The sequence below is a fragment of the Aromatoleum diolicum genome (genome assembly GCF_012910955.1).
GTDB lineage: Bacteria > Pseudomonadota > Gammaproteobacteria > Burkholderiales > Rhodocyclaceae > Aromatoleum > Aromatoleum diolicum.
On record NZ_WTVQ01000023.1, the window covers coordinates 1 to 57671 of the forward strand.

At 65.0% G+C, this 57671-nt stretch carries 46 protein-coding genes (1 of these 46 running past the window's edge); 19 read left to right on the forward strand and 27 right to left on the reverse strand.

The genetic code is table 11. The annotated features are described in order from the left end of the window. Positions 1-90: 90 nt before the first annotated feature. From GPA25_RS14115 to GPA25_RS14155, 9 genes are all read left to right on the forward strand, one after another. Positions 91-858, forward strand: coding sequence for a 3-hydroxyacyl-CoA dehydrogenase (locus GPA25_RS14115; protein WP_169261052.1), 768 nt, complete (start codon positions 91-93; stop codon positions 856-858). A gap of 47 nt (positions 859-905) precedes the next feature. Further along, complete coding sequence (locus tag GPA25_RS14120) at positions 906-2696, forward strand: acyl-CoA dehydrogenase (protein ID WP_169261053.1); 1791 nt, start codon at positions 906-908, stop codon at positions 2694-2696. Between the two features lie 225 nt (positions 2697-2921). After that, complete coding sequence (locus GPA25_RS14125; protein WP_211163124.1) at positions 2922-5108, forward strand: toll/interleukin-1 receptor domain-containing protein; 2187 nt, start codon at positions 2922-2924, stop codon at positions 5106-5108. 1 nt (position 5109) lies between these two features. Then, positions 5110-6699 carry a GNAT family N-acetyltransferase gene (locus tag GPA25_RS14130; protein WP_169261055.1) on the forward strand — a complete coding sequence of 530 codons (1590 nt, stop codon included), beginning with the start codon at positions 5110-5112 and terminating at the stop codon, positions 6697-6699. 176 nt (positions 6700-6875) lie between these two features. After that, positions 6876-8783: a B12-binding domain-containing radical SAM protein gene (locus GPA25_RS14135; protein WP_169261056.1), complete on the forward strand. Its 1908-nt coding sequence runs from the start codon at positions 6876-6878 to the stop codon at positions 8781-8783. Between the two features lie 178 nt (positions 8784-8961). Further along, positions 8962-9738 (forward strand): class I SAM-dependent methyltransferase, encoded by a 777-nt coding sequence (locus GPA25_RS14140; RefSeq protein WP_169261057.1) that lies wholly within the window; start codon positions 8962-8964, stop codon positions 9736-9738. A gap of 21 nt (positions 9739-9759) precedes the next feature. Then, positions 9760-10686 (forward strand): ABC transporter ATP-binding protein, encoded by a 927-nt coding sequence (locus GPA25_RS14145; RefSeq protein WP_169261109.1) that lies wholly within the window; start codon positions 9760-9762, stop codon positions 10684-10686. Continuing rightward, complete coding sequence (locus GPA25_RS14150; protein ID WP_169261058.1) at positions 10683-11444, forward strand: ABC transporter permease; 762 nt, start codon at positions 10683-10685, stop codon at positions 11442-11444. The genes GPA25_RS14145 and GPA25_RS14150 overlap by 4 nt, the downstream gene beginning before the upstream one ends. Before the next feature lie 169 nt (positions 11445-11613). After that, positions 11614-12204, forward strand: a complete 591-nt coding sequence (locus tag GPA25_RS14155; RefSeq protein WP_169261059.1) for a hypothetical protein — start codon at positions 11614-11616, stop codon at positions 12202-12204. Positions 12205-12233: 29 nt separating this feature from the next. Here GPA25_RS14155 and nudC read toward each other — a convergent pair whose 3' ends face one another. Continuing rightward, positions 12234-13076: an NAD(+) diphosphatase gene (nudC, locus tag GPA25_RS14160; RefSeq protein ID WP_169261060.1), complete on the reverse strand. Its 843-nt coding sequence runs from the start codon at positions 13074-13076 to the stop codon at positions 12234-12236. A gap of 522 nt (positions 13077-13598) precedes the next feature. Between nudC and aroC the strand changes: the two genes are divergently transcribed. After that, positions 13599-14735, forward strand: coding sequence for a chorismate synthase (aroC, locus tag GPA25_RS14165; RefSeq protein ID WP_169261061.1), 1137 nt, complete (start codon positions 13599-13601; stop codon positions 14733-14735). A 279-nt stretch (positions 14736-15014) separates the two neighbouring features. Here the strand turns inward: aroC and GPA25_RS14170 are convergent, their stop codons facing one another. From GPA25_RS14170 to zwf, 4 genes are all read right to left on the reverse strand, one after another. Beyond that, positions 15015-15404 carry a DUF302 domain-containing protein gene (locus GPA25_RS14170; protein ID WP_169261062.1) on the reverse strand — a complete coding sequence of 130 codons (390 nt, stop codon included), beginning with the start codon at positions 15402-15404 and terminating at the stop codon, positions 15015-15017. A 149-nt stretch (positions 15405-15553) separates the two neighbouring features. Beyond that, entirely contained in the window at positions 15554-15772 is a 219-nt protein-coding gene (locus GPA25_RS14175) for a hypothetical protein (RefSeq protein WP_169261063.1), read from the reverse strand. A 163-nt stretch (positions 15773-15935) separates the two neighbouring features. Continuing rightward, complete coding sequence (gene pgm, locus GPA25_RS14180; RefSeq protein ID WP_169261064.1) at positions 15936-17582, reverse strand: phosphoglucomutase (alpha-D-glucose-1,6-bisphosphate-dependent); 1647 nt, start codon at positions 17580-17582, stop codon at positions 15936-15938. A 13-nt stretch (positions 17583-17595) separates the two neighbouring features. After that, complete coding sequence (gene zwf, locus GPA25_RS14185; protein ID WP_169261065.1) at positions 17596-18987, reverse strand: glucose-6-phosphate dehydrogenase; 1392 nt, start codon at positions 18985-18987, stop codon at positions 17596-17598. 289 nt (positions 18988-19276) lie between these two features. On the opposite strand from zwf, the gene gnd reads away from it, so the two are divergent. From gnd to GPA25_RS14200, 3 genes are all read left to right on the forward strand, one after another. Further along, on the forward strand, positions 19277-20284 hold the full coding sequence (gene gnd, locus GPA25_RS14190; protein WP_281357723.1) for a phosphogluconate dehydrogenase (NAD(+)-dependent, decarboxylating): 1008 nt from the start codon (positions 19277-19279) through the stop codon (positions 20282-20284). An 86-nt stretch (positions 20285-20370) separates the two neighbouring features. Next, positions 20371-21699 (forward strand): glucoamylase family protein, encoded by a 1329-nt coding sequence (locus GPA25_RS14195; RefSeq protein WP_169261067.1) that lies wholly within the window; start codon positions 20371-20373, stop codon positions 21697-21699. Next, positions 21696-23219: a mercuric reductase gene (locus GPA25_RS14200; protein WP_169261068.1), complete on the forward strand. Its 1524-nt coding sequence runs from the start codon at positions 21696-21698 to the stop codon at positions 23217-23219. The genes GPA25_RS14195 and GPA25_RS14200 overlap by 4 nt, the downstream gene beginning before the upstream one ends. Here the strand turns inward: GPA25_RS14200 and selD are convergent. Then, positions 23210-25519 (reverse strand): selenide, water dikinase SelD, encoded by a 2310-nt coding sequence (gene selD, locus GPA25_RS14205; protein WP_169261069.1) that lies wholly within the window; start codon positions 25517-25519, stop codon positions 23210-23212. The genes GPA25_RS14200 and selD overlap by 10 nt on opposite strands. A gap of 248 nt (positions 25520-25767) precedes the next feature. Between selD and GPA25_RS14210 the strand changes: the two genes are divergently transcribed. The 3 genes from GPA25_RS14210 to GPA25_RS14220 all read left to right on the forward strand — a co-directional run bounded on the left by GPA25_RS14210 (position 25768) and on the right by GPA25_RS14220 (position 29882). Further along, a complete protein-coding gene (locus GPA25_RS14210; RefSeq protein WP_169261070.1) occupies positions 25768-27984 on the forward strand; it encodes an FAD-dependent oxidoreductase in 2217 nt (738 codons plus the stop codon). Between the two features lie 263 nt (positions 27985-28247). Further along, positions 28248-29660: a nucleotide 5'-monophosphate nucleosidase PpnN gene (gene ppnN, locus GPA25_RS14215; protein ID WP_169261071.1), complete on the forward strand. Its 1413-nt coding sequence runs from the start codon at positions 28248-28250 to the stop codon at positions 29658-29660. 45 nt (positions 29661-29705) lie between these two features. Further along, positions 29706-29882 (forward strand): DUF3616 domain-containing protein, encoded by a 177-nt coding sequence (locus GPA25_RS14220; RefSeq protein ID WP_281357725.1) that lies wholly within the window; start codon positions 29706-29708, stop codon positions 29880-29882. 44 nt (positions 29883-29926) lie between these two features. On the opposite strand, the gene GPA25_RS14225 is transcribed toward GPA25_RS14220, so the two are convergent. Beyond that, positions 29927-32122 (reverse strand): PhoX family protein, encoded by a 2196-nt coding sequence (locus GPA25_RS14225; RefSeq protein WP_169261073.1) that lies wholly within the window; start codon positions 32120-32122, stop codon positions 29927-29929. Between the two features lie 255 nt (positions 32123-32377). Here GPA25_RS14225 and GPA25_RS14230 point away from each other — a divergent pair, with 255 nt between their 5' ends. Then, complete coding sequence (locus GPA25_RS14230; protein ID WP_169261074.1) at positions 32378-34564, forward strand: UvrD-helicase domain-containing protein; 2187 nt, start codon at positions 32378-32380, stop codon at positions 34562-34564. A gap of 60 nt (positions 34565-34624) precedes the next feature. Here GPA25_RS14230 and GPA25_RS14235 read toward each other — a convergent pair whose 3' ends face one another. The 3 genes from GPA25_RS14235 to GPA25_RS14245 form a co-directional block, all read right to left on the reverse strand. After that, the gene (locus tag GPA25_RS14235) at positions 34625-35098 is read right to left on the reverse strand and encodes a DUF2269 family protein (RefSeq protein WP_169261075.1); all 474 of its coding nucleotides are present in this window, start codon (positions 35096-35098) and stop codon (positions 34625-34627) included. Next, positions 35095-36360: an SDR family oxidoreductase gene (locus GPA25_RS14240; RefSeq protein WP_169261076.1), complete on the reverse strand. Its 1266-nt coding sequence runs from the start codon at positions 36358-36360 to the stop codon at positions 35095-35097. The genes GPA25_RS14235 and GPA25_RS14240 overlap by 4 nt, the downstream gene beginning before the upstream one ends. A gap of 151 nt (positions 36361-36511) precedes the next feature. Beyond that, positions 36512-37129: a GbsR/MarR family transcriptional regulator gene (locus GPA25_RS14245; RefSeq protein ID WP_246265695.1), complete on the reverse strand. Its 618-nt coding sequence runs from the start codon at positions 37127-37129 to the stop codon at positions 36512-36514. 234 nt (positions 37130-37363) lie between these two features. Here GPA25_RS14245 and GPA25_RS14250 point away from each other — a divergent pair, with 234 nt between their 5' ends. Further along, a complete protein-coding gene (locus GPA25_RS14250) occupies positions 37364-38416 on the forward strand; it encodes an AI-2E family transporter (protein ID WP_169261077.1) in 1053 nt (350 codons plus the stop codon). A gap of 118 nt (positions 38417-38534) precedes the next feature. Here GPA25_RS14250 and GPA25_RS14255 read toward each other — a convergent pair whose 3' ends face one another. The 16 genes from GPA25_RS14255 to GPA25_RS14330 all read right to left on the reverse strand — a co-directional run bounded on the left by GPA25_RS14255 (position 38535) and on the right by GPA25_RS14330 (position 55687). Then, positions 38535-38840 carry a hypothetical protein gene (locus GPA25_RS14255; protein ID WP_169261078.1) on the reverse strand — a complete coding sequence of 102 codons (306 nt, stop codon included), beginning with the start codon at positions 38838-38840 and terminating at the stop codon, positions 38535-38537. Between the two features lie 93 nt (positions 38841-38933). Next, a complete protein-coding gene (locus GPA25_RS14260; RefSeq protein WP_169261079.1) occupies positions 38934-39146 on the reverse strand; it encodes a DUF3820 family protein in 213 nt (70 codons plus the stop codon). A gap of 141 nt (positions 39147-39287) precedes the next feature. Then, complete coding sequence (locus GPA25_RS14265; RefSeq protein ID WP_169261080.1) at positions 39288-40283, reverse strand: AI-2E family transporter; 996 nt, start codon at positions 40281-40283, stop codon at positions 39288-39290. 157 nt (positions 40284-40440) lie between these two features. Beyond that, positions 40441-41025: a plasmid pRiA4b ORF-3 family protein gene (locus tag GPA25_RS14270; protein WP_169261081.1), complete on the reverse strand. Its 585-nt coding sequence runs from the start codon at positions 41023-41025 to the stop codon at positions 40441-40443. Between the two features lie 90 nt (positions 41026-41115). After that, positions 41116-41823 carry an ABC transporter ATP-binding protein gene (locus GPA25_RS14275; protein ID WP_169261082.1) on the reverse strand — a complete coding sequence of 236 codons (708 nt, stop codon included), beginning with the start codon at positions 41821-41823 and terminating at the stop codon, positions 41116-41118. A gap of 1 nt (position 41824) precedes the next feature. Continuing rightward, positions 41825-43018 carry an ABC transporter permease gene (locus GPA25_RS14280; protein ID WP_169261083.1) on the reverse strand — a complete coding sequence of 398 codons (1194 nt, stop codon included), beginning with the start codon at positions 43016-43018 and terminating at the stop codon, positions 41825-41827. Beyond that, positions 43015-44199 carry an efflux RND transporter periplasmic adaptor subunit gene (locus GPA25_RS14285; RefSeq protein ID WP_169261084.1) on the reverse strand — a complete coding sequence of 395 codons (1185 nt, stop codon included), beginning with the start codon at positions 44197-44199 and terminating at the stop codon, positions 43015-43017. Before GPA25_RS14285 ends, GPA25_RS14280 begins: the two co-directional genes overlap by 4 nt. Beyond that, complete coding sequence (locus GPA25_RS14290; protein WP_169261085.1) at positions 44196-44807, reverse strand: TetR/AcrR family transcriptional regulator; 612 nt, start codon at positions 44805-44807, stop codon at positions 44196-44198. The genes GPA25_RS14285 and GPA25_RS14290 overlap by 4 nt, the downstream gene beginning before the upstream one ends. 114 nt (positions 44808-44921) lie before the next feature. Further along, positions 44922-46085, reverse strand: a complete 1164-nt coding sequence (locus tag GPA25_RS14295; protein WP_169261086.1) for an MFS transporter — start codon at positions 46083-46085, stop codon at positions 44922-44924. A gap of 49 nt (positions 46086-46134) precedes the next feature. After that, on the reverse strand, positions 46135-47658 hold the full coding sequence (gene treF, locus GPA25_RS14300) for an alpha,alpha-trehalase TreF (RefSeq protein ID WP_169261087.1): 1524 nt from the start codon (positions 47656-47658) through the stop codon (positions 46135-46137). A gap of 98 nt (positions 47659-47756) precedes the next feature. Then, on the reverse strand, positions 47757-48938 hold the full coding sequence (locus tag GPA25_RS14305; protein ID WP_169261088.1) for an ABC transporter ATP-binding protein: 1182 nt from the start codon (positions 48936-48938) through the stop codon (positions 47757-47759). A gap of 57 nt (positions 48939-48995) precedes the next feature. Then, complete coding sequence (locus tag GPA25_RS14310) at positions 48996-49841, reverse strand: carbohydrate ABC transporter permease (RefSeq protein WP_169261089.1); 846 nt, start codon at positions 49839-49841, stop codon at positions 48996-48998. Continuing rightward, complete coding sequence (locus GPA25_RS14315) at positions 49838-50848, reverse strand: carbohydrate ABC transporter permease (RefSeq protein ID WP_169261090.1); 1011 nt, start codon at positions 50846-50848, stop codon at positions 49838-49840. The genes GPA25_RS14310 and GPA25_RS14315 overlap by 4 nt, the downstream gene beginning before the upstream one ends. A gap of 161 nt (positions 50849-51009) precedes the next feature. Continuing rightward, entirely contained in the window at positions 51010-52278 is a 1269-nt protein-coding gene (locus GPA25_RS14320; RefSeq protein WP_169261091.1) for an ABC transporter substrate-binding protein, read from the reverse strand. Between the two features lie 53 nt (positions 52279-52331). Continuing rightward, positions 52332-54020, reverse strand: coding sequence for a glycoside hydrolase family 13 protein (locus tag GPA25_RS14325; protein ID WP_169261092.1), 1689 nt, complete (start codon positions 54018-54020; stop codon positions 52332-52334). A gap of 17 nt (positions 54021-54037) precedes the next feature. After that, positions 54038-55687, reverse strand: a complete 1650-nt coding sequence (locus GPA25_RS14330) for a glycoside hydrolase family 13 protein (RefSeq protein ID WP_169261093.1) — start codon at positions 55685-55687, stop codon at positions 54038-54040. A gap of 261 nt (positions 55688-55948) precedes the next feature. Between GPA25_RS14330 and GPA25_RS14335 the strand changes: the two genes are divergently transcribed. Then, a complete protein-coding gene (locus GPA25_RS14335; protein WP_169261094.1) occupies positions 55949-57019 on the forward strand; it encodes a substrate-binding domain-containing protein in 1071 nt (356 codons plus the stop codon). A gap of 93 nt (positions 57020-57112) precedes the next feature. Here GPA25_RS14335 and GPA25_RS14340 read toward each other — a convergent pair whose 3' ends face one another. Beyond that, positions 57113-57671, reverse strand: partial view of a carbohydrate porin gene (locus tag GPA25_RS14340; RefSeq protein WP_169261095.1) — the 3' end only. It continues 920 nt past the right edge of the window; the window shows 559 of its 1479 coding nt (coding positions 921-1479); its start codon lies beyond the right edge, outside the window; it ends in the stop codon at positions 57113-57115.

The window sequence follows — 57671 nt, forward strand, 5'->3', positions numbered from 1 at the left end:
ATTCCGCAGGGCGGTGTTCGCGGCTGAAGCCGCTCCTACGAGAAGCTCCGCAAACAAAGGTCAATTTTTTATGTTTTTGGGGAAGCGAGTATGAAACTCGAGGACAGCACCTTTATTGTGACCGGCGGCGCGTCGGGGCTGGGCGAAGCGACCGTGCGGGCGTTCCACGACGCGGGCGCAAACGTCGTCATCGCAGATCTGAACACCGCGGCCGGCGAGAAGCTCGCCGACGAACTCGGTGCGCGGGCGGCTTTCCATCGCACCGACGTAGCAGCCGAGGCTGACGCACGTGGCTGTGTCGAGCTCGCGCTGACACGTTTCGGCGCGCTCAACGGCCTGGTCAATTGTGCCGGTATCGGCACCGCCGCAAAGGTGCTCGGCAAGGACGGCCCGCAGCCGCTCGACGGTTTCAGCCGCATCGTGAGCGTGAATCTGATCGGCACCTTCAACATGATCCGCATCGCATCCGACGCGATGTCGAAGGGCGAAGCGAACGCCGGCGGCGAGCGCGGAGTCATCATCAATACCGCATCCGTCGCCGCCTACGACGGTCAGATCGGGCAGGCCGGCTATGCGGCGTCGAAGGGCGGCATCGTGTCGATGACGCTGCCGATCGCGCGCGAACTTGCCCGCTTCGGCATCCGCGTCGTCACCATCGCGCCGGGCTTGTTCCTGACGCCGATGATGCAGACGCTGCCGCCCGACGTGCAGAAATCGCTCGGCGAAGCGGTGCCGTTCCCGCCGCGCCTTGGCGAGCCAGCCGAATTCGCGCAACTCGCGCGCCAGATCGCCGAGAACGCGATGCTCAACGGCGAGACGATCCGCCTCGACGGCGCGGTCCGCCTCGCACCCCGCTAAATCCCAGTCATCCAACCCGGGCTGCGACCCGGTCGGAGTCACCGACCATGATCGACTACGCCGCGCCGCTGCGCGACATGCACTTCATCCTGGGCGAACTCGCCGGGCAGGACGCCATTTCCGCATTGCCCGGATTCGAGGAAGCGAGCCCGGACGTCGTCGAGGCGATTCTCGACGAGGCCGGCAAGTTCGCCGCTGGCGTGCTCGCGCCGATCAACGTGGCAGGCGACCTGCAGGGCTGCCGGCTCGAGGCGGATGGGCGCGTCATCACCCCGGAAGGCTGGAAGGCAGCGTGGGACCAGTATGTAGAAGCCGGCTGGATCGGCCTGTCGCTGGCACCGGAATTTGGCGGGCAGGGCCTGCCGAAGCTCGTCTCGACGCCGGTGTGGGAGATGTGGTTCTCAACCAACATGGCGTTCACGATGCTGCCGCAGTTGAACGTCAGCCAGGCCGAGGCACTGCAAATCGCGGCGAGCGACGAGCTGAAGCAGACCTGGCTGCACAAGGTCGTCAGCGGCGAGTGGGGCAGCACGATGAACCTCACCGAACCGCAGGCGGGTTCGGACCTCGCGGCGACGCGCGCCCGCGCCGAACCGGCGGCGGACGGCAGCTACCGCGTGTTCGGCCAGAAGATTTTCATCTCCTACGGCGAACATGAGCTGACGAGCAACATCGTCCATCTGGTGCTCGCGCGCCTGCCGGACGCACCGGCCGGCGTGAAGGGCTTGTCGCTGTTTCTCGTGCCGAAGTACCTGCTCGATGCCGAAGGCAATCCGGGCGCGAAGAACGATGTGCGCTGCATCTCGATCGAGCACAAAATGGGTATCCACGGCAGCCCGACGTGCACGATGAGCTATGGCGATGCGGGCGGCGCAATCGGCTGGCTGGTCGGCGAGCCGAACCGCGGCCTCGAGACCATGTTCATCATGATGAACGAGGCGCGCTTCGGCGTCGGCGTGCAGGGCGCGGGACTCGCGGAGCGTGCGTACCAGTTCGCGCTCGGCTATGCGCGCGACCGGGTGCAGGGCCGCGATGCGATCACCGGCGAGGCGGGCAAGCCGATCCTCCACCATCCGGACGTGAAACGCATGCTGATGTCGATGCGCGCCCGCGTGATGGCCATGCGCGCGCTGCTCTACACTGCCGCGGGCTGGTTCGACTTTGCGCATCATCACCCCGACGCGGTGGTTGCTGGCAGAGCCCGGCGCTATGTCGACCTGCTGATGCCGGTCGCGAAGGGCTGGTGCACCGAGGTCGGCCAGCAGCTATGCAGCGACGCGATCCAGGTCTTCGGCGGCATGGGGTTCGTCGAGGAAACCGGCATCGCGCAGTTCGCCCGCGACGCCCGCATCATCACGATCTACGAGGGCACGACCGGCATCCAGGCGAACGATCTGGTGGGACGCAAGATCCTGCGTGAAGGGGGTGAAACGCTGTTCGAGCTGATCACCGAGCTGCGCGCGACGGTCGCGGAACTGCGTGCCGATCCGACACTCGGCGCGATCGCCGACGGGCTCGCAGAGAACATCGCCGCGCTCAACGGGACCACGCACTGGTTGCTCGCGAAAGGCAAGGACCAACTCGCCGAAGTGCTCGCCGGCGCGGTGCCCTTCCTGCATTTGCTCGGCACCGTCTGCGGCAGCTGGCAGATGGCGCGTCTCGCGCTCGCGGCGCGGCGCAAAGTGGCTGCGGGCGAAGGCGATGCCAGCTACAACGCGAGTCTGGTCGAACTCGCGCGCTTCTACATGGGAACGTTTGCCCCGCAGGCTGCCGCACACGCAGCCACGGTTCGCGATGCGGGGGAAGCCTTGCTCGCATTCGATCCCGCGGCCTTTTGATCGGCGATGACCGGCACGGAGTTCTGAACCGGGTGTCGCGGATGCACCCGGACACGATCCGCATCCTGCCGGCCGGCGCCGGGGAGCTGCTGCGCAGCCGCATCGAGGATGCCTTCCGCTGTCAGGAGGTATTGCGGCGCAAGTGACGCGGCAGTCCCCGCCGCGTGGTCTATCGTGAGCATTGGGGCACGAAAAGCACGCAAAGCACCGGGAGAGGGGACGCCGATGAGCTACAGCGCGAATATCTTCGTCAGCTACAGCCACGACGATGAAAGCTGGTGCGACGCGGTCGCAAAGCACCTGCGCAGCCTGCACGACCCGCTGGACGTCACGGTGTGGGTGGACCGTCATCGAATTCGGGCCGGTTCCGCATGGCTGCCGGAGATCGAAGGCGCGCTGGCGAGCGCGGACCTCGCGATCCTGTTGATCAGCCCGGCATTCCTGAGTTCGGACTTCATCCGCAAGACGGAACTTCCGAAACTGCTCGCACGGCGCGAGAAGGGGCTTCCGGTCATCCCGATCCTGGTGATGCCTTGTAGCTGGAAGGCAATCGGATGGCTGCAGTCGCACGAGCTTCGCCCACGGGGCGATCATGCACTTGCCGAAATCGGCAGTGTGAAGTCGGCTGCGGTCAATCGCCAACTCGGCGACCTGATGGACGAGATCGCCGGAATGCTCAGGGAACAGGCAGAACGTGAGGCGCCCACGGATGGGCAGGCGGCGGCCCTTGCCGCGCCGAACCCCGCACAGCGCGACAAGCACGCGGAGCTCGCCGGCGCCCTGCTGGCCGTGACGCTGCTGGAAGAAGTAGTCGCAGATCAGCGCGCAGCGTTCGCTGCGCACATCGTCCAGATGCTTGCAAAGTTCTGCGGACTCGCGGGGGAAGCGCTGTTCAACGCGCTGCGACTCTTTATCGAGTATCAATTGCTGCGCTCCGATGCACCGACCTCCGCGCAAGCGCTGCAAAGTACGCTGGACAGTCTCGAAGACAGCGACACCGCACGCCGCCTTGCAGCCGAACTCAAGCGCGGTGCGAAGACCGGCGATTTCGCCAGCAGTCTCATCGATGTCAATTCCCTGTTCTTCATGCTCGCGCGCGAACGCGAGTCGTTGTGGGAGCGCTATTTCGACGAACTGCAAGCCTTCGGGTGCGACCCGCTGGCGACGCTGTGCCGTATCCGCGTGAAGCTCGGCTTCGTCGCGCCGCAGTTTCTCGTCGCCGGGCTGCTGTCGCATTTCGAGGATGACTGGCGCCCCGTGCTCAACGCCTACCAGCACTCGATCCCGAGTCCGAGATACCGCTCCGGTGCTTTCGAGAGCCTGCAGGCTTCGCAGTGGAATTGCTGGCTCGTTTGGGGACCGAGCATCCCGATCTGCCGCTGCGCGCAGTGGCAGGGCAAGTTCGCGTATCAGTACGGCTACGGCGACGAGAACAATTCGCTGCCGCTCGTCGAACTGGAGGCCGATACCGCCGGCCGGCCGCTCACGCTCGATCCGGTGGTTACCGATCTCGCTGCCGAAGGGCGTAGCGCAAAACTGATGCAGATCACCGGCCGGCTGCGCTGGGGGCCGCAGTTCCTGGGGCAGCAGGATGAAGCCGACACCGGCGAGGGCAGTTGGGACGATAGCGAGGTGCTCGACCTCGTTGACGATCTCGACCGCGACGATGTCGAGGACGACCGGCAGGCGCGCAAGTATCCGATGGCGTCGGCACAAGCGAGTCTGTGGTGCGGCGAAGGCCCCGGCCATGCGCACCATTCGGATGGCCTCGTGCTGCAACTGGAACACGTCGACCGCGAAGTGGACGAGGCGCGCGTCTACTTCTCCGCCTACCTGTGGATGATGTTCCTCGTCACCGTCGCCGCGCCCGACGAATCGGATCCCGATGTCGGTCCGCAACTGCTGCGGCGCAAGCACTATCCGCCTTGGCCCGAGGAACCGGCTCAACGCATCCGGGTACGCGACGCACGTCTGTGGGAAGAGTTGCTGCCGGTGTTCGTCCACGCCAACATCGCCGATCCCGCCGCGCTGCATTTCCAGCGCCGCACATTGGTCGCGAACGCTGTCCAGATGCTGCGCCAGTTGTGGGAACGCCGTGCCGAGTGCTTCGACGCCGACGACGTCGCGATGGGCATCCGCTTCCATCTGGTGTGCAGCTCCGATTACTCCGGCTGCGACTGCGAAGTGCGCTATCCGTCCGCCGAGCCTTTGCCCGCATTGCTGCAACGGCAGCTTGCGAGCGAAGAAGACCGCGACTTTGCCGCCGCGATCCTCGTCCCCGACAGCCAGGACAACCCGGCGGGCCGCCCCTGGGGACTTGCCGGCTACTATTCCTCGTGTCACCTGCCGGAACTGGTCGCCGACTACTTCAGCTACATCGACGAGATCCAGCAGCAGAAGGCGAAGCGCTGAGATGAAGGGCAACACCGACGCGTCCTCTCCGGATGGACGGGATGCTCAAGCGATGCACCCCGGCGACGCGCCTTTTCGTCGCGTCCGCGAGACGTCCCGGAATCGGAAGAGGGCGGAACCCGATCCTGGCCTGCGATTCCATGAGGCCGACAATTCCCCCGCAAGCCTCCAGGCACTCGCCCGCTTCTATCGCGAGCGCTACGTCGTCGAATTTCCCGACCCGGATGAGCGCGAATCGCTCGCGAACATGCAGCGCTACCTCGCATTGAAGGAGCGGGGCTGGTACGGACCCAACAACTATCACATCGTCATCGCAGAGATCGACGGGAAAGCGGTCGGCGGCGCGGTTTTCGACTACCTCGCCGAGGTTGACGCCGGCGTCATCGAATTCCTGTTTGTCGATGCTGTTCACCGGCGCGCGGGCCTCGGCCATGCGCTGCTCGACGAGTCGATCCGCATCCTGCGCGCCGATGCCCGTGGCCGCCGCGGCCGGCCGCTCAAGGCCCTCGTCGCCGAGATGAACGACCCGTATCGCCGGCCGGCCACGCCCGACAACATGGACCCCTTCCGCCGCGCCGCAGTTTGGGGAAAATGGGGCTTCCACGCACTCGGCTTTCCCTACGTCCAGCCGGCGCTGTCGGCCGGACAGGACGCGGTCGACGGCCTGCTGCTGATCGCGCGGCTGTTCGGACGGGTGCCGAAAACCGGTGTTTCGGCCGCGTGGGTCGAGCGCGTCGTCGCGGAATACCTGCGCTGGGCGATGCGTATCGAAACGCCGGCCGACAACCCGGACTACGGCGCGATGGCGTCCTTCCTGCGTGAGCGCCGGCGCATTCCGTTTTACCCGCTGCAGCACTACGTCGGCCACGACCCGCAACGCGAGTTCGAGATAAGGGAAATCGACGGGCAGGGTGATCGCGCGGCGCCGGCAGGCGGCGGCCAAGCCTTCCAGGCGGCCATCGCCCTTGCCCGCGTCGCGATCCCGATGCCCGGACGCGTCGCCGCGCCGGATCAATTCGCCTCGGCGCTCGCCGCGGCCCGAGCCGGTGGACCGCCCTATCACCTGTGGGCCCTGCGCGCACCCGGAGCGGATGTGATGGACGGCATGGCGAGCTTCTTCACCCTGCATTTCGCAGGTTTCGGTGGCTACCTCGTGCTCACGGGGGCATTGCGCGGTCGCGGCCTGTTGCCGTTGGTGCTCGCACGGATCGAGGCGCAGATGATGCGCGACGACACGCAAGCCGAGGGCTGGTTCATCGAATGCGGCGAAGAGTCGGCGAGGCTCTTCCTGCACGCGGGTTTTGCCGAAGTGCCGCTCGACTATCGTCCGCCACCGGTCGGCGATCAGGCGACGCAGCAGCAGCCCGAGCGCCTGCACCTGCTGTACAAGCCCTTCGGCATGCTACGTCCCGCCTGCCACCTTCGCGGCAATTTCATCCTGCATGCGCTGGAAGAGATCCTGCGCGAAGTGTACGGCGTCGCTGCGCCGCCGCGTCACGACTGCTACCGACTCGCACGCGACACACTTGTCGCGACGGTGGACGGCGTGGTGGTCCTGCGTGGCGCGCAGGGCGGGAAACGTTACTCCTGACAGCGACATGCGCATGGTGAGCCACCCTCGCCATCGCTCACGTAGAATGTCGTCCCCAGGCCCAACGCGAACTACACGGCGGCCACGGAATGATGGGGCCGTCTCCGGACGGCCGCGGGAGCAGCCCTCAGCGGGGTCGCCGGACCCGGCAGCGTTCCCTTGGCCCGCCGGCCACCATGCCAGACACTTCCCTGCGCGTCCTGTCGGTGATCCCGCCGATGACGCAACTGAACACCCCGTACCCCTCGACGGCCTACCTGACCGGCTTCCTGCGTTCGCGCGGCGTCGATGCGGTGCAGGAAGACCTCGCCCTGGCCCTGGTGCTGCGCCTGTTTTCCCGCGAAGGTCTGGCAGAGGTTCGCAAGTGCATCGAGACAACGCCCGAACGCAAGCGCACGCCGCTCGTAAAGGCTTTCCTGGAACACTTCGACCACTATCGCCGGACGATCGGCCCGGCGGTGGCTTTCCTGCAAGGTCGCGATCCGACGATCGCGCACCGCATCTGCGGGCGCACTTTCCTTCCCGAAGGGCCGCGTTTCCAGTCCCTCGACGTCTACATCGACCCCGAAGGCGGCGATCCACTGGCCTGGGCCTTCGGCGCGCTGGGGCTGGAAGATCGCGCGCGGCACCTCGCGACCCTGTATCTCAATGACGTCGCCGACGTGCTGCGCGAGGCGGTCGATCCGCGCTTCGAGTTCGTGCGCTACGCCGAATCGCTGGCGCAGAGTCAGGCGACCTTCGATCCGCTCGCCACGGCGCTCGCAGCGCCGCTCAACCTCGTCGACAGCACCCTGCGTGAGCTGACGCTGGAAGCGATCGAGCGCCACTCCCCGCAACTCGTGCTGCTGTCGGTGCCATTCCCTGGCGCGGTGTATGGCGCGTTTCGCATCGCCCAGGCAATCAAGGCACACGACCCGGCCATCGTCACCGTCCTCGGCGGCGGATTCGTGAATACCGAATTGCGCGAACTCGCCGAACCACGCGTGTTCGACTACTTCGACTATGTCACCCTTGACGACGGCGAACGCCCCCTGCTGGCATTGCTGGATCACCTGGGGGGAGGGCGGCGGTCCCGCCAACGTCTCGTGCGTACCTTCGTGCGCGAAGCGGACACCGGACAGGTGCGCTACCTCAACATCGGCGAGGCCGACATCGCCTTCGCCGAAGTCGGCACGCCCACGTGGGACGGCCTGCCGCTGGACCGCTACCTGTCGGTCCTCGACATGCTCAACCCGATGCACCGCCTGTGGTCGGACGGGCGCTGGAACAAGCTCACGGTGGCGCACGGCTGCTACTGGAAGAAGTGCAGCTTCTGCGACGTCAGTCTCGACTACATCTCGCGCTACGACGGCGCCAGCGCCGCGACGCTGGTCGACCGCATTGACAGCATCGTCAAGGAAACCGGCCAGACCGGCTTCCATTTCGTCGACGAAGCCGCGCCGCCGAAGGCCTTGAAAGCACTGGCGCAGGAGCTGCTCGAACGCGATCGTGCGATCTCGTGGTGGGGCAACATCCGCTTCGAGAAATCCTTCACCCCGGACCTCTGCCGCCTGCTCGCCGAGAGCGGCTGCATTGCCATTTCCGGCGGGCTGGAAGTCGCCTCCGACCGCCTGCTGACGCTGATGAAGAAGGGCGTCTCGGTCGATCAGGTGGCGCGCGTCACCCATGCCTTCACCGAGGCCGGCATCCTCGTCCATGCTTACCTGATGTACGGTTTCCCGACCCAGACCGTGCAGGACACCGTCGACGCGCTCGAATACGTGCGGCAACTCTTCGAGGCCGGCTGCATTCAGTCCGGCTTCTTCCACCGCTTCGCCTGCACCGTGCACTCGCCGGTCGGTCAGCACCCCGAAGAATATGGCGTCACACTTGCACCGCTGCCACCGGGCGCGTTTGCGAAAAACGATGTCCGCTTCATCGACCCGACGGGCACCGACCACGACACCCTGGGGGTCGCCCTCAACAAGGCGCTCTACAACTACATGCACGGCATCGGCCTCGAAGAGGACGTGCGCAACTGGTTCTCCGACCGCGTTCCGCGTTCCCGCGTGCCGCGCAATTTCATCGCCCGGGCGCTGCGCTAGAGAAGTCAGACAAAATGGCTTGAGTTGAGGCGGCGCGATGCCCGGACGACCGGGGAGCGCTTAGCGCGTCCTGCCGATCGTAGCCCGCACCCGCGGCTGGCGTGGCGGACGAAACGGTGCTATCCCACCGTCGTTTCCAGTACAGTGGCAAGCTGGCAGACGACACAAGGCTCCGACAATGATGACGACGACTCGCGCGCAGCGCGAAGAACCTGTGCATGCGCCGCACGCCCCGCTCACCGACTACTACGGGGCGGAAGCCGACCGACAGGGCTTCGTGCGGGGAATCTTCGACCGCACGGCCGGCGACTATGACCGCGTCGAGCGTCTGCTCGCGTTCGGCAGCGGCGCGTGGTATCGCCACGAGGCCCTGTTGCGCGCCGGACTCGCACCCGGCATGCGGGTTCTCGACGTCGGCATTGGCACCGGTATGGTGGCGCGCGAGGCGGTGCAGATCGTCGGCGACGCGACGGCAGTCATCGGGGTCGATCCGAGCCCCGGCATGATGGCCAATGCGCACCTGCCGCCCGGCGTGCAGCTACTCGAAGGGCGCGCCGAGGCGCTTCCGGTCGCCGATGCCAGCGTGGATTTCGTCAGCATGGGTTACGCATTGCGCCACATCAGCGATCTGTCGGCCGCATTCGGCGAGTTTCGCCGCGTCCTCAAGCCGGGCGGACGCATCTGCCTGCTTGAGATCACTCGCCCCGAAGGGCGGGTCGGGTGTGCCGTGCTCAAGTTCTACATGCGCGGGCTGGTGCCGGTGCTGGCGCGTATGGCCGGGGCGAGCCGCGAGACGGCCAAGCTGTGGCGCTACTACTGGGACACCATCGAGGCGTGCGAGCCCCCCCACCGGGTGCTGGCAACCCTGGAGGCGGCCGGTTTCGCCGGCGTGCGCCGCCACATCGAGGCCAAGCCGCTGGGGATTTTCTCGGAATACCAGGGCTTCAATCCGTAGCGCGCAGCCATCCTCGTGCCCATGCAGACGATCATCTCCGTATCGAACCTTTCGAAAACCTACGCCTCCGGCTTCCAGGCGTTGAAGGGCATCAATCTCGACATTCGCCATGGCGAGATTTTCGCGCTGCTTGGCCCGAACGGCGCCGGCAAGACGACGCTGATCAGCACCATCTGCGGCATCGTCAATCCGACCGAAGGGCAGATCCTCGTCGGCGGCCACGACATCGTCCGCGACTACCGCGCAGCGCGCTCAATGATCGGACTCGTGCCACAGGAACTGACGACCGATGCGTTCGAGACCGTTTGGGCCACCGTGTCCTTCAGCCGCGGACTCTTCGGCAAGCCGCCGAACCCGGACCATATCGAAAAGGTCCTGCGCGACCTGTCGCTGTGGAACAAGAAGGACAACAAGATCATCACGCTGTCGGGAGGCATGAAGCGGCGACTCCTGATCGCCAAGGCGCTGTCGCACGAGCCGCAGATCCTGTTCCTCGACGAGCCGACCGCCGGGGTGGACGTCAATCTGCGGCGCGAAATGTGGGAACTGGTGCGTGCACTGCGCGCAACCGGCGTGACCGTCATCCTCACCACCCACTACATCGAGGAGGCCGAGGAGATGGCCGACCGGGTCGGGGTGATCAGCAAGGGCGAGATCATGCTGGTCGAGGACAAGGCCGAGCTGATGCGCAAGCTCGGCCGCAAACAGCTGACGCTGCAACTGGAGCACGCACTGGCACACATTCCGGCCGGACTTGCCGCCTATCATCTGGACCTGTCGGCCGATGGCTGTGAGCTCACCTATACCTACGATTCGCAGGGTGAGCGCGCCAGCATGGTGGCGCTGCTCGGCGACCTTGACGACGCGGGCATCGCGTTCAAGGACCTGCACACGACACAGAGCTCACTCGAAGACATCTTCGTCAGCCTGGTGAGGGACGGACAATGAACATCCATGCAATCCGCGCGATTTACGCCTTCGAGATGGCGCGCACGAGGCGGACACTGCTGCAGAGCATCGTCTCGCCGGTGCTTTCGACCTCGCTGTATTTCGTCGTCTTCGGCGCCGCGATCGGCTCGCGCATTCCCGAGATCGGCGGCATCAGCTACGGCGCCTTCATCGTGCCGGGCCTGGTGATGCTGTCGCTGCTCACGCAAAGCATCTCCAACGCGTCGTTCGGCATCTACTTTCCGAAGTTCTCCGGCACCATCTACGAGCTGCTGTCGGCGCCGGTGTCCTATGTCGAAGTTGTCGTCAGTTACGTCGGGGCCGCCGCGACGAAGTCGATCATCCTCGGCCTGATCATCCTCGCCACCGCCGGCCTGTTCGTGCCGTTGCAGATTGTCCATCCGTTCTGGATGCTGCTGTTCCTCGTCCTCACCGCGGTCACCTTCAGCCTGCTCGGATTCATCATCGGCATCTGGGCCGACAACTTCGAAAAACTGCAACTCGTCCCGCTGCTGATCATCACGCCGCTGACCTTCCTCGGTGGCAGTTTCTACTCGATAGACATGCTGCCGCCGTTCTGGCAGACCGTCACGCTGTTCAACCCCGTCGTGTATCTGATCAGCGGCTTCCGCTGGAGCTTCTACGGCATCGCCGACGTCAGCGTCGGCCTCAGCCTCGCGATGACAACGGCCTTCCTCGCGGTCTCCCTGGCCGTCGTCGCGTGGATCTTCAAGACCGGTTATCGACTGAAAAATTGATTCCGCACAATGGGATATGCTACCGGCGCGCACCCGAAAACAGGTCTGTGCAGCGCAGCCGATCGGGTGCATAATTTTCCATCAAATGCTTCCAGTGGCCGGTCGGCGGTGGGCGCAGTCAGCTCCCGGGCCTGATCGGGAATTCTCTGCCAGAAGAGGAGGACTTCAGATGCAAACACCGTCGACTGATTACATCGGGACAGGCCGTTTGGATTGCGAGTTCATCCCGCCTTTCGACCTGCCAGAGGCGGACCGGATACCCTGGGAACGGCAGTTGAGCGCCGCGCGGGCGTGGCAGGAAGCCGGCGGCAACGGCGATGGCTCGCGCGGGGGCAGGGGTGTCACGGCGGCAATGCCGACCCTCGAAAGTGCCAGCCAGCTGACCATGGGAACAGTCACCAGCATGAACACGCTGTTGGTATCGCTTATGGAACGGCTGCTGGAGCTTCAGACGGAGGTGGCGAACGTCGCGCTTGCCGAGATGTCGTTGCGCCACGCGTCGCCGTTCGAGGCGGCGGACGGCGTCAGCATTCGTTCGCCACTCCATGCCGACAACGCCCGGTTGATTGAACAGCTTGCAAATTCTTGCGCGGAACTCATGGCCGCTGCACAAATCGACATGAGTGCGGCCACCGGTATCATCCTGCCGGGGGCCCGAACGGGCAGGACTCAGCCCGCCGCAGACCAGCCGTGGCTACTTGCCGACCGGCGCAAACGGGCGCAGGTGATCGAGTTCCCGGACCGCCGGGCAGCCGCGTGACCCACGACGGCGGGCGTGGGTGTCGCTCCTCAGTCGCCGCAGGGACCAGCTGCCTGCGGCGCGGCGATGTCGCGCACCGTCGCGTCGATGAGCTTGCGCGCAATACTGATCCGGTGCGGCAGACGCGGTAACCGGTCGATCGCGAACCAGTCCGCGGCTTCGATTTCGCCCGGCTGCGGTGTGATCTCGCCGCTGACATAATCGGCCACGAACGCGATCATCAGCGAATGCGGGAACGGCCAGGGCTGGCTGCCGAAGTAGCGCAGATTGGTGATCTCTATGCCGACCTCCTCGCGGACCTCGCGCGCCAGCGTCTGCTCGAGCGTCTCGCCGGGCTCGACGAAACCCGCCAGCGCGCTGTACATGCCTTCCGGAAAATGCGGCGAGCGCGCGAGCAGAAGCTCGTTTCCCCGCCGAATCAAGGCCATCACGGCAGGGGATAAGCGCGGATAGTGGATCAGTCCGCACCCCGGGCAGACGCGCGAGCGCTCGCTCGCGTGCAATTCGGTGGCCGAACCGCAGCGGCCGCAATAGCGGTGCGTGCTGTCCCACAACAGGATCTGGATCGCCCGCCCTGCGAGCGCGAAGCTCGTCTCGTCAATGCGTCCGAAGAGGCCCCGCAGGTTTTGCCATTCGATCGACGCCACTGCCGGCGCGTCCGCAGGCAACTCGGCCGTGAAGCAATGCTGCTCGCCAAGCTGGCCGAGATAATGGTGCTGCGGCAGCACGAGTCCAAGCTGCAAGAGTTCGAGACGGCTCGGGACTCGAGCATCGATACCGTCGGAGATGACGAGGAGGGCGTTCGCGCGGAAAACGAACCACAAATCGCTGTCACTGACCCGATCGGGTCCGATGATGCCTGGTGAGAACATGAGTGTGCGTGTGAGGATCTTCTGTATGACTTTACATCATGCGTTTCGCCGGGGCTTTGCGCAACATGCGGAAGATCAGCGCCGCCAATGCTGGTCTCGGATCCGCAGGCGCATTGAGTCTTGCGGGATTCATGTTGTGGCCTGATTATTTGAGAACCCGCATTTGTCACGCGCAAATCTTGAGGCCGGGCAGTCATTACGCTAGTCTGGGCATGCATGGCTTGCTTTTCGATAACAGCACGGAGCGTTTGACGACATGAGTGCCTGGAGTTGTCCTCACGATCTGGACGGGATTTGTCAGCGTGTGCATGGCGCAGTGTGCGCGCCCGGCATGCGTGGTTGCGTGCTCGAGGGCAAGGTGCGGTTTGCACGTGACGAGATGAACGTGCCGCGCAAGCCGGTTAAGGCAGCGGCGCCCACGCCAGATGGAAAGCGTCCGCAAGCCCCCAGGCGGCGGCTGCCGTTCTGAAGCCACGAGCGGCAAGCGTCGGGTATTTGAAACCGGTTTTTTGCGAGTAACCCATGTCCGGCAATACGACAGGAAAGCTTTACTGCGTCACCTCGTTTGGTGAATCGCACGGACCGGCGATCGGTTGCGTGGTCGATGGATGCCCGCCTGGCCTGCAGATTTCGACCGAAGACATCCAGAAGGAACTCGATCGCAGAAAGCCTGGCACTTCACGCCATGTGACGCAGCGGCGCGAGCCGGACGAAGTCGAGATCCTGTCCGGCGTGTTCGAAGGGGTCACGACCGGTACGCCGATTGCGCTACTGATCCGCAACCAGGATCAACGCTCGCGTGACTACGGCAACATCGCCGAGACCTTCCGGCCGGGGCATGCGGATTACGCCTACTGGCAGAAATACGGGATTCGCGATCACCGCGGCGGCGGTCGCTCATCAGCACGCGAAACGGCGGTACGCGTTGCGGCCGGCGCCATTGCGCGCAAGTGGCTGCGCGAGCGTTTCGGGGTTGTCATTCGCGGCTACATGGCCCAACTGGGGCCGATCGAGATTCCATTCGTGAGCTGGGACGCGGTGCACGGCAATCCTTTCTTTGCACCAAACGCGGAAATCGTGCCGCAGCTCGAGGATTTCATGGACGAGCTGCGCAAGGCCGGGGACTCGATTGGCGCACGCATCAACGTTGTCGCGACGGGTGTTCCGGTCGGCTGGGGCGAGCCGGTTTATGATCGGCTCGACGCCGACATCGCCTACGCGATGATGGGCATCAACGCGGTGAAGGCCGTCGAGATCGGCGCCGGTTTCGCAAGCGTCACGCAGCGCGGCACCGAGCATTCCGACGAAATGACGCCGGAAGGCTTCCTGACGAACAACGCCGGTGGCACGCTCGGGGGCATATCGACCGGTCAGGACATCATGGTCAGCATGGCGGTCAAACCGACTTCGAGCATTCGTCTCGATCGTCGTTCGATCGACAAGCAGGGAAAGCCGGTGATCGTGAATACGCAGGGGCGCCACGACCCCTGCGTCGGCATCCGCGCTACGCCGATCGCCGAGGCGATGCTGGCACTGGTGTTGATGGACCACGCGCTGCGCCATCGCGCGCAATGCGGTGAGGTAAGGACCTCGACACCGATCCTTGCCGGGCTCAGCCCTGATGGGCACCAACATCCGCCATCACCACGCGGGGAGTAAGGGGCGCAAGTGGCAGTGTCCGCGACAGCGGTGAGATGCTGCACTCGGGCACCCGTCGCGTTCTGTAAGCGCCATAATTGGTATTATGTAAACTGCAGGCCGCAGGCGCCCCGGCCACAGGCCGATCGGAAAACTGCACGCAGCAAAGCTTCACCCTCGAACTATTAGCCGGCGTGGCCTTGGCAGTAGTCCCGCGTGAGCGGCGTCGCCGATGCGGATCTTGCCGCTCACAGTGCAGTGCCCCTCGCGCCTGATGCTCACCTATTTTGGCCGTGCACGTTACGCAGCGAGACGCGCACAGACCTTTTGCAGCAGCGCCCGTACTTCCCCGCCGATGGCAGTCACTTCCGCTTTGTCGACGAGCATCAACACCGCCTCGGGATCCATGAACGCCACCGTAATGGTTCCATCGGCTTCTTCGCGCACCACCACATTGCACGGCAGCAGCAAGCCGATGTCAGGATCAGCCTCGATTGCGCGATGGGCGAGCCGCGGATTGCATGCGCCGAGGATGCGATACGGCCGTCGTTCGATGTCGAGCTTGGCTTTCAACGTGGCCTTGACATCGATATCGGTGAGCACGCCGAACCCCTCCTCTTTCAGGGCCTCGGTGACTTTCGCGATGGCGCTGTCGAACGGCAGCTTTAACTGAGTGCTGAATCCGTACATGGACTGACTCCTTTCAGGTGGCGCTGCGATTGCATTTTGCTTGCCGGCGGAAAAACCACACTGCGGTTTCGCGGCGGCGCTTGCGCCGTCGCCAGTCGCCCCCGTCAATGCCGGACATGAGCTTGGGCGTGATTGAGGCAATGATCCGTTCACTTCTTCCTGTTCATGACGACCCATGCCACGAGGCCGACAACGACGACAAGCAGGATCGGCAACAATATCCCGCCGTATCCCCCCATCCAGCCGGCGCCATAACCGCTCATCATGCCGGAGCCGTAGCCGCCTTGCGCCTGGGCGCTTGCTGCCAGGATCGTTCCGCCCGTCAATGCGGCGGCGCTCAAGGTCTTGCGAAGGTTGATGCGTTGCATGGCTGAACTCCATCCGGGACTGAATAAATTCATATGTCCGTTACGGGCTACAAAGCTCGCCGGCGGAGTCCGCACGACCCATGGCGAGAACATCTTCTATACATGCCGACTTGCTCGGCGTCGGTGCGCTACCAAACGAAGTGCGCTGATGGCCTGCAGCGGTTCACTTCGCCGCGAGCGCGTTATCGACGATGCTTTGCGCCTCGTGCAGGAGTGATTGCAGGTGCGACTTGTCCTTGAAGCTTTCCGCGTAGATCTTGTAAATGTCCTCGGTACCGGAGGGACGTGCGGCGAACCAGCCGTTGGCGGAAGTCACCTTGATGCCGCCGACCGCTGCGTGGTTGCCCGGCGCATGATCGAGCACGCTTTCGATCTTCTCGCCGGCCAGTTCGGTGCTGCATACCTGCTGCGGCGACAGCTTCGCCAGGCGGGTCTTCTGCTCGGCGGTGGCGGGCGCCTCGATGCGATCGGCCACCGGCTCACCCAGTTCGCGCACCAGCTCGCGATAGCGCTCACCGGGATCGCGGCCGGTGCGCGCGGCGATTTCCGCCGCCAGCAAGGCCGGCACGATGCCGTCCTTGTCGGTCGTCCACACCGCGCCGTCCCGACGCAGGAATGACGCGCCGGCGCTTTCCTCGCCGCCGAAGCCCAGTGAGCCGTCGAACAGGCCGTCGACAAACCACTTGAAGCCGACCGGCACCTCGAAGAGCTTGCGTCCCAGCCGCTTTGCCACCCGGTCGATCAGCGCGGTGCTGACCACGGTCTTGCCGACCGCAGCGTCGCCGGCCCACTGCGGCCGATGCCGGAACAGATAGTCGATCAACACCGAAAGGTAGTGATTCGGCGGCAACAACCCGGCACCGCGGGTAACGATGCCGTGGCGGTCGTGGTCGGTGTCGCAGGCGAACGCGATGTCATAGCGGTCCTTGAGATCGATCAGCCGCCGCATCGCAAAGGACGAGGACGGGTCCATGCGGATCTTGCCGTCCCAGTCCGCGGTCATGAAGGCGAAGGTCGGGTCGACGTCCTCGCCGAGCACGGTCAGGTCGAGTTGGTAGCGCTCGGCAATCGGCGCCCAGTAGTGCACCCCGGCGCCGCCGAGCGGATCGACGCCCATGCGGATGCCCGCGCCACGGATCGTGTCGAAGTCGACCATCTTGCCGAGATCGCCGACGTAGGCGTTCAGGAAATCGTGCGGGTGCGTGCTGGCGGCGCGACGCGCCTGCGCGTACGGCATCCGCCGCACCGCCTTGAGGCGACTGGCGAGCAGCGCATTGGCGCGCTCCTGGACCCAGCCGGTGACATCGGTATCGGCCGGCCCGCCGTTCGGCGGGTTGTACTTGAAGCCGCCGCTGTCGGGAGGATTGTGCGAGGGCGTGATGACGATGCCGTCGGCCAGCCTCCCCCTGCGGCCGCGGTTGTGGACCAGGATCGCGTGGGAGACCGCCGGCGTCGGGGTGAATTCGCCACCGGTCGCGATCATCGTTTCGACACCGTTGCCGGCCAGCACCTCCAGCGTGCTTTCGAACGCCGGCTGCGACAGCGCATGGGTATCGATACCGAGGTACAGCGGGCCGTCGATGCCCTTGCTTTGGCGGTACTCGCAGATCGCCTGGCTGATCGCCAGCACATGCCATTCGTTGAAGCTGCGCTCGAAGGAGATGCCGCGGTGTCCGGAGGTGCCAAATGCGACGCGCTGCACGGGGATCGCGGGGTCGGGGCGCAGATCGACATAGGCGGCGAGCAGCTTCGGCACATCGACCAGCAGCTCCGTCGGGGCCGGTTTGCCGGCCAATGGACTGATCGTCATGGATCGGACGGAGTCAGCACGGCGCCGTCTCCTCGGGCTTTGGATCGTGCCAGCCCTCGTCGCTGACCACGATGTCCGCGGCCGCCGACGGACCCCAGCTACCCGGTTCATAATCCCGCACCGGCGCGGCATCGGCGAGTGCCGGTTCGATCACCCGCCACGCCGCTTCGACGCTGTCGCCATCCGCGAACAGCGCTGGCTCGCCGCGCAGCGCATCGCGCAGCAGACGCTCGTAAGGCAATGTTTCGCTGCGTGGCTCGTGGCGGGCGATCAGTTCCACCGGCTCGCCGCGCATTTCCTCGCCGTGCTGCTTGACGCGCGCGCCCGCCGAGATCGTCACCTCGGGACTCAAGCGGAAGCGGAAATAGTTCGAGGTGGCCGGGCTGATCTCGTCGAAAATCGCCAGCGGCGGACACTTCAGGTCCACCTTGACTTCGGTGGTGGTGATGGGCAGGCGCTTGCCGGCGCGGATGTAGAACGGCACGCCGCTCCAGCGCCAGGTGTCGATGTGCATACACAGCGCAGCAAAGGTCTCGACCTGGGAATCCGCCGCCACGCCCTGCTCGTCGCGATAGCCGCGGAACTGGCCGCGCACCACGCAAGCCGGGTCGAGCGGCCGCATCGCGCGGAACAGTCGCAGCTTCTCGGTACGCACGGACTGCGGATCGCGCCCGGCCGGTGCATCCATCGCCAGCAGCGCGATCACCTGCAGCATGTGGTTCTGCACCACGTCGCGGAGCGTGCCGACCTCCTCGAAGAACGCGCCGCGTCCCTGCACGCCGAAGTCCTCGGCCATGGTGATCTGCACGCTGTCGACGTAGTTGCGGTTCCATACCGGTTCGAGGAAGGCGTTGGCGAAGCGGAAGTACAGCAGGTTCTGCACCGCCTCCTTGCCGAGGTAGTGATCGATCCGGAACACCGCCGTTTCGGGGAACACTTCATGCAGCGTGCGGTTGAGCGCCTGCGCGGACGCGAGGTCGCGACCGAACGGCTTCTCGACGATGATGCGGGCGTCGTCGGCGCAGCCCGAGTGCGCCAGCCCGTGCACCACGGTGCCGAACATGCCCGGCGGAATCGCCATGTAGTGCAGCGGCCGGGTGGCGGTGCCGAGGGCTTGTTTCAGGCGCTGGTAGGTCGCCGGATCGGCGTAGTCGCCCTCGACGTACTGCAGTTGCGCCGACAGTTTGGCGAACGCGTCGGCATCGATGCCGCCATTGTGCTCCAGGCTGTCGCGCGCACGTTCACGCAGCTTGTCCAGCGTCCCGGCGGCGCGCGCCATGCCGATGATCGGCATGTCGAGGTCGCCGGCGCGGATCAAGGCCTGCAGCGCCGGGAAGATCTTCTTGTACGCCAGGTCGCCGGTGGCACCGAAGAAAACGAAGGCGTCGGATACGGTTGTGGTCATGAGTGATCGCCATGTTCGCGGGCAGCATCCGATGCGCGGAGAACGCAGACCGCGTTCCCCCGCGGCTCCGCACGCAATCGCGCACAAGATCGGCAGCAATTCTCCGCGGCGTAGCCCGGACGGTCTGTTCGTCACCGCACATACGGCAGAACGCTCTCGCTGTAGCTTTTGTCCATGTCCCGGGTGGCCAGGACCATGAAGCGGCGACGAACCGCCATCCACCGGCCCGCAAACGCACCACAAGCGTCGAGCAATCGGTTCGGATGAGGAGATAGCCATGCAAATCGGAATGATCGGGCTCGGAAGAATGGGCGCCAACATGGTGCGGCGGCTGCTCCATGGAGGCCATCAGTGCGTGGTCTTCAACAGGTCGCCCGAAGCGGTGAAGGCGTTGTCCGGGGAAGGTGCCGTTGGCGCGTCCTCGCTCGCGGACCTGGTAAAGAAGCTGGAGCGGCCGCGGGCGATCTGGATGATGCTTCCGGGGGCGTCCGTGGAACCGCTCATCGCCGGCCTCGTGCCGCATCTCGGGCCCGGCGACATCCTCATCGACGGCGGCAACTCTTACTACGTGGACGACATCCGGATTGCCAGGGAACTCGCGGCGAGGAAGATCGACTACATCGATTGCGGGACCAGCGGCGGCGTGATGGGCCTGGAGCGTGGCTATTGTCTGATGATCGGCGGCCCGGAGCGGGCGGTGCAGCGACTGGAGCCGGTGTTCGCGACGCTGGCGCCGGGCGCGGGTGACATCCCGCTCACCCCGGGGCGCAAGAAGCCCGGCGGCACTGCCGAGCTGGGCTATCTGCACTGCGGGCCGAGCGGCGCCGGCCACTTCGTCAAGATGGTGCACAATGGCATCGAGTACGGCCTGATGGCCGCTTATGCCGAGGGCATCGACATCCTTGCCCGCGCGAACGTGGGCAAGCGCGAACAGTCCCACGACGCCGAGACGACGCCGCTGCGCAACCCGGAAGAATTCCAGTTTGATCTCGATCTGCGCGATATCGCCGAACTGTGGCGTCGCGGCAGCGTGATCTCGTCGTGGCTGCTGGATTTGACCGCGGTCGCCCTGACCCGGGATCCGACGCTGGCGAAGTTCGACGGCCGGGTATCGGATTCCGGCGAGGGACGCTGGACGATCAAGGCGGCCATCGACGAAGGGGTGCCGGTGCCCGTGCTCAGCACCGCGCTCTATTCGCGATTCAGCTCGCGCGGCGAGGCACAGTTTGCCGACAAGCTGCTGTCCGCGATGCGCTTCGAGTTCGGGGGGCACATCGAGAAACCGGACGGAAAATAATGACGGGCGAACGACGCGCTCGTTCCCCTGCACCGACGCCGGAGCCCGTTATGGAGGACCACGCGAACCCGTGCCGGCGCCAGCGCATGAGCCGCGAGCCACTCATCGGCGGGCAGACGCTCGACGAGCTTCAGCATGCTGCGTTCGGTTACTTCCTGCAGGCGGTCAATCCGGCCAACGGACTGATCGTCGACACTTCGCGCGACAACTCGCCGGTCAGCATCGCAGTGGTCGGCTTTGCGCTGTCGTCGTATCCGGTGGCGATCGAACGCGGCTGGATGGATCGCGCCGATGCGGTCCGGCGCAGTCTGGCCGCGCTGCGTTTCTTCCGCGACAGCGATCAGAGCGGCAGCCCCACGGCAACCGGCTATCGGGGTTTCTACTATCACTTTCTCGACCGCGAAAGCGGCGCACGCGTGTGGCGCTCGGAACTGTCGATGGTCGATACCGCGCTGCTGATCGCCGGCGCGCTGACCGCGGGGCGGTATTTCACCGCGGACAGCGTCGACGAAACCGAGTTGCGCGAGCTCGTCGAGACGCTCTACCTGCGCATCGACTGGCGATGGGCGCAGGGCGGGGCCAGAACGGTCAGGATGGGCTGGAAACCGGAATGCGGATTCCTGCACTACGGCTGGGAAGGCTTTAACGAGGCCATCGTGATGTACGTGCTCGCGCTGGGCTCGCCGACGCACCCGATCGAGGGTGGCTGCGAGTGCTTCGATGCCTGGACCGCGACCTATCAGTGGGAAAATCTGTACGGCTACGATTTTCTGTACGCGGGGCCGCTGTTCGTGCACCAGTTCTCGCACGCCTGGATCGATTTTCGCGGTATCCGGGATCGCTTCATGCGCGAGAAGCGTTGTGACTATTTCGAGAACAGCCGGCGCGCGATCGAAGTGCAGCGCGAGTACGCGCGGCGCAACCCGCTCGGCTTCGCCGGCTATGACGAAAACTGCTGGGGGCTGACCGCCTGCGATGGCCCGAGCCATCCGCAGCCGACGCTGGACCCCGCGCGGCGCCCCCTGTTCGGCTACGCCGCGCGGGGTGCGCCGCACGGGCCCGATGACGGCACCCTCGCCGGCTGGGCGGCACTGGCGTCGCTGCCGTTCGCGCCCGAGATCGCCCTGAGCGCCGCGCGCACCATGCTCGAGCGCTATCCGGAAATGCTGCCCGCGCAGCAGTACGCGAGCAGCTTCAACCCGTCCCTCGCCAGCGCCGAGCATGGCGCCTGGGTGTCGGCCGGCCACTTCGGACTCGACCAGGGCATCGTGGTGATGATGATCGAGAACTATCGCAGCGAACTGATCTGGCGCCTGATGCGGAGCTGTCCCTATGTCCGCACCGGCTTGCGGCGCGCCGGATTCCGCGGCGGTTGGCTGGCGCAGCGCCCTGCATCCACGGATCAAGCGAGATGAAACGGCCCGACGCGCCCTGCCCGACCGCGCCGGCGGATGCGATTGAGCACGAGCGGCTGGAAAATGTACGTCCGGCCGCATGGCGCAATCCGCAACCCGCAAACTGCTACGGCCTCGTCATCGTCGGCGGCGGCACGGCGGGATTGGTGGCGGCGCACGCCGCTGCGGCACTGGGCGCCAGGGTCGCGCTGATCGAACGCAATCTGCTCGGCGGCGACTGTCTGAACGTCGGCTGCGTGCCGTCGAAAGCGATCCTCCGTACGGCGCGCCTGTACGCCGAGATGCGCGATGCCGGGCAGTATGGCGCGCGGACCCCGGCCGATGTCCGTGTCGACTTTGCCGCCGCGATGGCGCGCATGCGCGGGATTCGCGCCCGCATCAGCCGCGCCGACTCGGTGCGCCGGCTGAGCGCCGCCGGCGTGGATGTGTTCTTCGGCCAGGCACGCTTCACCGGAATGGACGCGCTGTCGGCCGATGGCGCGACGCTGCGCTTCAAGAAGGCCATGATCGCCACCGGCTCGCGGCCGGACACGCCGTCGATTCCGGGCCTCGTCGAGGCCGGCTTTCTGACCAACGAGAATGTCTTCGACCTGACCGGGCTGCCGCGCCGCCTGTTGGTGATCGGCGGTGGCCCGCTCGGTTGCGAACTCGCGCAGGCGTTCTGCCGCTTCGGCGCGCAGGTCACCATCGCCCAGCACTGGCCGCTGTTCCTGCCCAGAGAGGAACGCGATGCCGCGCAGCTCCTCGCGGATGCGTTCGCCCGTGATGGCATCGAGGTGCGCCTCAATACCCGCGCCGTCGCCGTGCGCGTCGAAGGCGGGCAGAAGTTCGTCGATCTGGTCAGTGACGACTACCACAGCACGGTGGCGGTCGATGCCATCCTCACCGGCACCGGCCGCGTGCCGAATGTCGACGATCTGAATCTCGAGGGCGCGGGCGTCGACTACGACAAGGCAGACGGCATCCGGGTCGATGATTTCCTGCGCACCAGCAACCGGCGCATCTATGCCGCCGGCGATGCCTGTCTGGCGCACAAGTTCACGCACACCGCCGACGCGTCGGCGCGCATCGTGGTCCGCAACGCGCTGTTCCACGGTCGCCAGCGCATGAGCGCGTTGACCATTCCGTGGTGCACCTACACCGATCCGGCAATCGCTCATGTCGGCCTGTACGTGAGCGAAGCCAACCGGCGGAACATCCCGGTGAAGACCTTCACCATCCCGATGCACGAGGTCGATCGCGCGATCGCCGACGGCGAGGAGACCGGCTTCGTCAAGATCCACGTCAAGGAGCGGACCGACCGGATTCTCGGCGCGACGATCGTCGCCCGCCATGCCGGAGACATGATCAACGAGATCACCCTGGCGATGGTCGCGGGGATCGGCCTGCGTACCCTGGCCCGCGTCATCCACGCCTATCCGACCCAGGGCGAAGCGATCAGGAAGGCGGCAGACGCCTACAAGCGCACGCGCCTGACGCCGACGATCCGGTCGCTGCTTCGGCGCTGGCTTCAGTGGTGACCAACAACCAGGCGACGCGGGGCAGGCAGAAGGCGGATCGGTTCAAGCGCGTCGCCTTCTGCCAGAACCCTGCCGATGCGGGCCGTCGTCGCATAGCCCAGCGCCCGCAGCGCGGCGACGCAGGCCTCGGCGTTTTCGGCCGGCACGCTGGCGAGCAGTCCGCCGGCGGTCTGCGGGTCGAACAGCAGCGGATACGCCGGGTGTTGCAGCGCCTCGGACTGATTGCGCAGCGCCCGGCGCAGGCGCACGTTGGCCGGCTGCAGCGAGCTGAGGATGCCCGCCGCGGCGGTCTCGGCGGCGCCGTCGAGCAGCGGCAAGGCGTTCAGATCGATCTCGGCATCGACGCCCGAGGGCCGCGTCATCTCGACCAGGTGCCCGAGCAGGCCGAAGCCCGTGAGGTCGGTGCACGCGGTGGCACCGTGCGCGACCAGACAGGGCACCGCGGCGCGGTTGGAAACCTGCATCGAGGCGAGCGCCGCGTCGATCCACCGCCCGCGCGCCGCCAGCCGGGCGTGCGCCGCGAACAGCGTGCCGGTGCCGATCGGCTTGGTGAGGATCAGCGCGTCGCCGGGGCGCATGCCGCCCTTGCGCAGGACGCCGTCGAGGCGCTCGTCGATCAGCCCGTTGATCGCGAAGCCCAGCGCCAGCTCGCGGCCCTCGCCGGTATGGCCGCCGACCAGCGCGCAGCCGGCCTCGTTCAAGACCTCGACGGCACCGGCCATCATCTGGAACAAGGTGTCCTCGATCTTGCTTTCCAGCCCCGGCGGCACCGTCGCGATCGCGGTCGCCGACTGGGCTTCGCCGCCCATCGCGAAAATGTCGCCGAGGGCGTGGTTCGCGGCGATGCGGCCGAACACCCAGGGGTCGTCGATGAAGGCGCGAAAAAAATCGACGCTGTGCACCAGCGCATAGCCCGGCGGCACATGCAGCACCGCCGCGTCGTCGGGGGCGTGCAGGCCGATCAACACGTCGTCGCGCTCGATCGGATGGACGTCGGCCAGCGCGCGCGCGAGTACCGTCGCGCCGACCTTGGCGCCGCAACCGCCGCAGCGCATCGCGATCGCGGAGATCGCCTGCGTTTGCTCGGACTCGTCGAGCGGAATCGGGCTGGCGGACGATGCCCCGGCGGCTCCCTTCATCTGCGGGAACTCGCTGAAGCGGCGCATGAAGCGGCGGTCGATCCAGTCCTTCCACCGCCATACCCAGTCGCCGCGCGCGAAAATCCAGCCACGCGAGGCGACCGCATGCCGGTCGCCAGTGCTGATCAGCGCCAGCCAGCGTCGTTGCGGCCGATAAGGCCGCAGCGGCTGGCGCAGCACGGTTCGCCGCAGATTCTCCGCCAGCGGTTTGCCCATGCGCACCGCGAACACGCCGGCCTTCTCCAGCGGCCACCCGTTCATCGCCGCGCAGTCGCCGGCGGCGAAGATCAGCGCATCGGTTTCGGTCTGCAGCGTGTCGCGCACGCGGATGAAACCGTCACCGTCGAGCGTCAGTCCCGTGTCGCGCAGCCACGGCGCGCCCCCCGCCTGCGTCACCCAGACGATCTCGTCGGCGTCGAACACCTCGCCATCGCGCACCTGTAGCCGCCCGGCCGCGACCTCGGTCACTTCCGCGTTGCAGTGAACGGCGACGCCGCGTTCGGCGAGCACCCGCGCGAAGGCGCCGCGCACTGCGGCGTTGTGGGTCGGCAGGATGGTCGCGCCGGCCGAAAACAGGTGAAAGCGCAGCTCGTCCGGGTCGCGCCCGAGCGCCGCCAATTCGCCGCGCAGGCGGTACTGCATCGCCAGCGTCAGCTCGACCCCGCCGGCGCCGGCACCGACCACTGCGATCGTGGTCGGTCCGGCGTGGCGGCGCACCCGTTCGAGCAGCGCCAGCCAGCGTTCGTTGAAGCGGCGGATCGGTTTGACCGGCACCGCGTATTCGGCGGCCCCCCTGACGCGCGACAGTTGCGGCGTCGAGCCGATGTTGATCGACAGCACGTCGTAGGGCACCGGCGGGCGCGTGCGGCACAGCACCTTGCGCGCGCCGCGGTCGATGCCGGTCACCTCGTCGCGGAAGTAGCGCGCGCCGGCGAATTCGGCGAGCCGCCGCAGGTCGATATGCGCCTCGTCGAAGCCGTAGTGCCCCGCGATGTAGCCCGGCAGCATTCCCGAGTAAGGCGTGTCGGTGTCGGTGCAGATCACCGTCAGCCGCAGGCCGGGCAGCGGGTGCATCGCGAACATGCGCAGCACGCCGACGTGGCTGTGGCCGCCGCCGATCAGGACGATGTCGCGCACGATCGCCGTGGCCGCTACCTGCATTCAGCTTTCACCCCTATTTTGTGTCAGCAATTCGCCGACCAGCGCGGCGCGCTCGCGTTTCGGTACGAACAGCGGCGCACGCTGCCGACACTGTACCGCGCCACGGCATAGTCGGCACCGAGCATGCCGACGTTGCCGCCGACGCCGATGCCGGTCGATTTCGTGCGATGGTGTAAGTTATTCACGCCGGTGGACGACCAAGCGATACGTGGCGTTCGCGTCAGTTCCAAAACACCCGGGGCACAATAATGAAAACCAGCCGCCTGATCCTCCTGACCACGCTCGTCCTCGCGACTGCGCTGTTCTTCGTGTTCGATCTCGACCGGTACTTCAGTCTCGACTTCTTCAAAACACAACAGGCCGCCATCGAAGCGTGGCGGGACGCGCGGCCGGTTGCGGCGGCGCTCGGCTTCTTCGCGGTGTACGTCGCCGTCACGGGTCTGTCGCTGCCCGGCGCCGCGGTCATGACGCTCGCAGCGGGCGCGATCTTCGGGCTGGGATGGGGCACCCTGATCGTCTCCTTCGCGTCCACGATCGGCGCGACGCTGGCCTTCCTCGCCTCGCGCCTCGTGCTGCGCGACACCGTGCAGGCGCGCTTCGGCGACCGCCTGCGCGCGATCAACGAAGGCGTCGCCAAGGACGGCGGCTTCTACCTCTTCACGCTGCGCCTGGTGCCGGTTTTTCCGTTCTTCGTCATCAACCTCGTGATGGGGCTCACGCCGATCCGCACCTGGACCTTCTACTGGGTGAGTCAGCTCGGCATGTTTGCCGGCACCGTCGTGTATGTGAACGCCGGCACCCAGCTCGCGCAGATCGACTCGCTGTCGGGCATCCTGTCGCCGGGCCTGCTCGCCTCCTTCGCACTGCTCGGCGTGTTCCCGCTGATCGCGAAGAAGCTTGTCGAGGTGGTGAAGGCGCGGAAGATCTACGCCCGCTGGCACAAGCCGGCCCGCTTCGACCGCAATCTGGTGGTCATCGGTGCCGGCGCCGCGGGACTCGTGAGCAGCTACATCGCCGCCGCGGTAAAGGCGAAAGTCACCCTGGTCGAAAAACACAAGATGGGCGGCGACTGCCTGAATACCGGCTGTGTGCCGTCGAAGGCGCTGATCCGCTCGGCGAAGCTGCTGTCGCACATGCGGCGCTCGCAGGAATTCGGCATTCGCTCCGCCCGCGCGGAGTTCGACTTCGCCGACGTGATGGAACGCGTGCATGCGATCATCAAGACCGTCGAGCCGCACGATTCGATCGAGCGCTACACCGGGCTTGGCGTCGAGGTGATCGAGGGCCGGGCGAAGATCGTCTCGCCCTGGGAAGTGGAGATCGCACGTAACGACGGCGGGCACGAGACGCTCTCGACGCGCAGCATCATCATCGCGGCCGGCGCCCGCCCCCACGTGCCGCCCATTCCCGGCATCGAGGACGTCGGCTACTACAGCTCGGACACGATCTGGACCCTGCGCGCCCTGCCCCGCCGCCTGCTCGTGCTCGGTGGCGGCCCGATCGGTTCCGAACTGACGCAGACCTTTGCCCGTTTCGGCGCCGCGGTGACCCTGATCGTGAAGGGCGAGCGGATCATGCCGCGCGAGGATGCGGAGGTCTCCGAGATGGTGATGGCACGCTTCCGCGCCGAAGGCATCGACCTGCGCACCGGCCACGAAACCCGGCGTTTCGTCGTCGAGAATGGCGAGAAGATCCTGATTGCCGGACACCAGGGGCAGGAAGTGCGCATCCCCTTCGACGTGCTGCTGGTCGCCGTCGGGCGCGCCGCGCAATTGAAGGGCTACGGGCTGGAGGCGTTGGGCGTTCCGACGGGGCGCACGATCGAGGTCAACGAATACCTGCAGACGAGCTTTCCCAATATCTACGCCGCAGGCGATGTCGCCGGCCCGTATCAATTCACCCACACCGCCGCCCATCAGGCCTGGTATGCGTCGGTCAATGCGCTGTTCGCACCGTTCAAGAAATTCCGTGCCGACTATTCGGCCATCCCTTGGGCGACCTTCGTCGACCCGGAGGTCGCGCGTGTGGGCCTCAACGAGCAGGAAGCCCGGGCGCACAACATCCCGTTCGAACTCACCCGCTTCGACATCGCGGATCTCGACCGCGCCATCGCCGACGGCGAGGCACACGGCTTCGTCAAGGTGCTCACCGTACCCGGCAAGGACAAGATCCTCGGCGTCACGATCGTCGGCGAGCACGCCGGCGACCTGATCGCCGAATACGTGATGGCGATGCGCCACGGGCTGGGGCTCAACAAGATCCTCGGCACCATCCACATCTACCCGACGCTCGCGGAAGCGAACAAGTACGCGGCCGGTGAATGGAAACGCGCCCATGCGCCGCAGAAACTGCTCGAGTGGGTCGGGCGCTTTCACGGCTGGCGCCGCGGCCGTCCGGATTCGGCTACCCGTGCGGAACGCCGCAGCGGGGACTTTCGGAACAGACCGTCATCCTCCCGGAATTGAGCGCATGGCACTGAGAAAAACCAACTCCTTGCCACCGACCTGCTGCTGACGGCGCATACCTCGCGCATGTGCTCAAGCACTCGGGAAGCCGCACGGTTTCCACACGCCGTTTGACGACGCGAGCAATCCGTCGAGCCCTCCCGGTCGAGCCCGGCCAGACACCTGCGGTGGTCCGGACTTGGTGGATAGAGTACGCTTCTCGACGTTTTCCTTGACGGGACAAGGTTCGCGTCTTCATTTACTCAGGAACGAGAGTCGAAAACATGGAAATTGAAGTCATCGACGCGCAGATTTCACCGATCGGACGCATGGAAGTGCTTTCCAGAGCCGAGGCCGCCAGACTGTCCGACCACGGTCATGGTGGATTGCGCGAGACTTTTCGCAACTGCTCGCTGGCCGTGCTCAACTGCGGCAATCAACTCGACGACGGCAAGGAACTGCTGGAGCGCTACCCGTCATTCGACGTCGAAATCATCCAGCGCTCGCGCGGCATCAAACTCGACATCAAGGGGGCGCCGGCCAGCGCATTCGTTGACGGCAAGATGATCCGGGGCATACAGGAGCATCTTTTCTCGGTCCTGCGCGACGTCGTGTATGCGAGCAATGAAATCAACGGCTATTCCGGGCTCCATTCGACGAAATTCGACCTCGGGAGTTCTGACGGCGTTACCGATGCGGTGTTCCACATCCTGCGCAATGCGGGAATCATCGATCCGGTCTCCCAGCCGAATGTGGTGGTCTGCTGGGGTGGGCATTCGATCAGCCGCGAGGAATACGACTATACGAAGCTGGTTGGTTACCAGCTGGGTCTGCGCGGGCTGGACATCTGCACCGGATGCGGGCCGGGGGCGATGAAGGGGCCCATGAAGGGCGCGACCATCAGCCATGCCAAGCAACGCATCAACAATGCGCGCTATCTGGGCTTCACCGAACCGGGCATCATCGCCGCGGAATCGCCCAATCCGATCGTCAACGACCTGGTGATCTTCCCCGACGTCGAGAAGCGCCTCGAAGCCTTCGTCCGCGCCGGCCACGGCTTCGTCGTGTTTCCGGGCGGCGTCGGCACCGCGGAGGAGATCCTCTATGTTCTGGGCATTCTGCTCCATCCGGAAAACACCGAGCTTCCGTTTCCGCTGGTGTTCACCGGGCCGAAGAGCACCGAAGATTACTTCCGCCGCATCGACAGCTTTATCGGCGAAACGCTCGGCGCCGAGGCGCAGAGTCGCTACAAGATCATCATCGACGATCCAGTGGCCGTAGCACGGGAAATGCACGCCGGCATCGGAGACGTCCGCGCCTATCGCAAGGAAACCCGCGATGCCTACTATTTCAACTGGCAACTCCGGATCGAGCATGAGTTCCAGCAGCCCTTCCGTCCGACCCATGAAAACATGGGCAAGCTCACGCTGCACAAGCAACAGCCACGGCACCTGCTGGCGGCGAACTTGCGGCGAGCCTTTTCGGGGGTGGTGGCGGGCAATGTCAAGAACGACGGCATCCGGGAGATCGAGAAGAACGGTTTGTTCGAACTCCACGGCGACCCGGCGATCATGGGGCCGATGGATTTCCTGCTGACCTCGTTTGTCACGCAGGGGCGCATGAAGCTGGGGGGCAGGAAATACAATCCCTGCTACCGCATCGTTGGCGAGGCAAGCGTGGCCAGCACGATCGCCTGAAATCCGCACCGATCCTCACTGCGGGCGGTCGCCCGCGCCCTGAAACTGATGAATTTCGTGCCCGACAAGCAGCCCTACCTCAAGCACTTTCTCCAGTTGGATGGTTTGGGAATCCGCGACCTGTGCGTCCATGGCGAGGATCTGCTGATCCTGGCGGGGCCGACGATGGAACTCGATGGCCCCGTGAAGCTTTTCAGCTGGCGTGGTGGCGGCAAGGAATAAAACCCGGCAATTGCCGGGGCCCTTTTGCCTTCAATTTTCCCGCATCAGATGCCGATTTTGCCGCCGTCGTCCCGCGTTACCACGATCGTCGCCGAGCGCGGACGCGACAAGCCGCCATCGGGCCAGTGGCTGCCGAAGGTGCCCGTCGCGAAATCAGGCCGCGTGTCTTCGCCCGGATGCTGGATGTTGATGAACAGCGCCGTACCGTCCGGGGTTTCCGCGACGCCGGTAATCTCGCATTCCTTCGGGCCGACGAGGAAACGGCGCAGGTTCTCCTCGCCAAGCTGCTTGCCGACATACGTGCCGACCGCTCGCGTCGTGACCTCGTCCGTACTGACCACGGTGCGCGCTGCGCCGTCACCGACTGCCCCCGGGACCGCCGCGAGCAGCATGCAGTTCGTGACATCGGTGTACGCGCCGTCGTCCGTCTCGATCCACAGCACGCCGGTAGCCTGGCTGAACCACAACCCGTCCGGGCTGGAGAAATCGTTCGCGTCGGTAAGGCCGGAAATATTGACGTTCGCCGCATCGGCCGTCGCACGCGCGCCAAACAGGAAGACGTCCCACTTGAAGGACGTCGCGCCCGCGTCCTCGCCCGCTTCGGCGAAACGGATGATGTGGCCGTTCGGGTTGCCCAACTGGTTCTGGCCGGTAGTCTTGCGGTCGTTGTAGAAGCGCGGGTTGGCGGCATCGAGTTTGCCGATCGGGCGGCTCGCGGCGTTGGTGTTGGTCAGCGCCATATACACCTCGCCATTCTTCGGATTGACCGCACCCCATTCCGGACGGTCCATCTTCGTCGCGCCGGCGGCATCGGCGGCGAGACGGGCGTGCAGCACGACGTCCGCGTCATCGGCGAACGGATACGCCGCATTGGCCGGGGTGATGTTGCCAACCCCGAAGCGCAACTCGATCCACTGACCGCTGCCATCGGCATCGAACCGGGCAACATAGAGTTTGCCGTCGTCCAGGTACTTGTCGCCCGCAGCGAGGCCGTCGTTGGCGTCCGCCGGGTTCCACGGCTGATTCGATACGTATTTGTAGATGTACTCGTTGCGCGAATCGCAGCCCATGTACCACACCAGCGGCGCGCCGGTCCGAACCGGCCCGAGCCATGCCCCTTCATGCGCGAAGCGGCCGAGCGCCGTGCGCTTCTTCGGCGTCGCATGGGGATCGAACGGATCGATTTCCACGACCCAGCCATAGGTGTTCGGGGCGTTGCGATAGTCATCGCTGCCGTCGGGCGAGCTCCCCAGCTTCATCGCGTTCCAGCGGCCGTAGAGATTATCCGGCGTGTCAGGCGTGACCGTCGCCCACAGCTCGCGTCCGTTGCCGGCCACGCCATAGCGCGCCAGCGCGATGAGCTCCTTTGCGCTGCGTTTCGGGTTGTCGATCGCCGTGATGCGGCGGAAATAACCCGCCCAGTTTTCCTCACAGGTGAGATAGGTACCCCACGGCGTCGCGCCGCTGGCGCAGTTGTTGACGGTGCCGCGCGTCCTGCGGCCATCCGGCGAGTATTTCGTGACCATGTACGGCGTCCTCGCTGCCGGCCCCGACAGGTCCATCTCGGTCAGCGTGTGGATGCGGCGATTGAAGCGCGAGCTCCGATCGTAGGTCCATTCGCCACCGGCTCTGACCGTCTCGATGATGCCCACCCCATGAGCGTAGAACTCGCGCAGCACTTCGTCGGCTGCCGTGCGCACGCCATTGACGATGCTCGGGCCGTTCGGGTGCAGATACGCGGGTGTGATCGCTTCGTGGTTCAGGCACAGCAGACCGCGCTCCGACTCGTTCTTGTGGTGTTTGCCGTTCGGGCCGAGGCCGAAGTAATGCATGCCGTCATGGTGATCACCGCCGCGAAACGCGTAGCTTGCGGGGGCGTCCTGGCCGTTGTTCATGTATTCGGCAATACCCGTGGCGATCGGATCACCCAAGCGGTACAGCACGCTGTAGCGATAGCCTTCGGGCAACGCGACGACATCGGCAAGGCTCTTCGCAACCGGGGAAAATCCCAGCTTGGCGGCGTGCTGCGGGGATACCGGGGTTCCCTGTCGGGCGAGACCCGCCCACGCCGACGGGGAGGCTGCGCCACCGAGCACCGCGAGCGCGGCGGCGCCGATGCCGCCGCCCAGCAACTGTCGGCGCGACAGGCGTGTTTGCAGGACGCTGTCGAAGCTGGCGTTCTCCGATATGTTGGTCGAGTCGTCGGAGCTGTTGACGAGGGGCGAGCGGTAATCGGTCATGGGCGAGTCCTCTGCGGAGTTTCTTCTGGTTAAGACGCCGGGGTACCTTAGTCCCCTACTGTTAAGGCCTCATGACCGGCAGAGCCTGCTACAAGCGTAATCGGCCAGCTGCTATCCTGCTTGCCGCCGCAGCCTGCGTATGCATCTGATGCGGGTGTGCGGATCGGACTAAACTCACTGACCGAGTCGGCGTCGCCGCTGACGAGGGGCGCCGGACATGCGTCCCGCCAACGCCACGAGCACAGACATCAAGGCATGACCAAGACTTCTTCAAGAAACGCGCTGGCCACGCCGCGGTTCCACCCATCCGGCTTCACGCCCACCGCCGAACAATGCGAGATCCAGACCAACAGCGCACGGTACGTCATCGCGATGGCCAATGCCGGAGCGGCAAAGACCACCACCCTGGCGCTGCGCATTGCGGAGTCGATCCGGCGCGGCGTTTCTCCCGATCACATCGTCGCGCTGAGTTTTTCCAGCGAAGCTGCGTGCGTTCTGAAGGAACGTCTCGTCGAAGTCGGCCTGGAAGACAAGCTGGCACGCCGGGTCATGTGTTCGACCTTCGACGAATTCTGCCGCCAGGTGTTGCGTGAGCACGAAGGCTACGACACGCCCTATCTGCCCACCTTCGAGGAGGTCGCACCGCATGTGCGCAAGGCAGTGGCCGAGGTCCAGCGTCTCAACGCCGAACGGCACACCCCGCGCGAGCTCTGGCTGCCCGAACACAATGCCCAGATCGCCGACTTCCTGAAGGCTACTCGCCAGTTGAAGGCGCAGCGGGTTCTGCCCGAACTGGACGAGGACGAAACGGTCGCCTCGCGCGCCGAAGCGCTCGATGTGCCGGAAGGCCTGTTCGTCCTCTATCAGCACATGGAAAAGTCCCGCGCTGGCGATGGCGACGGGTGTGCGTGGCGCACCGTGCTCGATGCGACCTTCGATCTTGCCGTGCTGCTGGCGCAGGGCGAGTTGCCGGCTCGCCTCTCCGCTTACCGGGTGGTGATCGTCGACGAGTTGCAGGACATGAACCCCGCCTCCCTTGCCTGTCTGGAACACCTCATCGAGCATGGCCGGGCGTGGTTCACCGGCGCGGGCGACTTCGATCAGGTCATCCACCGCTGGGCCGGCGCCGACGCGAGTTTCGTTCGCACCCGCTTGGGGTCGGGTTGGCCCGGGTTAAGACGCCTGCCGCTCACCACGACCTTTCGCCACGGGCCGGCCATGGCCCTGGCGACAAGCTTTTTAAAGGACAAGCCCGTGGTGTCCGGAAGGAGCCATGACGCCCTGCTGCGACTGCAACGCTACACCGACCCCCGTGACGAAGCGACAAAACTCGTCGCCGGCCTGCTCGACTGGCAGCGGCGTCGCAAGCGGCTCGATGCCTGTGCCATCATTTTGCGTGCCCCACACCAGTCCATCGCGATCGAGAACGCCCTGCTCGAGGCCGGCATAGGCTGGCGGGTGGACGGGCTGGAGAGCTATCTGCTGCGGAGCGAAATTCTGATGCTGCGCGGGGTCATCGCCTTTGCGCTGGAAGACTACGAATCGATTCCCGGCGTCGACAAGCGCTTCCAGGTATTGCAGGCGCTTGAATTGTGGCAGGAGCTGTCATGGGGCACCCGCCGCCTGGACGACCTCAAGACCGCCGCTGCCCAGCCCGATCTGTTCGACGCCTTTCTCAAAGGGCGGCTGCTGCGGCCGCAAACCCGGGCCGATAAGGCCGCCGCCGAACTCTCGGGCGAGGCGGAAATGCAGGAGGCCCATCGGCAGCTGGACCTGATTGCCAGACTGCGCCGTGAAGGGCGCCACGACGAAGCCAATGCCGTGCTCCGCCAACAACATGACGATGCGCAAACCATCGACGAATCGCCCGCGCAACGGCAGGCGCGGATGCGGCTGGAAAAGGCCCTGACGGAACTGCGCGCGGCTCCGCCCGACGAACCCGCCCATCTGGCCCTCCTCCGCGCCGCCACCATTCTCGACCTGAAGGGGGTGGCGCACCGCTTGTTCATCGACCCGAATACGGCCGTTGCGGTGGCGAAATCGGTCGGTGGCTTTATCGATGCGGCACGCCGGATCAACCAGCCCTTGCGCGAGTTTGCACAATGGCTGCGCCAGGCAGAGGAGAAGTCGGCCGAACTCCGCAAACGCAAGACGGTGCTGCTGTGCACGGTCGAAGCCGCGAAGGGTCATGAGTTCGACGCGGTCATGTTGCCGGGGCTGGAGGATGGCAATTTTCCGCTGGCCGGCTGGGACCGTACCGAAGAGAGCAACCGCTTCTATGTTGCCATCACCCGGGTGCGCGACGAACTCACCCTGTTCGTTCCCGAGGCGAGCGCAAGCGTCAGCCCGTTCGTGACCGCAATGCACATCGACAAGGCGATCGTGCGCGGTCGCAGCCAGCTGGATGCCCTGCTCACCGGGCACGAGCCGGCCGGATTTTAGCGCCGGCCTGGATCAGCGCCCCGTTCTTGACGATGCCCCAAACCGACCGTGGCGCATCGCTTACCAGTGTACCGGTTTTGCAACCATCAGGTAGAAAACCACCGCCATCGAAATGAAGGCAGGGTATCCCAGACGCTCCCACCAGCCGGCGTAGCGCCAGAAGGTTTCGGGGAGCTCCTGCGCCGTCGCGGCTGCCTCGGCAGCCATTCCCGCCATGCGGATCTGCAACCACACAACAGGCAACCAGCAAAGTCCGGCCAGTCCATACAGACATAGCGACAAGACCAGCCACGGCGAGGACAACGGCCAGCCCGCGAGGTAAATCATCGTTACCCCTGAGAGGGGTTGCACGATGGCGGCCGGCGTCGTGAACCACCAGTCTGCCCGCACCACCAGTCGACATACCACTGCAATGCCGGCAACCGACCCCACGCGATTTGCAAAGAACAGGTAGAAGGCGGACCCGAATCCGGTGCCGACCAGCAGCACCGACGAAATGATGTGCAGGGTCTTGAGAGTGAGATAGGCGCTCATGACAGATGCTCCTCGTTCCAAAGGACAATCAGCAAGGCGAGTACGGCCATGTTTTTGGTGACCGGACCGAAGGGATGGATCAGCTGTTCCGGCAGGCAGAGGGCGACAAGCGCCGTATAGCCAAGTACCAGGAGGATCTGGATACCCCACAGTCGACGACCGGCTCCCGCAAGGCAGGCAACGCCCATCGCAATATCCAGCGCCGACGCCGCGTAAAGGGTCACCAAGGCGGGGTCGCCCCGCAGGCCGACCGGCTCGAGCAGCCCGAGGCTGTCTTCGACCGGATAGAGGAACGCACTTGCCACTCCGGTGGCGATCCAGATCAACGCCAGCACCCAGCGAAAGAACGGATTGCGCCAGTGCGCCAACGCCGCTGCGCGCATCCCGGCTATGCCGGTCGGCGACGTCGCCCCGGGAAAACGGATCAACGGGCGTCCCAGCACTGAGGTGACGCGGGTCGGGTCGCCCACGTTGCCCCGCTGCAGCATGGACCAGGTGTCGGCCGTGAGCCACGACCCACGAAGCCGGCTGCCGATCCGTGCCGCAAGGCGCATCACGCTTGCAGGTATCGAAAGCTGAACCGGAGCCGGAAGATCCATTTGTGCGCGATAGGCGAGGAGCATCGAGCTGAGCGAGCATCGATCCGGTCCGGGCGCATCGACACACCGCCCCGGTGCGGCGTCGGAATGGACGGCCCACGAGACCAATGCGGCAAGATCGTCGATGTGAAGCGGTTGGACGGTCTGCCGTCCCTCGCCCGGCAGGGGCAGGAGCGGCAAACTTGCCCACATGCGAAAGGCGCGCGCCGAACGCCCTGCCTCGCCATACACGAGACCCGGGCGCAGAATTACCCACTGCAAAGGCAAGGTCTTGAGTGCTTCGTCGGCCATCCGTTTGCTGGCGAAGTAGGCTTCCGGTCCGGTATCGGCGCCCAGGGCCGATATCTGGATCACTCTCCGCACGCCGGCCTGCGCGCATCCCCGAAAAAGCGCAACGGGAGCCTGACAGTGAAGCGTGTCGAACTGCGCCGCATCGGATTCGACAAGAATGCCGACCGCGTTGATGACCACGTCAATATCGATGAGTCGCGATGCCCATGCGGATGGGTCGGTGTCGCGCTCGTAGTCGATGAGCATCTCCGTAGGCGGGTTCGATGCCTGCGCCTGGCGGACACCGCGAACGACGCAATGTCCTGCCCGGATCAATTGATCGCAGATGGCCGCCCCGATGAAACCTGATGCGCCACACACCAGAATCTTCATGATGTCACTCGCTTGCTGAGCGGGCTGCGAATTTGTCATTGAATAGTCATTCATTGCGTGCTCTTTTTAACTGTTATTTCTGTAAAAACAGAAATTGTTGCTCCGAAAAAACGGGCCTGTTCGCCCGTGCGGATTCAACCGGCTTCAGTACCTACTTCTTGCGTACAAACTGGCTGAGCTTGGCGCCGACCCCGAGGGTCTTCATCAGGGTATCGGGCTTGAGCCGCATCATTTCATCGACCCAGGCCGTCATGACTTCCATGAACGCCAGGGTCTCGCGTATGCGCTGTTCCGTGCCGGTATCCTCGCCCGGCAACTGGTCGCTTGAAAGACATTCCCGCAGCACGCCGACGGTCGGATCAATTTCACGCTGCCGGCGGCCTTCGACGATCACCTTGAACAATTCCCAGATGTCGGTCGAGGTTTCAAAGTGGTCCCGCCGGTCGCCCATCAGATGCACGACTCGCACCAATCGCCAGGCTTGCAGTTCCTTGAGGCTGTTGCTCACGTTGGACCGCGCTACCCCCAAGGTCTCGGCGATCTCTTCGGCGTCGAACGGTCGGCCGGCCAGATACAGCAAGGCATGTATTTGAGCGACGGTTCGATTGACGCCCCAGCGGGAGCCCATCTCTCCCCAGTGGAGAATGAAGCGTTCGGCGATCGGTTTGAGTTCCATGGACTCAATGATAGTACGCCATGAATTTCTGTCAAGACAGAAATGACAGAATTCTTGAGCCCGTATGCCGGAAGAATCGTTGCGGGGATCCATCAACGGAATGATCGAATCCGGAATTCCTCGACGCTGGTAAAGGGCGGGTCCGGCCGACGAGCGCCCTGACAGCTTGATGACCGCTCCGGCAATAGTGGCCCTTCCCTGCAGACGACGCGCTGGCGGCTGCCCGACGCGTCGCTCGCGCTTCTCCGGCTTTGTGCGTAAGCGCACAGATTCGAGGCAGAATCAGGTACAAGCTTGGAACGGATCAAACTCGCGCAAGGAGCAGGCGTGGACGATTACCGCAAGGCCTTCGTGATCGTCGTGACGGCCCTCTTCGCCCTCGCGCTGTACTGGATGCTGGCGCCCTTCTGGGGCGCGCTTGCATGGGGCATCTGTCTCGCTTTCCTGTTGGCACCGGTGCATCGCTGGCTGACGCGCAAGCTTAAAGGACGCGTTGACCTGTCCGCTGGAATCATCACCCTGCTTGTGCCCGCCGTGCTCGCCGGCCCGCTGGTAAGCCTTGGCGTGGCATTCGCGAATCAGGTCACCGATCTGATTACCCGTCTGCAGGAGGAGGAGCTGCGCTTCGATACCCGACTGCTTGCGCAGCTGGAGCAGTATCCCTTTATCGGCGGGCTTGTCGAATGGCTGCGCGACAACCTCACCGCCACGACGGAACAGCTCCAAGGCTGGTTGGCCAACGGCGCCCAGATGCTGCTGCGGTCAGTGGCGGCAACAGGCGGAAATTTTGTGCTCAGTGCCTTGGGTACGGTCGTCCATTTTTTCATAATGCTGTTCTTGCTCTTCTTCCTGCTGCGCGACGGTCCGAAGCTGCTCGGCCGCGTCGTGCGCCTCGTCCCGATGGAATCGCAGCGCAAGGGAGAGTTGCTGCGGCTGATTGGCAGCACCACCCGCGCCGTGGTCTATGGGACCGGTTTGACCGCGCTCGCGCAAGGCGCCCTCGTGGGGATCGGATTCGCCATGGCAGGGCTGCCGTCCGCTGTTGTATTCGGGGTGCTGGCGGCACTTGTGGCACTTTTGCCAGTGGGCGGTGCGGCGCTCGTCTGGCTGCCGGGAGTCCTTGTCCTGGCTGCCAATTCCGACTGGGGCTGGGCGACCTTCTTGTTGATCTGGGGCATCGGCGTATCGGTCTCGGACAACCTGCTGCGGCCATTGCTGATCTCGAGTCAGGTGCCGGTGTCGATGCTTGCGGTATTCATCGGGGTAATCGGCGGTGTCGCCGCCTTCGGCATCATCGGTGTCATCATCGGGCCCGTGCTGCTGACAGTCCTCGCGGCGCTCCTGGGCTTCCTCGACGAGACGTTGTCGCACCAGCCCTGATCTACTTGCGCGCCGCACTCGCAGTGAGTGTCGTCCCCGCAGGACGATATGAAAAAAGCCCTGCTGGCATCACCAGCAGGGCTTCTTCACGTCCAATCCCGAGTAATCGGGACCGGATTTACTTCATCAGCTTTTGAAACGGTGCCATCGCGGAGTTGCTGGCGCCGGTTGCGAGCGCGGTGAATGCTTCGCCCTGCGCCTTCATCAGGTTGAACAGCGCGGTGTTGGCGTCAACGTTGAACTTGACGACTTCTTCCGGCGTCTTGAGGTTCTTGGCCTTTTCGGCTTCAGCCTTGAAGAAGGCCATCAGCTGCTCGCCCGATTTTTTCTGCAGTTCAATCGTCTTGCCGATGACTTCGGCTTGCATCGCCATAAGGGCTTGGACGGCTTCGATCGGCTTCTGGAAATCAAAATTCGTATTCATGGTGTTCCCCCGGTTGTTTTATGCTGCACTGCAACATTCCTGCAGTCTATACCTTTAATCGCGCGTGTCAATAAAGATTGTCGGGCGACGTCACTACCGCTTGCGCAACGGATCGAGCAGCCCCGAGAAGCCGTTATGGTCCAGTTCGTGCATCAGGGCCAATAGCCGGCCGATTTCCCCGGACGGAAATCCCTCGCGCGCGAACCAGTTGAGGTAGTGACCGGGCAAGTCGGCGATGAGGCGGCCTTTGTACTTGCCGTAAGGCATCACGCGGGTAAGCAGCAACTCCAGGTCTTGTGGATTCATCGCGGGGCCGGAGCAAGGTGGCGAGCGCGCGCGACTTTGGCACGGCATCCTGCCCGTCGCGCGTCTCGCGTGGGTGAGCTGGCTGGCGGCGGCATGGGATAAGGCATCCTTGCAGATATCTTGGCGATCATCCGCTGGCGGCTAGACCCAGCCCTGCCCTTTGCATTCCTGCTTGATGTAGCCATACAGAATCGGCGCTGCGACGACGCCGGGTACGCCGAAAAGGGCCTCGCCCACCAGCATCGCGATGAGCAATTCCCAGGCGGTGGCGCCCACTTCGTTTCCGATGATGCGTGCGTTGAGGAAGTATTCGACCTTGTGAATGACCACCAGGAATGTCAGGGAAGCCAGGCTGACCCAGAAGGACACGCTGAGACTCACGAGAACGATGACCGAATTGGAAATCAGGTTGCCGACGACCGGCAACAGCCCGCACAGGAAGGTGACGCCGACAAGCGTCTTTGCATAAGGCAGATGGATGCCGAGCAGCGGGAGCACACCCAGCAGGTAACACGCGGTGAACAGGGTATTGAGCGTCGAAATCTTGGCCTGGGCCGTCACGATCCGCGAAAACGTCGTCTGCAAGAGCGTGAAACGCGCCCACAAGGCGTTTGCCAGTGGCTGGCCGGTTCCGCGTTTGTCAAAGCGCGTAATGGCGAGCATGGAACCGACGACGGCGCACACCAGCATCTCTGCCACAACCTTGACCCCATGCAGGCCGGCGGTGGACAGCGATGCGGCATGTTCTTTCAGCTGGCGTGCGGCGGATGCCTGAAGCTCGCCGATGTTTTCGGGCAACCACTGGTCCGCCCAGTCGGGCAGGTGGCTCTTGAGCTGGGCGAGCGTTTCGGAGAGTTTGAACACCACCTGTTGCAACTCGGCGCCGGTGGAGAAATGCAGCGCCCCCATCAGCGCAATACTCACCAGCGAAACGATCACCGTGGCGACCAGCGCAAGCGCCATGAAATGCGCCCGGCCATGCCCGAAGCGGGTCTGAATCGGTTGCGCCACCCGGCGGGTCAGCAGGAATACCAGACTGCCGAACAGGACCGGGGCGATGAGCCCCTGCGCGAGAATCAGCCAGCACATGCCGGCGACGACCACCAGGCTGGCATAGAAAAAAACGGGATTGGGCATAGGGGATCAGGACGTGCTTTCAGGCTGCATCTGCAAGGCCTCGGGTGACGAGGGTGCGAGTGGGTGACGGGAATCCCGGGCGAGCAGGATCATCGCGGTAAATTCGGTAAGCGATCGACGGGTCCATGCCGCCGGGCGACGGCGGCCGCTTGTCCGCTCACACCCAGCGGTTCCAGCCCATCCTCAGTAGCGCGGCGTTGGTTGCGATGCGGTCGAACCGTTCCGGATCGAAATCCGCGCCCGCCCATTGCAGCCAGTCCTTCGCCTCTTCCGATCCCGGCCGTTTTGTTATGGCTTCGACGAATTCCGCGTATTGGTCCGTACCGCCCACGTCCTCTGGCGGACATGCCCGCTCGCCCGCGGCCACATACGCATACCCCTTCGGTTCGCTCTCGTCGCCGGATACTGCTTCAACGATAACGCGGTGGCTCCAGCTGTCGCCGAAATCGTAGCGATACAGGAAATGGTCTGCGGCCTTTACGAGTTTCGAAAGCCGGGTTCGCCGCTCGTCGCTGACGGGCCGGGACAGGTCGTCCTCGGGATGGGGGTCGGCGAAAACCTTGCCGCCAATTTCGAATTCATGACGATGAGCATTCGCCCAACCCATCGCCGCCTGGATGTAGTGGTGGAGCTTGCTCAGGCTGATGTTCCCATCGACCAGCAATCGCCGCCAGACGAGCGGTTCAATGCCTTCGAGTTCGATGCGGAGGGTGTAGGTCGGGACGGTTTGTTTTTCTGTCATGGTAGGCCGAGACCACGGAAGGTAGACGTCCTATTCTAGCGGGGTCGCGCGGCAGGGCTCATCAAAGATGAGTGCGGCGCTGCATGGAAACTACGCGCTTCTCCCCTCGCCCGCCTCCTCGAAGGTCCGACCATCACGGATGTGGTAGAGCCTTTGGAAGGTCGGAATGATTTTCTCGTCGTGCGTGACGACGATGATGGCGGTCTGGTACTGGCCGGCCATGCGATTGAGAATCCGGATGACGTTCAGTGCGCGCTCGCTGTCCAGCGGCGCGGTCGGCTCATCCGCGAGGATCACCGGCGGGCGATTGACCAGCGCGCGGGCAATGGCGACGCGCTGCTGTTCGCCGCCCGATAGCTCCGACGGCGATGCCTTCGCGCGGTGGCCGACGTCGAGCGCTTCGAGCAGTTCCATGGCCTGCCTGCGCGCTTCGTGGTTGGGCTTGCCCGCGAGCATTGGCAGCAGCGCGACATTATCGGTGACGTCGAGAAAGGGGATCAGGTAAGGCGCCTGGAAGACGAAGCCGATGCTGTCGCGGCGCAGCGCGCGCAAGTCGCGGATTTTCCAGCGTTCGTCGAAGATCGTTTGCCCTGCGAGTGCCATGCGGCCTGCGCTCGGCTCGATCACGGCGCCGAGGCATTTCAGCAAGGTGCTCTTGCCCGAGCCGCTGGGGCCGATCAACCCCACCACTTCGCCCGGATGGATGATCATGTCGACACCCTTGAGTGCGTCGACCGCGGCCTCGCCTTCGCCGTAGCGCTTGCGCAAGCCTGCGACTTCGATGGCCGGGGTCGCCATGTCAGCCTCCGATGGCCGTTGCCGGGTCGACTTTCAGCGCAGCGCGGATCGCGACAAGGCTTGCGAGGGCGCACACGAGCATCACCGCGACAAGGCCGCGAATCGCGTCGCCGGGCAGCAGCAACACGTATTTCGGGAAGTACGGCGCCCACAGCGTCGCCACCGTCTTGCCGATGACGAAGCCGATCAGGCCCAGGCCGAGGGATTCCTGCAGGATCATGCCGGCGATCGTGCGGTTGCGCGTGCCGATGAGCTTGAGCACCGCCAGTTCGCGGATCTTGCCGAGGGTCATCGTGTAGATGATGAAGGACACGATGGCCGCGCTGACGATCGCGAGGATCACAAGGAAGGTGCCGATCTGCCGCGCGGAGGTCTCGATCAGCTTCGACACGAGAATTTCTTCCATCTGCACGCGGGTGAAGGCCTCCAGGTGCTTCCAGCGGCGGATGCCTTCGGCGACCTGTTCGGAATCCCACCCTGATGCGACGCGGACCAGCACCGCGTTGGCGCTGCGGCTGGTCGTCTGCGAGGCCTGGATGGCGTCCAGCAGGCCCGGCACGCCGGGGCGGTTCAGCGCGGGATTCGCCGCCGTGCGGGCGCGTTCATTGACGATCGCATCGTTGTCCTTGAGGAACTGCGCCTCCTGGGCGTCCTTCAGCGGCAGGAAGACCATGGGGTCGCCGCTCGACGAGACCATGCGTCGCGTCAGGCCGACCACGGTGTGGTCCTGGCGCCGGATGCGGATGCGCTCACCGAGACGGAAGCCGGTCCTCGCATCGGCGACGACTTCATAATGATTGCGCGCGATGTGGCGGCCAGCGCTGAGGAAAGGCGGCTCGCCCGGTTGCCCCGGTTCGAATCCGACCGCCATCACGCGCACGTCGCGCTCGTCGTGCCGGATCTGCATGTTCAGGTATGTCACGTTCGCCGCGTCCGCGACGCCGGGCAGCCCCAGCACGGAGCGATACACGTCATCGCGCAGGCTGGACGGCTCCGCATAGGGGCCGAGCGTTTCCTGCTGGACGACCCAGATGTCGGCGCCGCTGTTGCGCAGCAATACCTGCGCATCGTCCACCATGCCGCGGTAGATCCCCGCCATCGACAGCGTGACGCCGATCAGCAGGCCCAGGCCGACGCCGGTGAAGACGTATTTCGACCACGAATGCAGGATGTCCCGCCCGGCAAGGCTGATCATCGCTGCTTGCCATCAAGCGATTCGACGACCTTGATCGAGTCTTCCGCGCGCAGCTCGCGTTCGCTGTGCACGACGATGCGCTCGCCTTCGCGCAGGCCGGCGAGCACGACGACGCGTCCGTCGAGCGCGGTTTCCCCGAGTTGGACGGGGACGAAGCGGATCGTGCCGTCCTCGACTCGCCACACGCCGCTCGCATCCCCCTGACGATGCAGGGCCGCATTCGGTACGGCGAGGACGCCTTCACTGCGGGTTGTGGCGATGGTGACTTCGGCGAGTTCGCCGAGCGAGAAATCCCCGGGCAGGTGATCGAACCCGACCTGAACGATGCGTTCTTCGGTCACCGCGTCGCTGTTGAATTCGATCCGTGCAACCTTGCCCGGCACGGGTGTGCCGGGTCGCGAGCGCAGGACCACGAGTGCCTCCTGCCCGTTACGGATGGCCCCCGCCCGGCCCTGGTCGATGCGCGTCCGGATGCGCACGCTGGTCGGGTCGACCATCCGCAGCACGCTCTGGCCGGCGACCAGCGTGGTGCCGGGCTCCGCGTCGCGTGCGGTGACGACGCCGGCCACCGGTGCATGCAGGCGCACGTTCGCGCGCAGCTTTTCAACGGCGGCACGCTCGGCGCCCAGCCGTTCGAGGTCGAGCCGGGCCGCCTCGAGCTGTGCGCGTGCAGCGCTCGACACGGCCAGCGCCGACTGCGATTCCTGCTGTTTGCTTTCGACCGCCGCATCGCTGAAGAAGGCTTGTTCGCCGAGCGAGGCGTAGCGCCTGGCATTGCGTGCGGCGAGATCCTGACGAACCTCGGCGTCGCGAAGCTGTGCGCGGGCCACGTCGACGGCATGGCGCGCCCGCGCGATCGCCGCCTGCGATGCCGCCACGCGTTCATCGAGATCGACAGGATCCATCTCGGCGAGCAGTTGCCCGGCCTTGACCGAATCGCCGACGTCGACAAGAACGCGTTGCACGCGGCTGGCTATCGTCGGTCCGATCGCATAGCTGCGTTCAGCCTCGACAACACCGACACCGAACACGGAGTTTTCCAGGACCGCCGACACCACCGTAGCCGTTGTGACCCGGACCGGCGCGAGCGGTCCACTGCGCAGCATGAGGAAAATGAAGCCCCCCAGCATCAGCAGGCCAAGGGCGATCAGGATCAGCGCACGCGGCTTCGGGGTGTTCATGCTGTTCCCCCGCGAAGGCCGGACAGATACACCGCGAAGACGCCTTCCGCGGCGCGCTGCATGTCCTGCAGGTTGCCCGCGAGCATCGACTGCATGACCAGACCCTGGATCGCGCCGATGAACAGCGTCGCAGCGTGCTCCTCGTTCAGGTCACGGGCGATCGCCTTGCGGACCTTGGCGTATTTCAGTATCTGCAAAAGCGTGCCGCGGTAGCTGCCGAGCAGGCCACGGATCCGGCGTTTGACGGGGCTGTCGCCGGGATGCTGCAGCTCGTTGAAGATCAGCCGGGGGGCACCCGGATGCGTCGCCGCAAAGTCGACGTGCGCGCGGAACATCGCGGCCAATTGCTGCAGTGGGTCGTCGCTGGTCAGCGATGCGGCTTCGATGGCGCCGAGCAGGGTTTCCTCGATCCACTCGGCGACCGCCAGCCAGATCGCTTCCTTCGTCGGAAAGTGGCGAAACAGCGCGCCCTGCGTCAAACCCATCGTCGCCGCGATGCGCGCCGTCGTGATGTCGGCGGGGCTGCTGTCACCTGCGAGCGCAAGCACAACCTGGACGATTTCGGATTGCCGCGCCTCGGACGAGCGGCGGGGGCGGACGGCTTCCATCGGAGATTTGCCAATAGTAAGTAAACACTTACTATCTTAGTATAAGTTTTTCGCTATATACAGCGCGATCTCGATTTGCCTCTCCCGATATTCTCGCAGGTCTGTCCGGCCGGACTATCGGGACCGCGTCGCGGTCGCCAGCGACACCGCCTTGCCGCCGGTATCGCCGAGCACCCTCGCCTGCCACGCGATCACCGCGCTGACAGCAGCGAGCGTCAGCAGCACCCAGTCGAGCGACACGATGTTTGCGATGCGGCCCAGCAGCAGCGGGCCAAGCAGTCCGCCGAGCGCGCCGAGGCCCGAGACCAGCGCCAATGCCTCGCCGCCCATGCGGCCGGTAACAGAGAAGATGACCGGTGCTGCCGCGGCGAGACCGACACCGGTGGCGGCGAAGGCGAGCAAGGCGATCGGCAGCGTGTGCATCCAGGCGGCCAGCGCGAGCGACACGGCGCATGCAATTGCGCCCGCGCGGACGAGAGGCATCGCGCCGTGGCGCGTGACGAGTCCGTCCGAAAACAGCCGGCCGCAGGCCATTGCGCCGGCGAACAGCGCCAGACCGATGCCCGACAGGCTTTCGTTGGCCTGCAGACTCTGGTTCAGGTAGACCGATGCCCAACCCATGACCCCGCTTTCGAGCACCGTGCACCAGCAGAACAGCAAGCCCAATCCGAGCCAGGATTCCGGTGCGTGGTGGACGGCTGGCGGCGCTTCTGCCGCGGGCGTCTCCGCGTGCAGCGTCGCTGCGGCCGAGCGGTGGAGCAGCGCCGCGACCAGACCGACGGCCGCCATGTGCAGCGGCAGGCTCACGCCGAGCGCCGCGAGCACGCTGCTGATGAAGGCCGAAAGCACGCTGCCCATGAAAAAGGTCGCATGCAGGCGGCCCATGACGCGCTTGCCTTGGCGCAGCTCCCACTGCGCAGCCTGGTGATTGTTCGCGACGCCGACGCCGTTGTAGATCATGCCTTGGGCGAACAGTCCGACGAGCAGCCCCGCGAGGCCCGGCAGCCACGGGATCGCGGCGAGCACGATGCCGCCGATCGTGCCAAAGCGATGCAGCATCACGCGACTGCCCCAGCGCCGGAGCAGCCAGCGGTTCAGTGGATACGCGAGCACGCCGCCGAGGCCGGCGGAGAATAGCGCCCAGCCCCACTCTGCGTTGTCGAGTCCCCAGCGGTGGTAGAACTCCGGCTGGCGCGTCATCAGCACGCTGCCGACCGCGCCCAGCGCGGCAAAGCCGGTCACCAGCGCCCACAGGGGGCCGGCAAGGAATTTCAGCATGACTTACTCGTAGGGGTGGTGGATATTCGGGATCAGGTGGTTCGGGGAATCAGCTCTCGCGGTGGCGCGGGTGCCGCGGCAGATCGAAGCGGGCGATGAAGGCGCGCACGACACCATTGGTCCAGCCGAAGCCGTCCTGCACCGGGTACTCGCCGCCGCCTGCGTCGAGCGTCATGTCGCAGACGTTGTACTTTTCCAGCAGCTTGCCGGTGCGGCAGTAAGCGCGGTCGGCGAGATCGACGAAACGCGTCGCGACTTCGCGCGCGAGTGCGTCGTGGCCATAGTCGAGCAGGCCCTGCACCGTCACCCATTGCAAAGGTGCCCAGCCGTTCGGCGAATCCCACTGCTCGTGCGAGTCGGTGAGCGTGGTCACGACGCCGCCCGGCCGCAGAAAGCGATCCCCGATGTGCTGTGCGACGCGGCGCGCCTGCGCTTCGTCGGCGAGGCCGCAATACAGAGGAAACGCCCCGGCGAGCGACCAGCACCCGGTCTGGTGTCCGTCGCGCCACGAGTAGTCGAAGAACCAGCCCTGCTCTTCGTTCCAGCAGTATTTCAGGATCGCCGCGCGGCGTCGCTCGGCTGCGTGCCGGTATTCGGCGGCGCGTGCCTCGTCCAGCTGCGCGAGCCATTCGCCGAGCAGCCGTTCGATGCGGTACAGCAGACAGTTCAGGTCGACCGGAATCAGCTCGCTCGTGCGGATGCTCTCCAGCCGGCCGTCCTCGCCACACCAGCGGCTGCTGAAGTCCCAGCCCGACTCCGCGCCGGCGCGGATGTTGCGGTAGAGCTCGTCCTGGCGCGCCGGGGCGACGCGCGCGAAAAGCTCGACGTCCTCGGCGAAGGACTCCTCGCGCGGCACGTTGCGATCGTCCCAATAGCGGTTCAGCAGCGCACCGTCGGCGAGGCGGACGGTGCGGTGGTCGGGAATCGCGCGGCCGGTGTGCGGCGTCGGCGTGTTTGCCATCCAGTAGCTGTACTCGCGTTCCAGTTGCGGCAGGAAGGGCCGGATCGCGGCGAAGCCCTGTTCGCGTTCGAGAAGCTGCAGCATGAAGGCGAACATCGGCGGCTGCGAACGGCTCAGGAAGTAGCTGCGGTTGCCGTTCGGGATATGGCCGTGGCGCTCGATCAGCCACGCGAAATTGCGCACCATGCCGTCGACGAGATCGGTGCGGCCTGACGCGACCAGGCCCTGCATCGTGAAATAGCTGTCCCAGTAGTAGATCTCGCGGAAACGCCCGCCCGGCACGACATAGGGATCCGGCAAGGGAATCAGCGAGCCCTGCGGCGCGTCGATGGGATCGGCGTCGCGCGTGAGCACCGTCCACATGCGGTCGATGTGCGAAGCGAGATCGTCGGCCTGTGCAGCGACCGGCGCCGGGGCGCTCTGATCGCCCTGCCCCGGCAACGCGAAATGCGCGCGCACGAAGTCGTCGAGCAGCGCGTTGAAGCGTTCGCGGATCAGCTCGGGCGACGCGAGCGGAACGCTGTCCGGAAAAGTCTTCGAATCGTCGAACAGGCGCGCAAGCTGTACCGCCTGGAACAATGCGCCGGCGGTCTGGTGTCCGGTTTCGGTCACGTCAGGTCCTTGTGCCGGGCAACGGGCTGCCCTGGCGCGCCTTGGCAAGGCGGCGCCCGGAACGTCCCGCGACCCGGAAAGAGGTTTGTTTGCGCCGCTCAGTGCAGCGCGTTGGTGCGCATCGGCTCGGCGAACGTGATCGGCGGCGCGTCGATGCCCGGCGTCCGGCTCGCCCCGTTGCCGGTGGCATGCCGCGCGAAGGCATTGCCCGATTCGTCGAACAGGTGGCAATGCTCCGGCGGCAGGACATAGCCGACCGTTTCGCCCGCCGCGATATCGGAGCGGCGCGAATTGCGCACGACCCACGGATCACCGAGCTTGCCGCTGTCGAGGTAGTGATAGGTCTCGTTGCCCATGTGCTCGACGAACAGCACGTCGGCGAGATAAGGCGCGTCGGCAACCGTGCCCCACTCGATATGCTCGGGGCGGATCCCCAGCTTCACCTTGGTCCCCTCGGCACTCGCCGGCGTGCCGATCGGCACCGTCAGCGGCTTGCCGTTCCACAGCTGCAGGATCGTTTCGGTCTGGCCCGCGTGCATGAGGGTTGCCGGCATCAGGTTCATCTTCGGCGAACCGATGAACTGCGCGACGAACTCGTTCGCCGGATGGTCGTACAGCTCCAGCGGTGTGCCGACCTGCTCGACGTTGCCGCGGTTGAGCACGACAATGCGCTGCGCCAGCGTCATCGCCTCGACCTGGTCGTGGGTGACGTAGATGATTGTCGAGCGCAGGCGACGATGCAGCGCAGCGATCTCCATGCGCATCTGCACGCGCAGCGCGGCATCGAGGTTGGACAGCGGCTCGTCGAAGAGGAACAGCTTGGGCTCGCGCGCGATGGCGCGGCCGATCGCGACGCGCTGGCGCTGGCCGCCGGAGAGGTCCTTCGGGCGGCGCTTCAGCAGCGGTTCGAGCTGCAGGATGCGCGCGCTCGCCTCCACGCGGCGCGCGATCTCGTCCTTCGGCAGCTTCGCGAGCTGCAGGCCGAAGGCCATGTTTTCGTACACGCTCATGTGCGGGTACAGCGCGTACGACTGGAACACCATGCCGATGCCGCGCTCGGACGGCGTGTCGTCATTCACGCGGGTGCCGTCGATGTACATGTTGCCGCCGGAGATGTCGTCCAGGCCTGCGATCATGCGCAGCAGCGTCGACTTGCCGCAGCCGGACGGGCCGACGATGACGACGAATTCGCCGCTATTCACCTGCAGGTCGATCGCCTTGATGACCTGCGCGGCGTCGCCGTAGCGCTTGTTCAGTTTCTCGAGAGTCAGTTGAGCCATGATCGTGATTCCTTGTCGGGGGGCGGGCCGTTGGGGCGCGCCGGGTTCTATTCGTGATTAGCCTTTGACGGCGCCGGCGGTGAGCCCGCTGACGATGCGCTTCTGGAAGATCAGCACCAGCACGATGATCGGGATCGTCACGACCACCGACGCGGCCATGATGTGCCCCCACGGCAGTTCGTACTGCGAGGCGCCCTGCAGCATGCCGATCGCGACCGGCACGGTGCGGTTCTCGTTGGAGATGATGAAGGTCAGCGCGAACATGAACTCGTTCCACGCACCGATGAAGGCGAGCAGCCCGGTCGTCACCAGCGACGGCCCCATGATGGGCGCGAACACCTTGGTGATGATCACCCACAGGCTCGCGCCATCGACGATCGCGGCCTCCTCCAGCTCCACCGGCAGTGAGCGCATGAAGGTCGTCAGCACCCACACCGTGAAGGGCAGCGAGAAGGTCGTGTAGGACAGGATCAGCGAGCCGATCGAGTCGTACAGGCCGAGGAAGCGCACCAGCTCGAACATCCCCGACAGCACCGCAACCTGCGGGAACATCGACACGCACAGGATCGTGAAGAGGATGTACTTGCGGCCGCGGAAGCGCACCCGTGCCAGCGCGAAGGCCGCGGTGATCGACACCATCAGGCAGATCCCCACCGTCACCGTCGCGACGAGGAAGGAGTTCAACAGGCTGCGTCCGACCCCGTTCTCGCCCAGCGCATTGACGTAGTTCTCCCAGTGGAAGGTGGTCGGCAGGTAGTTCGTCAGGAACAGATCCTGCCCTGTGCGCAGCGAGGTCAGGATCGCGTTGTAGAACGGGAACACGCAGATCACGCTGACGATCAGGGCCGCCAGGTAGATCCAGAATTTCGCGCCCAGCTCTCTCTGTTGGCGTGTGAGTTTCATTGCCCGGCCTCCTTGCCTTCGTGGCTGAAGCGGTTGATCCACAGGAAGCATGCGGCGATGCCTGCAACCATCATGAACACCAGCACCGACGCGGCCGAACCGACCCCCATCTCCTGGAAGGACACCATCTGTTCGCGGGCGTAGCCCGAGATCGAGATCGTCGCCTCGCTGTTCGAAGTCAGCACGTAGATCAGGTCGAACACGCGCAGCGCATCCATCACGCGGAAGATCAGCGCGACGATCATCGCCGGCATGATCAGCGGCAGCGTGATGCGGCGGAAACGCTGCCACGCGGTCGCGCCATCCACACGCGCCGCCTCGTAGAGGTCGGACGGGATCATCTGCAGCGCGGCGAGCAGCATCAGCGCCATGAAGGGCACCGTTTTCCACACATCGGCGATCACCACCGCCCACATCGACAGCGTCGGTTCGGCGATCCACGCGAGCGGCGTCTCGATCAGGCCGACGCGCAGCAGCAGGTCGTTGATCACGCCGTACTGGTCGTGGAACATCCAGCCCCACATCTTCGCCGTCACGATCGTCGGGATCGCCCACGGCACGAGGATCGCCGCACGCACGAGACCCTGCCCGCGAAACTTCTCGTTCATCAGCAACGCGAGCAGCATGCCGAAGAACAGTTCCAGCGACACCGAGCAGGCCGTGAACCACAGCGTGTTGCCGACCGCCTGCCACCACAGCGGGTCGGCGAGGACGCCGAAGCGCTCGCCGTCGGCGAAGTCGAGATAGTTCGCCAGCCCGACGAAGTTGTACTCCTCGGGGGTATCCATCGCGGCGTCGGTAAAGCTGTAGAACAGCGTGCGCAGCAGCGGCCAACCGGCGACGGCGAACAGCAGGATCAGCGCGGGGGCGACCAGCAGCCAGGCGGCACGGGCGCGCCGTTGCTGCAGGCTGCGCTTGCGGCCCGTGGCTTTCGCCGGGGCCGCCTGCGCGGGCGCCGGGGGCGCGACTGCAGCCGATGGCAGCAGGCTCTCGGAATTGTGACTCATTGATTTTTCCTCCAAAGGTTCGACGGGCATCCGCGAGGCGCGCGCCTTTCGTTGGTTATAGGTTCGAAAGGCGCGACAGGCGATTGCGTACGCCGATCGGCGGGGCCGGACCTTCGCTCGGCCCCGCCGGCATTACGGATGCCGATACGTCGACTCCCTGCTTACTTCCATTCCCTGCCCTTGATGCGCTTGAGCTTGTCCTCGAGGTCGGCCACCGCCTGCTCGCCGGTCGCGCGGCCGCTCAGCACGTCGTAGCCGGCGTTGAACATCGCCTTCGACACCTTCGGGAACTGCGAACGCGTAGCGGTCGAGGGACGCGGCACGGCATTCGCGAACACGTCCTTGAACTCCGCGAGGTACGGCGCCTTGGCCTGCACTTCGGCATCCTGGTAGGTATCGATGCGCGCGGGCGGAATGCCCAGCAGCATGAAGGCGCGTTTCTGCGTATCGGCTTCCGAGAGGATGCGCACCAGCTTCACCGCCGCATCCGGGTTCTTCGAGTACGCGCTCACGCCCCACTGCCAGCCGCCGAGCGTCGCGGCATGCAGGCCGTCCTCGCCGCCCTTCGGGATCGGCAGCACGCCGACCTTGCCCTTGACCGGGCTGGTCGCGTCCTGCGTCAGCAGGTAGGCGTAGGGCCAGTTGCGCATGAAGAGCGCGTCGCCGTTCTGGAACACCGCGCGCGACTCCTCTTCCTGGTAACCCATCACGCCCTTCGGCGCGATCGTGCCGACCCAGCTCGCGGCGGTGTTCAGAGCCTTCGCCGCCTTCGGGTTGTTGATCGTCACGTTGCCGGCGGCGTCGACGAAAGTGCCGCCGTTGTAGGACGCAACCCACTCCATCACGTCGCAGGAGAGGCCCTCGTAGGCCTTGCCCTGGAACACGAAGCCCCAGAAGTTCTTCTGCCCCGCGTCGCGCTCGGCCTTCTGGATCTTCGTCGCGATGCGGGTCAGGTCTTCCCAGGTCTTGGGCGGCTGCTCCTTGTACTTTTCCAGCAGGTCCTTGCGGTAGTACATCATCCCGGCATCGACCTGTCCCGGCACGGCCTTGATCCGGCCGTTGACGATGTTGTTCTTCCAGTTGTTGGGGAAGAAGGCCGGCTCCAGGTCCTTCACCTTGTCGGTCAGGTCGAGCATGTGCTTGTCCAGCAGGCCGACCCAGATCACGTCGATCGACAATACGTCGACCGCGTTGCCGTCCTTGGCGGCGAAGATCTGCTGAAACAGCGCAAGTTTCTCGTCGGATGCGGCGGGCATTTCGACGAACGCGAGCTTGTGCGGCGTTTCCTGTTCGAAACGCTGCTTGATGTGCTCGCAGAAGGGCTTCATCGCCCCCGAGATGTTGCACGCCATCTTGAGCGTGTCGGCATGCGCGGCGGGAAGTGCCGCGAACAACAGGGCGCCAAGCGCGGCGGGTAGCAGTTTCTTCATGGTGGTGTCTCCTCCGTAATCTTGAGTTTCGGTAGTGTGTGTTCGGTGCCGGCTCAGCTCACGCGATAGACGCGGGCTTCAAAGGGGCGCAGCGTCAGCCGGCGGGTGTCTTCGTGCGGCGCGACCGGGTAATTCGCGAGCAGCAGGTCTTCGTGGCGCAGCGCGAAACCGTGGTGCTCGCAGCGCGCTTCCCTGCCGGTCAGGTTGGCCATCACGACGATCTGCTCGCTGCCCAGCGTGCGCGTGTAGGCGTAGATCTGCGGATCGCTCTCCAGCAGCAGCGCATAGCGGCCGTGCACCAGCGCCGGTTCGGCCTTGCGCAGCGCGATCAGCCGGCGGTAGTAATTCAGGATCGAATCGGGGTCGCCTTCCTGCTGCGCGACGTTGATCGCCGGGTAGTTCGGATTCACCTTCAGCCACGGTGTCCCGCCGGTGAAACCGGCGTTGGCCGTGGCGTCCCACTGCATCGGCGTGCGCGAGTTGTCGCGCGAGGTGACCGCCAGCCCGGCGATGATGTCGGAGGCCGGCACGCCCTGCGCCCGCTGCAGCGCGTATTCGTTCTTCGCGAACACGTCGTTGAAGTCCTCGATGCCGTCGAAGCGGGTGTTGGTCATCCCGATCTCCTGGCCCTGATAGATGAAGGGCGTGCCCTCCATCAGGAAATACATTGTCGCGAGCGCGGTCGCGCTCTCGCGCCAGTAGTGCTCGACATCGCCCCACTTCGACACGATGCGCGGGATGTCGTGGTTCTCGAGGAACAGCGCGTTCCAGCCGACCTGATGCAGCGTGCCCTGCCAGCGCGAGAAGACCTTCTTCAGCGCGACGACGTCCAGCGCCGCCTTCGGGTCCTGCGCCCACAGGTGCAGGTGCTCGAACTGGAAGATCATGTTGAGGCGGTTGCGGTCGGTGCCGACCCAATCGCGCGCCTGATCGGCGGACACGCCATTGGCCTCGCCCACCGTCATGATGTCGTAGTCGGCGAAGCTGTTCTGGCACAGGTCGTCCATGTAGTCGAGCACGCCGTCGACGTTCATGTGCATGTCCAGGCAGGACACATGGTCGAGCCCTTGCGGGTTCGGCATGTCGGGTAGCCCGGCCACCTTCTTCATGTGGCTCACGGCGTCGAGGCGGAAACCGTCGATGCCCTTGTCCAGCCACCAGCGCACCATGTCGTTGATCGCGGTGCGCACCTCCGGGTTCTCCCAGTTCAGGTCGGGCTGGCGCGTCGAGAAGAGGTGCAGGAAATACTGGCCCGTGGTCTCGTCGTATTTCCATGCCGAGCCCTTGAAGATACTTTCCCAGTTGTTCGGCTCACGGCCACCCTTGCCGTCGCGCCACACATACCAGTCGCGTTTGGGGTTGTCCTTCGACGAGCGCGATTCGATGAACCACGGATGCTCGTCGCTGGTGTGATTGACCACCAGGTCGAGAATCAGGCGCATGCCGCGGGCGTGCACCTCCTCCAGCAAGCGGTCGAAGTCGGCCATCGTGCCGAACTCGTCCATGATTGCCTGGTAGTCGGCGATGTCGTAGCCGTTGTCGTCATTGGGCGACTTGTACATCGGGCAGATCCAGATCACGTCGATGCCGAGCGACTTGAGATAGTCGAGGCGTGCGGTGATGCCATTGAGGTCGCCGATGCCGTCGCCGTTGGAGTCCATAAAGCTGCGCGGGTAGATCTGGTAGGCGACCGCCTCCTTCCACCACTGCGTTTTCACCGTCTTCTTGCCTTGTTCTGTCATTTTGGGGATTCCTCTCGTCAGGCCGCCCGCGCGTCGAGCGCGATGGCGAAGGATTCGTAGGGCTGCAGCACGAGGTCGTTGCCCAGTTCGCTGCAGGGGGTGTAGTTGCTCACCAGGCATTTGCCCGGGATACCGCGCAGGCCGGCCGGCAGTTCCAGCTCGACCGGCTGCGCAGTGAAGTTGTTGATCACCACGATGCGCTCGTCGCCGAGGCGGCGTTCGTAGGCGAACACCTGCGGATGCGCCTCGAAGAGCGGTCGGTAGTCGCCATGTACGATCGCCGGGTGCGCCTTGCGCAGCGCGATCAGCCGGCGGTAGTGATGGAAAATCGAGTCCCGATCGGCGAGCGCCGCGGCGGCGTTGATCTCGCAGTAGTTGGGATTCACCTTCAGCCACGGCTGTCCGCTTGAGAAACCGGCGTTGTCGCTCGCGTCCCACTGCATCGGCGTACGCGCGTTGTCGCGGCCGTTGGCGTAGATGCCTTCCATCATCGCCGCGTGCGACACGCCCGCTGCGGTGCGCTCGCGGTACAGATTCAGCGATTCGATGTCCCGGTAGTCGTCGATCGACTCGAAACGCACGTTGGTCATGCCGATTTCCTCGCCCTGATAGACGTAGGGCGTGCCCCTCAGGAAATGCAGCGCGGTCGCGAGCATCTTCGCCGACTCGACGCGGTAGCGCCCCGGGTCGCCGTACTTCGACACCGCACGCGGCAGGTCATGGTTGCACCAGAACAGCGAGTTCCAGCCAGTGTCGGCAAGCGCGGTCTGCCATTTTGTGATCACCTTCTTGAACTCGCGCAGGTCGAAGGCACGCGGCTTCCACTTCCCCTCGACGGGGTCGTGCGTGATCGTGATGTGCTCGAACTGGAACACCATCGACAACTCGTGGCGCAGCGGGTCGGAGTAGAGCTTCGCGATCTCGGGCGTCGCGCTCCACGCCTCGCCCACCGTCAGCACGTCGCGGTCGCCAAAGGTCGCGGCGTTCATCTCGCGCAACAGCGGATGCAGCCGCGGCGCGTTGGTCGTGATGCCGGCATCGACGTCCTTGCCGATCAGGTCGATCACGTCCATGCGGAAGCCGCCGATGCCGCGATCCAGCCACCAGTTCATCATGCGATGCACTTCCTGCTGGACCTTGGTATTCGCCCAGTTCAGATCCGGCTGGCGCTTCGAGAACAGGTGAAAGTAGGACTCGCCGGTCGCCGCGTCGAATTCCCAGGCGCTGCCGCCGAAGTAGGAGCGCTGCGTATCCGGCGCCGAGCCGTCAGCCTGCGGCGCACGCCAGATGTAGTAGTCGCGGTACGGGTTGTCCTCCGACTTCTTCGCCTCGACGAACCACGGATGCTCGTCGGAAGTGTGATTGACCACCAGGTCCATCACGATGCGGATGTCGCGCCGTGCGGCTTCGGCGATCAGCGTGTCCATCTCGGCGAGCGTGCCGAACTCCGGCGCGATGTCGCAGTAGTCGGAGATGTCGTAGCCGTTGTCGTCCATCGGCGAGCGGAACACCGGCGACAGCCAGATTACGTTGATGCCCAGCGTCTGCAGGTAATCGAGCTTGCCGATGATGCCCGCGAGGTCGCCGATGCCGTCGCCGTTGGCGTCGCAGAAGCTGCGCGGGTAGATCTGATACACGACGGCGTCGTGCCACCACTTCGTTTCCAAGATCAGGCTCCTCGCTTGTTGCCGGCGTGCCGCTCCGCGCCCGAAGGCATCGCGGAAGGCATCGAAAATCCGCTGTTGATGAAGTTTTCTGATGAACTTATAAAATCTTCCAAAGCGGTTTGGATCGTAATCCGAAGCGCTTTGGATGTAAACTGTTTTTCGAGCGCACGATGCAATTTCCAGAACTCGTTAGACTTCGGTCATCAAGCGGGCCGGTCGGGACCGGCCCATCAGTGCCTGAAACAGGCAGAGGGAATGCGGATGAAGGTCAATCTGAAGATGCTGTCCGAGACGCTCGGACTGTCGCAAACCACCGTGAGCCGGGCGCTCAACGGTTACTCGGATGTCAGCGAAGCCACACGCGGGCGGGTTGTCGAGGCCGCGAAGAAGCTCGGCTACCAGCCCAACCCGCAGGCGCGCCAGCTCGCCACGGGCCGGGCCGACGCGGTCGGCATCGTGTATCCGTTTGGCGCGAGCGACATCGGTGACATCCGTTTCGGCGAAGTGGTGTCGGGGATGACCGAAGGGCTCGCGGAACACAAGCTCGACCTGCTGATCCATTCGTCGCGGCCGGATGTCGAACTCGACACCTATCGCCGCCTGATCGACGGTCGCCGTGTCGATGCGCTGGTCGTCGCGCGCACCCGCGTCGATGATCCGCGCATCCGCTTCCTGCAGGAACGCAACTTCCCCTTCGTCGCCTACGGGCGGACGCACAGCCGCACGCCCTACGCGTGGTTCGACTTCGATAACGAGGCCGGCGGCAAGCTCGCGGTCGAGCGCCTGGTCGCACTGGGCCATCGCCGCATCGCCCTCATCCATGCCCCGCTGGAGCTCAACTTCGCCATGCAGCGCTATCGTGGCTTCGTCATCGCCTTGCGTGCAGCCGGCATCGAACCCGATCCCGAGCTGATCCTCGAAGCATCGCTCGATCGCATCGGCGGCTATCAGGCTGTCGGCAAATTGCTGGCGCTGAAGGAGCCGCCAACCGCGCTGCTGGTCGACAACAATGTCGCCGGGGTCGGTGCGTTGCGCGCCCTCGGCGACAGCGGCTGGAAGCCCGGCAAGGGCATGTCGCTGATCGTCTATGACGGCATTCCCACCGAAATCCCGCTGACCTACAAGGTGACGGGCGTGATCCAGCCGACCGGCGAATCGTCCGGCCGCGCAATCGCGGATCTCGTCGTCGGCGTCCTCGCCGGCAAGCCGCTGCCCGAACTGCACAAGCTCGGCGAACCCTGCATCGCCCTGGGCGACACCGACGGCCCGCCTCCGGCCGCCGCACGCCGCAGCCGGGGGAAGGCCATCGGTCAGGAATCCCCCGCCGGGTAAGCCCCGGACTGCGCCGGGGAGCCCCTTGGCAGGATAGCGCTGGCTGCGCACCTTGGCCACGCCGCGAAGCAGATCGGGGTCAGGCCAGCGGGCTCAGAACCACACTTCCATCTGCGCACCCACCAGCCACTTGCTGTCGCCGGTGAATTTGGTGCTACCGAAACCCTCGTTCGCGCCGCCGTCGTAGGTAAAGCCGTTCAGATCCTTGTCCCAGCCCATCCACGTGGCGAACAGGCGCAATTCGGGACGCGCGAAGAAACCCCCACCGGTGTCGAGCTTGAAGGTCGGCGAGACGGTCAGCTTGTAGAAATTGCCCTTCGCCTGCGTGAAGGTGCTGTCTAGGTCCATGTACTGGAAGCTGCCTTCGTACTGCATCGCGAAGTTCTTGTTGATGGCGTTGGTGAAGCGCAGGTTGGCGGACGCCCACTTGTACTCGTCGCCCTTGTTGAAGCGATCCTTGCTGACTTCCGCCATCAGCGCCGGCGAGACTTTCCAGTTGGGCGCGAGATCGGTCACGCCGAAGCTCATCACGCGCAAGGCCTGAGCGTCTTCCAGCAGATTGCCGACCGCGCCGAGCCGCTTGACCTCAGCCCCCAGGCCCCGCCCTGCCAGCACGCCGGTCTTCGAGAAGCCATCGGCAAACCCGTAGAAA

Excerpts from the sequence above, each read along its gene's own strand:
- GPA25_RS14335 (WP_169261094.1), top strand. The coding sequence starts at position 55,949 with ATGAAGGTCAATCTGAAGATGCTGTCCGAGACGCTCGGACTGTCGCAA.
- GPA25_RS14295 (WP_169261086.1), bottom strand. The coding sequence starts at position 46,085 with ATGCTGAAATTCCTTGCCGGCCCCCTGTGGGCGCTGGTGACCGGCTTT.
- GPA25_RS14155 (WP_169261059.1), top strand. The coding sequence starts at position 11,614 with ATGCAAACACCGTCGACTGATTACATCGGGACAGGCCGTTTGGATTGC.
- ppnN (WP_169261071.1), top strand. The coding sequence starts at position 28,248 with ATGGAAATTGAAGTCATCGACGCGCAGATTTCACCGATCGGACGCATG.
- GPA25_RS14170 (WP_169261062.1), bottom strand. The coding sequence starts at position 15,404 with ATGTACGGATTCAGCACTCAGTTAAAGCTGCCGTTCGACAGCGCCATC.
- GPA25_RS14125 (WP_211163124.1), top strand. The coding sequence starts at position 2,922 with ATGAGCTACAGCGCGAATATCTTCGTCAGCTACAGCCACGACGATGAA.
- GPA25_RS14225 (WP_169261073.1), bottom strand. The coding sequence starts at position 32,122 with ATGACCGATTACCGCTCGCCCCTCGTCAACAGCTCCGACGACTCGACC.
- GPA25_RS14270 (WP_169261081.1), bottom strand. The coding sequence starts at position 41,025 with ATGACAGAAAAACAAACCGTCCCGACCTACACCCTCCGCATCGAACTC.
- GPA25_RS14315 (WP_169261090.1), bottom strand. The coding sequence starts at position 50,848 with ATGAGTCACAATTCCGAGAGCCTGCTGCCATCGGCTGCAGTCGCGCCC.
- nudC (WP_169261060.1), bottom strand. The coding sequence starts at position 13,076 with ATGTTCTCACCAGGCATCATCGGACCCGATCGGGTCAGTGACAGCGAT.
- GPA25_RS14240 (WP_169261076.1), bottom strand. The coding sequence starts at position 36,360 with ATGAAGATTCTGGTGTGTGGCGCATCAGGTTTCATCGGGGCGGCCATC.
- GPA25_RS14150 (WP_169261058.1), top strand. The coding sequence starts at position 10,683 with ATGAACATCCATGCAATCCGCGCGATTTACGCCTTCGAGATGGCGCGC.
- pgm (WP_169261064.1), bottom strand. The coding sequence starts at position 17,582 with ATGACGATCAGTCCATTGGCCGGCAAACCGGCCCCGACGGAGCTGCTG.
- GPA25_RS14145 (WP_169261109.1), top strand. The coding sequence starts at position 9,760 with ATGCAGACGATCATCTCCGTATCGAACCTTTCGAAAACCTACGCCTCC.
- selD (WP_169261069.1), bottom strand. The coding sequence starts at position 25,519 with ATGCAGGTAGCGGCCACGGCGATCGTGCGCGACATCGTCCTGATCGGC.
- GPA25_RS14135 (WP_169261056.1), top strand. The coding sequence starts at position 6,876 with ATGCCAGACACTTCCCTGCGCGTCCTGTCGGTGATCCCGCCGATGACG.
- GPA25_RS14265 (WP_169261080.1), bottom strand. The coding sequence starts at position 40,283 with ATGCCCAATCCCGTTTTTTTCTATGCCAGCCTGGTGGTCGTCGCCGGC.
- GPA25_RS14235 (WP_169261075.1), bottom strand. The coding sequence starts at position 35,098 with ATGAGCGCCTATCTCACTCTCAAGACCCTGCACATCATTTCGTCGGTG.
- GPA25_RS14285 (WP_169261084.1), bottom strand. The coding sequence starts at position 44,199 with ATGAACACCCCGAAGCCGCGTGCGCTGATCCTGATCGCCCTTGGCCTG.
- GPA25_RS14120 (WP_169261053.1), top strand. The coding sequence starts at position 906 with ATGATCGACTACGCCGCGCCGCTGCGCGACATGCACTTCATCCTGGGC.
- GPA25_RS14310 (WP_169261089.1), bottom strand. The coding sequence starts at position 49,841 with ATGAAACTCACACGCCAACAGAGAGAGCTGGGCGCGAAATTCTGGATC.
- GPA25_RS14245 (WP_246265695.1), bottom strand. The coding sequence starts at position 37,129 with ATGGATCCCCGCAACGATTCTTCCGGCATACGGGCTCAAGAATTCTGT.
- GPA25_RS14195 (WP_169261067.1), top strand. The coding sequence starts at position 20,371 with ATGAGCCGCGAGCCACTCATCGGCGGGCAGACGCTCGACGAGCTTCAG.
- GPA25_RS14210 (WP_169261070.1), top strand. The coding sequence starts at position 25,768 with ATGAAAACCAGCCGCCTGATCCTCCTGACCACGCTCGTCCTCGCGACT.
- GPA25_RS14140 (WP_169261057.1), top strand. The coding sequence starts at position 8,962 with ATGATGACGACGACTCGCGCGCAGCGCGAAGAACCTGTGCATGCGCCG.
- GPA25_RS14325 (WP_169261092.1), bottom strand. The coding sequence starts at position 54,020 with ATGACAGAACAAGGCAAGAAGACGGTGAAAACGCAGTGGTGGAAGGAG.
- GPA25_RS14305 (WP_169261088.1), bottom strand. The coding sequence starts at position 48,938 with ATGGCTCAACTGACTCTCGAGAAACTGAACAAGCGCTACGGCGACGCC.
- GPA25_RS14260 (WP_169261079.1), bottom strand. The coding sequence starts at position 39,146 with ATGAATCCACAAGACCTGGAGTTGCTGCTTACCCGCGTGATGCCTTAC.
- zwf (WP_169261065.1), bottom strand. The coding sequence starts at position 18,987 with ATGACCACAACCGTATCCGACGCCTTCGTTTTCTTCGGTGCCACCGGC.
- aroC (WP_169261061.1), top strand. The coding sequence starts at position 13,599 with ATGTCCGGCAATACGACAGGAAAGCTTTACTGCGTCACCTCGTTTGGT.
- GPA25_RS14200 (WP_169261068.1), top strand. The coding sequence starts at position 21,696 with ATGAAACGGCCCGACGCGCCCTGCCCGACCGCGCCGGCGGATGCGATT.
- GPA25_RS14320 (WP_169261091.1), bottom strand. The coding sequence starts at position 52,278 with ATGAAGAAACTGCTACCCGCCGCGCTTGGCGCCCTGTTGTTCGCGGCA.
- GPA25_RS14275 (WP_169261082.1), bottom strand. The coding sequence starts at position 41,823 with ATGGCGACCCCGGCCATCGAAGTCGCAGGCTTGCGCAAGCGCTACGGC.
- GPA25_RS14280 (WP_169261083.1), bottom strand. The coding sequence starts at position 43,018 with ATGATCAGCCTTGCCGGGCGGGACATCCTGCATTCGTGGTCGAAATAC.
- GPA25_RS14130 (WP_169261055.1), top strand. The coding sequence starts at position 5,110 with ATGAAGGGCAACACCGACGCGTCCTCTCCGGATGGACGGGATGCTCAA.
- gnd (WP_281357723.1), top strand. The coding sequence starts at position 19,277 with ATGATCGGGCTCGGAAGAATGGGCGCCAACATGGTGCGGCGGCTGCTC.
- GPA25_RS14290 (WP_169261085.1), bottom strand. The coding sequence starts at position 44,807 with ATGGAAGCCGTCCGCCCCCGCCGCTCGTCCGAGGCGCGGCAATCCGAA.
- GPA25_RS14255 (WP_169261078.1), bottom strand. The coding sequence starts at position 38,840 with ATGAATACGAATTTTGATTTCCAGAAGCCGATCGAAGCCGTCCAAGCC.
- GPA25_RS14230 (WP_169261074.1), top strand. The coding sequence starts at position 32,378 with ATGACCAAGACTTCTTCAAGAAACGCGCTGGCCACGCCGCGGTTCCAC.
- GPA25_RS14115 (WP_169261052.1), top strand. The coding sequence starts at position 91 with ATGAAACTCGAGGACAGCACCTTTATTGTGACCGGCGGCGCGTCGGGG.
- GPA25_RS14175 (WP_169261063.1), bottom strand. The coding sequence starts at position 15,772 with ATGCAACGCATCAACCTTCGCAAGACCTTGAGCGCCGCCGCATTGACG.